Origin of the sequence: Pseudomonas sp. PAMC 26793 (genome assembly GCF_000313235.1) — a bacterium.
GTDB lineage: Bacteria > Pseudomonadota > Gammaproteobacteria > Pseudomonadales > Pseudomonadaceae > Aquipseudomonas > Aquipseudomonas yamanorum.
In genome coordinates, this window is sequence record NZ_AMXG01000021.1 from 113,071 (window position 1) to 159,373 (window position 46,303).

The 46,303-nt window shown below is 56.2% G+C and carries 54 protein-coding genes, 4 tRNA genes and 2 rRNA genes (1 of these 60 cut by a window edge); 3 read left to right on the plus strand and 57 right to left on the minus strand.

The features are described from left to right. From D109_RS0107060 to D109_RS0107070, 3 genes are all read right to left on the minus strand, one after another. On the minus strand, window positions 1-82 hold the 5' portion of the coding sequence (locus D109_RS0107060) for a S9 family peptidase (RefSeq protein ID WP_003210032.1). Its footprint begins 671 nt before the window's first position; the window shows 82 of its 753 coding nt (coding positions 1-82); it begins with the start codon at window positions 80-82; its stop codon lies off the left edge, out of view. Next, window positions 72-1,181, minus strand: a complete 1,110-nt coding sequence (locus D109_RS0107065) for a DUF3182 family protein (RefSeq protein ID WP_017476309.1) — start codon at window positions 1,179-1,181, stop codon at window positions 72-74. The genes D109_RS0107060 and D109_RS0107065 overlap by 11 nt, the downstream gene beginning before the upstream one ends. Window positions 1,182-1,352: 171 nt before the next feature. Further along, complete coding sequence (locus tag D109_RS0107070; RefSeq protein ID WP_017476310.1) at window positions 1,353-2,333, minus strand: GlxA family transcriptional regulator; 981 nt, start codon at window positions 2,331-2,333, stop codon at window positions 1,353-1,355. A 95-nt stretch (window positions 2,334-2,428) separates the two neighbouring features. Between D109_RS0107070 and D109_RS0107075 the strand changes: the two genes are divergently transcribed. Next, window positions 2,429-2,980, plus strand: a complete 552-nt coding sequence (locus tag D109_RS0107075) for a cysteine hydrolase family protein (RefSeq protein WP_017476311.1) — start codon at window positions 2,429-2,431, stop codon at window positions 2,978-2,980. 12 nt (window positions 2,981-2,992) lie between these two features. Here D109_RS0107075 and tam read toward each other — a convergent pair whose 3' ends face one another. Further along, window positions 2,993-3,754: a trans-aconitate 2-methyltransferase gene (gene tam / locus D109_RS0107080; RefSeq protein WP_017476312.1), complete on the minus strand. Its 762-nt coding sequence runs from the start codon at window positions 3,752-3,754 to the stop codon at window positions 2,993-2,995. Between the two features lie 104 nt (window positions 3,755-3,858). Here tam and D109_RS0107085 point away from each other — a divergent pair, with 104 nt between their 5' ends. Then, on the plus strand, window positions 3,859-4,767 hold the full coding sequence (locus tag D109_RS0107085; RefSeq protein WP_017476313.1) for a LysR family transcriptional regulator: 909 nt from the start codon (window positions 3,859-3,861) through the stop codon (window positions 4,765-4,767). 90 nt (window positions 4,768-4,857) lie between these two features. Here D109_RS0107085 and D109_RS0107090 read toward each other — a convergent pair whose 3' ends face one another. Both D109_RS0107090 and D109_RS0107095 read right to left on the minus strand, forming a co-directional pair. Then, entirely contained in the window at window positions 4,858-5,376 is a 519-nt protein-coding gene (locus D109_RS0107090; RefSeq protein ID WP_003210042.1) for a single-stranded DNA-binding protein, read from the minus strand. Window positions 5,377-5,385: 9 nt separating this feature from the next. After that, the gene (locus D109_RS0107095) at window positions 5,386-6,780 is read right to left on the minus strand and encodes an MFS transporter (RefSeq protein ID WP_017476314.1); all 1,395 of its coding nucleotides are present in this window, start codon (window positions 6,778-6,780) and stop codon (window positions 5,386-5,388) included. A 178-nt stretch (window positions 6,781-6,958) separates the two neighbouring features. Between D109_RS0107095 and uvrA the strand changes: the two genes are divergently transcribed. Continuing rightward, window positions 6,959-9,793, plus strand: coding sequence for an excinuclease ABC subunit UvrA (gene uvrA / locus D109_RS0107100; protein WP_017476315.1), 2,835 nt, complete (start codon window positions 6,959-6,961; stop codon window positions 9,791-9,793). A 68-nt stretch (window positions 9,794-9,861) separates the two neighbouring features. Here uvrA and bfr read toward each other — a convergent pair whose 3' ends face one another. The 51 genes from bfr to D109_RS0107350 all read right to left on the minus strand — a co-directional run. Further along, entirely contained in the window at window positions 9,862-10,326 is a 465-nt protein-coding gene (gene bfr, locus D109_RS0107105; protein ID WP_003210048.1) for a bacterioferritin, read from the minus strand. Between the two features lie 155 nt (window positions 10,327-10,481). Next, the gene (locus D109_RS0107110) at window positions 10,482-11,930 is read right to left on the minus strand and encodes a catalase (RefSeq protein WP_017476316.1); all 1,449 of its coding nucleotides are present in this window, start codon (window positions 11,928-11,930) and stop codon (window positions 10,482-10,484) included. A gap of 250 nt (window positions 11,931-12,180) precedes the next feature. Next, window positions 12,181-12,567 (minus strand): 50S ribosomal protein L17, encoded by a 387-nt coding sequence (rplQ, locus tag D109_RS0107115; RefSeq protein WP_003210053.1) that lies wholly within the window; start codon window positions 12,565-12,567, stop codon window positions 12,181-12,183. A 41-nt stretch (window positions 12,568-12,608) separates the two neighbouring features. After that, window positions 12,609-13,610: a DNA-directed RNA polymerase subunit alpha gene (gene rpoA / locus D109_RS0107120; protein WP_003176403.1), complete on the minus strand. Its 1,002-nt coding sequence runs from the start codon at window positions 13,608-13,610 to the stop codon at window positions 12,609-12,611. Between the two features lie 22 nt (window positions 13,611-13,632). Continuing rightward, complete coding sequence (gene rpsD, locus D109_RS0107125; protein WP_003210056.1) at window positions 13,633-14,253, minus strand: 30S ribosomal protein S4; 621 nt, start codon at window positions 14,251-14,253, stop codon at window positions 13,633-13,635. Between the two features lie 18 nt (window positions 14,254-14,271). Next, the gene (gene rpsK / locus D109_RS0107130) at window positions 14,272-14,661 is read right to left on the minus strand and encodes a 30S ribosomal protein S11 (RefSeq protein ID WP_002555466.1); all 390 of its coding nucleotides are present in this window, start codon (window positions 14,659-14,661) and stop codon (window positions 14,272-14,274) included. Between the two features lie 30 nt (window positions 14,662-14,691). Beyond that, entirely contained in the window at window positions 14,692-15,048 is a 357-nt protein-coding gene (gene rpsM, locus D109_RS0107135) for a 30S ribosomal protein S13 (RefSeq protein WP_003210063.1), read from the minus strand. A gap of 129 nt (window positions 15,049-15,177) precedes the next feature. Then, window positions 15,178-15,294 (minus strand): 50S ribosomal protein L36, encoded by a 117-nt coding sequence (rpmJ, locus tag D109_RS1000000132625; protein ID WP_002555468.1) that lies wholly within the window; start codon window positions 15,292-15,294, stop codon window positions 15,178-15,180. 27 nt (window positions 15,295-15,321) lie between these two features. After that, a complete protein-coding gene (gene secY, locus D109_RS0107140) occupies window positions 15,322-16,650 on the minus strand; it encodes a preprotein translocase subunit SecY (RefSeq protein WP_003210064.1) in 1,329 nt (442 codons plus the stop codon). Continuing rightward, window positions 16,651-17,088, minus strand: coding sequence for a 50S ribosomal protein L15 (rplO, locus tag D109_RS0107145; protein ID WP_003210066.1), 438 nt, complete (start codon window positions 17,086-17,088; stop codon window positions 16,651-16,653). Between the two features lie 4 nt (window positions 17,089-17,092). Beyond that, complete coding sequence (gene rpmD, locus D109_RS0107150) at window positions 17,093-17,269, minus strand: 50S ribosomal protein L30 (RefSeq protein ID WP_003186033.1); 177 nt, start codon at window positions 17,267-17,269, stop codon at window positions 17,093-17,095. A 2-nt stretch (window positions 17,270-17,271) separates the two neighbouring features. Further along, window positions 17,272-17,772: a 30S ribosomal protein S5 gene (gene rpsE / locus D109_RS0107155; protein WP_003186035.1), complete on the minus strand. Its 501-nt coding sequence runs from the start codon at window positions 17,770-17,772 to the stop codon at window positions 17,272-17,274. A 3-nt stretch (window positions 17,773-17,775) separates the two neighbouring features. Continuing rightward, window positions 17,776-18,126, minus strand: a complete 351-nt coding sequence (gene rplR / locus D109_RS0107160; protein WP_003186037.1) for a 50S ribosomal protein L18 — start codon at window positions 18,124-18,126, stop codon at window positions 17,776-17,778. 10 nt (window positions 18,127-18,136) lie between these two features. Next, window positions 18,137-18,670 (minus strand): 50S ribosomal protein L6, encoded by a 534-nt coding sequence (gene rplF / locus D109_RS0107165; protein ID WP_003176412.1) that lies wholly within the window; start codon window positions 18,668-18,670, stop codon window positions 18,137-18,139. Window positions 18,671-18,682: 12 nt separating this feature from the next. Next, a complete protein-coding gene (gene rpsH, locus D109_RS0107170; RefSeq protein ID WP_003186040.1) occupies window positions 18,683-19,075 on the minus strand; it encodes a 30S ribosomal protein S8 in 393 nt (130 codons plus the stop codon). Window positions 19,076-19,283: 208 nt separating this feature from the next. Further along, entirely contained in the window at window positions 19,284-19,589 is a 306-nt protein-coding gene (gene rpsN, locus D109_RS0107175; protein ID WP_003176414.1) for a 30S ribosomal protein S14, read from the minus strand. Between the two features lie 13 nt (window positions 19,590-19,602). Beyond that, window positions 19,603-20,142, minus strand: coding sequence for a 50S ribosomal protein L5 (gene rplE, locus D109_RS0107180; protein WP_003210069.1), 540 nt, complete (start codon window positions 20,140-20,142; stop codon window positions 19,603-19,605). 20 nt (window positions 20,143-20,162) lie between these two features. After that, on the minus strand, window positions 20,163-20,477 hold the full coding sequence (rplX, locus tag D109_RS0107185) for a 50S ribosomal protein L24 (protein ID WP_003210072.1): 315 nt from the start codon (window positions 20,475-20,477) through the stop codon (window positions 20,163-20,165). Window positions 20,478-20,488: 11 nt separating this feature from the next. After that, complete coding sequence (gene rplN / locus D109_RS0107190) at window positions 20,489-20,857, minus strand: 50S ribosomal protein L14 (protein WP_002555479.1); 369 nt, start codon at window positions 20,855-20,857, stop codon at window positions 20,489-20,491. A 23-nt stretch (window positions 20,858-20,880) separates the two neighbouring features. Beyond that, window positions 20,881-21,147, minus strand: coding sequence for a 30S ribosomal protein S17 (gene rpsQ / locus D109_RS0107195; RefSeq protein ID WP_003176419.1), 267 nt, complete (start codon window positions 21,145-21,147; stop codon window positions 20,881-20,883). Window positions 21,148-21,149: 2 nt separating this feature from the next. Next, a complete protein-coding gene (gene rpmC, locus D109_RS0107200; RefSeq protein WP_002555481.1) occupies window positions 21,150-21,341 on the minus strand; it encodes a 50S ribosomal protein L29 in 192 nt (63 codons plus the stop codon). Next, window positions 21,341-21,754 carry a 50S ribosomal protein L16 gene (gene rplP, locus D109_RS0107205; protein ID WP_003232424.1) on the minus strand — a complete coding sequence of 138 codons (414 nt, stop codon included), beginning with the start codon at window positions 21,752-21,754 and terminating at the stop codon, window positions 21,341-21,343. Before rplP ends, rpmC begins: the two co-directional genes overlap by 1 nt. A gap of 12 nt (window positions 21,755-21,766) precedes the next feature. After that, entirely contained in the window at window positions 21,767-22,453 is a 687-nt protein-coding gene (gene rpsC / locus D109_RS0107210; protein WP_003176422.1) for a 30S ribosomal protein S3, read from the minus strand. Window positions 22,454-22,466: 13 nt separating this feature from the next. Beyond that, a complete protein-coding gene (gene rplV / locus D109_RS0107215; protein WP_003210077.1) occupies window positions 22,467-22,799 on the minus strand; it encodes a 50S ribosomal protein L22 in 333 nt (110 codons plus the stop codon). Between the two features lie 13 nt (window positions 22,800-22,812). Then, on the minus strand, window positions 22,813-23,088 hold the full coding sequence (rpsS, locus tag D109_RS0107220; RefSeq protein WP_002555486.1) for a 30S ribosomal protein S19: 276 nt from the start codon (window positions 23,086-23,088) through the stop codon (window positions 22,813-22,815). Window positions 23,089-23,104: 16 nt separating this feature from the next. Then, complete coding sequence (gene rplB, locus D109_RS0107225) at window positions 23,105-23,929, minus strand: 50S ribosomal protein L2 (protein WP_003210080.1); 825 nt, start codon at window positions 23,927-23,929, stop codon at window positions 23,105-23,107. A gap of 14 nt (window positions 23,930-23,943) precedes the next feature. Beyond that, the gene (rplW, locus tag D109_RS0107230; protein ID WP_002555488.1) at window positions 23,944-24,243 is read right to left on the minus strand and encodes a 50S ribosomal protein L23; all 300 of its coding nucleotides are present in this window, start codon (window positions 24,241-24,243) and stop codon (window positions 23,944-23,946) included. Continuing rightward, on the minus strand, window positions 24,240-24,842 hold the full coding sequence (rplD, locus tag D109_RS0107235; RefSeq protein ID WP_003210082.1) for a 50S ribosomal protein L4: 603 nt from the start codon (window positions 24,840-24,842) through the stop codon (window positions 24,240-24,242). The genes rplW and rplD overlap by 4 nt, the downstream gene beginning before the upstream one ends. Before the next feature lie 12 nt (window positions 24,843-24,854). Beyond that, entirely contained in the window at window positions 24,855-25,490 is a 636-nt protein-coding gene (gene rplC, locus D109_RS0107240; protein ID WP_003194649.1) for a 50S ribosomal protein L3, read from the minus strand. Window positions 25,491-25,571: 81 nt separating this feature from the next. Then, complete coding sequence (gene rpsJ / locus D109_RS0107245) at window positions 25,572-25,883, minus strand: 30S ribosomal protein S10 (protein ID WP_003210084.1); 312 nt, start codon at window positions 25,881-25,883, stop codon at window positions 25,572-25,574. 141 nt (window positions 25,884-26,024) lie between these two features. Next, the gene (gene tuf, locus D109_RS0107250) at window positions 26,025-27,218 is read right to left on the minus strand and encodes an elongation factor Tu (protein WP_003210085.1); all 1,194 of its coding nucleotides are present in this window, start codon (window positions 27,216-27,218) and stop codon (window positions 26,025-26,027) included. Window positions 27,219-27,248: 30 nt separating this feature from the next. Further along, entirely contained in the window at window positions 27,249-29,354 is a 2,106-nt protein-coding gene (fusA, locus tag D109_RS0107255) for an elongation factor G (protein WP_010174505.1), read from the minus strand. 30 nt (window positions 29,355-29,384) lie between these two features. Then, window positions 29,385-29,855, minus strand: a complete 471-nt coding sequence (gene rpsG / locus D109_RS0107260; RefSeq protein ID WP_002555493.1) for a 30S ribosomal protein S7 — start codon at window positions 29,853-29,855, stop codon at window positions 29,385-29,387. Between the two features lie 118 nt (window positions 29,856-29,973). After that, window positions 29,974-30,345 (minus strand): 30S ribosomal protein S12, encoded by a 372-nt coding sequence (rpsL, locus tag D109_RS0107265; protein WP_002555494.1) that lies wholly within the window; start codon window positions 30,343-30,345, stop codon window positions 29,974-29,976. Between the two features lie 216 nt (window positions 30,346-30,561). After that, window positions 30,562-34,761 (minus strand): DNA-directed RNA polymerase subunit beta', encoded by a 4,200-nt coding sequence (gene rpoC / locus D109_RS0107270; RefSeq protein ID WP_017476318.1) that lies wholly within the window; start codon window positions 34,759-34,761, stop codon window positions 30,562-30,564. 64 nt (window positions 34,762-34,825) lie between these two features. Then, a complete protein-coding gene (rpoB, locus tag D109_RS0107275) occupies window positions 34,826-38,899 on the minus strand; it encodes a DNA-directed RNA polymerase subunit beta (RefSeq protein WP_017476319.1) in 4,074 nt (1,357 codons plus the stop codon). 220 nt (window positions 38,900-39,119) lie between these two features. Next, window positions 39,120-39,485, minus strand: a complete 366-nt coding sequence (gene rplL / locus D109_RS0107280; protein WP_003210093.1) for a 50S ribosomal protein L7/L12 — start codon at window positions 39,483-39,485, stop codon at window positions 39,120-39,122. A gap of 78 nt (window positions 39,486-39,563) precedes the next feature. Next, the gene (gene rplJ / locus D109_RS0107285; protein ID WP_010174464.1) at window positions 39,564-40,064 is read right to left on the minus strand and encodes a 50S ribosomal protein L10; all 501 of its coding nucleotides are present in this window, start codon (window positions 40,062-40,064) and stop codon (window positions 39,564-39,566) included. 198 nt (window positions 40,065-40,262) lie between these two features. Next, window positions 40,263-40,958 carry a 50S ribosomal protein L1 gene (rplA, locus tag D109_RS0107290; RefSeq protein WP_003176434.1) on the minus strand — a complete coding sequence of 232 codons (696 nt, stop codon included), beginning with the start codon at window positions 40,956-40,958 and terminating at the stop codon, window positions 40,263-40,265. Beyond that, complete coding sequence (rplK, locus tag D109_RS0107295) at window positions 40,958-41,389, minus strand: 50S ribosomal protein L11 (protein WP_003210097.1); 432 nt, start codon at window positions 41,387-41,389, stop codon at window positions 40,958-40,960. The genes rplA and rplK overlap by 1 nt, the downstream gene beginning before the upstream one ends. A gap of 117 nt (window positions 41,390-41,506) precedes the next feature. Continuing rightward, entirely contained in the window at window positions 41,507-42,040 is a 534-nt protein-coding gene (gene nusG / locus D109_RS0107300; RefSeq protein ID WP_003176436.1) for a transcription termination/antitermination protein NusG, read from the minus strand. A 9-nt stretch (window positions 42,041-42,049) separates the two neighbouring features. Beyond that, window positions 42,050-42,418: a preprotein translocase subunit SecE gene (gene secE / locus D109_RS0107305; RefSeq protein WP_003210099.1), complete on the minus strand. Its 369-nt coding sequence runs from the start codon at window positions 42,416-42,418 to the stop codon at window positions 42,050-42,052. Between the two features lie 45 nt (window positions 42,419-42,463). Then, window positions 42,464-42,539, minus strand: a tRNA-Trp gene (locus tag D109_RS0107310). 163 nt (window positions 42,540-42,702) lie between these two features. Beyond that, window positions 42,703-42,778, minus strand: a tRNA-Thr gene (locus tag D109_RS0107315). 26 nt (window positions 42,779-42,804) lie between these two features. Continuing rightward, window positions 42,805-42,878, minus strand: a tRNA-Gly gene (locus D109_RS0107320). 23 nt (window positions 42,879-42,901) lie between these two features. After that, window positions 42,902-42,986 (minus strand) — tRNA-Tyr (locus D109_RS0107325). 143 nt (window positions 42,987-43,129) lie between these two features. After that, complete coding sequence (locus D109_RS0107330; protein ID WP_017476321.1) at window positions 43,130-43,576, minus strand: hypothetical protein; 447 nt, start codon at window positions 43,574-43,576, stop codon at window positions 43,130-43,132. Window positions 43,577-43,583: 7 nt separating this feature from the next. Further along, the gene (locus D109_RS0107335; RefSeq protein ID WP_017476322.1) at window positions 43,584-44,333 is read right to left on the minus strand and encodes a pantothenate kinase; all 750 of its coding nucleotides are present in this window, start codon (window positions 44,331-44,333) and stop codon (window positions 43,584-43,586) included. Continuing rightward, complete coding sequence (birA, locus tag D109_RS0107340; protein WP_017476323.1) at window positions 44,323-45,282, minus strand: bifunctional biotin--[acetyl-CoA-carboxylase] ligase/biotin operon repressor BirA; 960 nt, start codon at window positions 45,280-45,282, stop codon at window positions 44,323-44,325. Before birA ends, D109_RS0107335 begins: the two co-directional genes overlap by 11 nt. A gap of 169 nt (window positions 45,283-45,451) precedes the next feature. Beyond that, window positions 45,452-45,567 (minus strand): 5S ribosomal RNA (rrf, locus tag D109_RS0107345). A 170-nt stretch (window positions 45,568-45,737) separates the two neighbouring features. After that, window positions 45,738-46,303 (minus strand): 23S ribosomal RNA (locus tag D109_RS0107350); the annotation flags it as partial.

The window sequence follows — 46,303 nt, forward strand, 5'->3', positions numbered from 1 at the left end:
CTTTCGATTTGGGACTGAGGAAGGTCCCGCTCATCTGTTCGTCGTCGATATCAATGGCAATGGTTTCGCTTCTAGCCGTCATAGGATTTGACCGTCACGTACTTGAGAAGAAAGTCGCTGTTTTCTGCCGGGCCCCGGTACACCTCGATCGCGTCGGCCGGCAGCGGCTGGTCGACGTAGGTTTCTACCGACGAGACATAAATCGCCCGCAGTCCGGGGTTGTTGACGAAGCTTTGCAGCGCCGCGACTTCCGCGCTGCTGGCCCCGCCCATGCGCCAGGATTGCTCCAGCACGCCACTGCGGCGCTGGCCATCGCTATCCAGGCCTTGAGCGATGTCGTAATTGCGCCGCGAGGCATAGAACCCGGGATAGGCCTCATCCGCCGCGTTATCGAAGGTCTGCGCCTGTTGGATAGCCAGACGTACGTCATCGGGCAGCTCGAGCTGGAGCAGGTCTTCGTAGTAGCCCTGCACCACCAACAGGTTAGAACCACCATAGACCTCTTCGCCCTGCCCGTCCCGGGTCAGGTATTGATCACCGCAGTAGCTGATGACGTGATCACCGATAAAGCTCTGGCCGACACTGTGGGTGACCACGTCACTCAGGTCCTGCTCCAGCACCACGCCTTCGCTGAACAATTGCGCTGCGTCTGGGCGCGCGAGGATGGCGTCGAATTCGTCGAGGCTGCGGATCACTTCCTGGCCGCGACCGGCACAGGCATGCACGGGCTTGAGGCGGATCGGACCGGTGTCGAGCAAGTGGGTCGCCGCTGGTCGCGCATCTTCCAGGGCGTGCACACTCAAGCCATCCAACACCACATTGCGGATGCGCTCGGAAAACAGCGGCGACCAGCCTTCCGGGGCCACCGCGATTTTATTCAGCAAGCCGTGACTGATGGCCTTGGTGCAGATGAAATCGTGGTCGACGTAGCCGCCCCACAAATCCTCAGGGCCTTTGACACCCAACTGCCGCGCCTGGGCCGCGCCGACCAGCGTCTGCGTAGGTAACAGATAGAGATCGCGTCCACTGTGCAGCTCAGGGTTATAGCTGCCGCCGTATTTGAGCCCGAGGATGTGCGCCAGCCAGCGGGCCAGGGCGCGGTTGGTTTCGACTTCGTGTAATGGCGCATCCGGACGGATTGAGTGCGCCACCACGATTTTTTTGCGATTGGTCGGGGTCATGCGTCCCCCTTGGCTGTCCTGCCATGTGTGTAGGGGAACAGTTGCAGGGATCAAGCCAAGGCGGGGCTTGTTTAAACAGGCGGGGAATCAATCAGTTGCGAGAAAAGCGATAGCACTTGGCCTGTTTTATTCTGCACGAAGTGATCCCGGTGTCGCGGTTTTCTGCACGATTCAGGCTTGGGCCTTGGCCGGCATCACACCAAAACGGCTACGGTAGTCGCTTGGCGCCAGCCCGGTGATTTTCTTGAAGGTGGCACGGAAAGCGCCGGGATCCTGGTAACCCACGGTCCAGGCGATGTGATCAATGGTGCCGTTGGTGAACTCAAGCATCTGCCGCGCCTTGCCCACTCGCAGGTGCTGGCAGTATTCGGTGGGTTTCAAACCAGTAGCGGCGCGGAACCGTCGCAGGAAGGTGCGCTCCTCAAGTCTCGCCTCTAGCGCCATGGCAGCCAACGAAACATCCACCGCACCGCTGGCCTGCAGCCAATGCTGCACCTTGAGAATCGCAGCGTCGCCATGGGCGAGGATCGGCGCAAAGTTACTCCCGCATTCACTGGCGCTGTCGCTGTGTTCGATCACCAGGAAACGCGCAGTGCTGGCAGCGATGCTCGGGCCGAGCAAACGGTCCACCAGGCGCAGGCCCAGTTCGGACCAGGCCATAAGGCCGGCGGTGGTGATCAGGTCGCCGTCGTCGACGATAGGTTTGTCGGCTTCCAGGCGGATGGACGGGTAACGCGCGGCGAAAGACTTGGCCGACGTCCAGTGCGTGGTGGCACTGCGCCCGTCCAACAGGCCGCTTTCCGCCATCAGGATCGAGCCCACGCACACCCCGCCCAGAATGGTCCCGGTGCGGTGTTGCTGGCGCAGCCAATCCAGCAATTCAGCGGACGCCTGGCCTTCGGAAAAGCCGGCGATGGAAGGTGGAATCAGCAAGGCTGTCAGTGCCTGACCGGAGCTGGGCTGGCTGTCGAACACACGGGTCGGCGCATGGCCTGTTTCGGCCTGCCAATGACTGATGCGCAGGGATGGCAGCTGCTCGGACTGATGCTCGGCCGCAATCCGGTTGGCGACCGCGAACAGGTCGGTCAAGCCATGCACGGCGGCCATTTGCGCACCGCTGTAGATCAGCACGCCGAGCTCGACGATCGCCATTGTCAGTTTTCCCTCTGTTATTGTCGGTGCGGCCAATCCCCAGGCGCCGCGCCAGCCAGGATACTGGACGCATCAACCCTCACAAGGAAACCAACATGGCCAAGCAAGCACTCATCCTAATCGATATCCAGAACGACTACTTCCCTCAGGGCAAGTGGCCGCTTGACGGGGTGGACTCAGCGGCAGACAAGGCACAGCAAGTGCTCCAGGCGTTTCGCCAGGCGGGCGATGCGGTGATTCATGTACGTCACGAATTTACCTCCGACGATGCGCCCTTCTTCACCCCGGGTTCGGAGGGTGCGCATCTGCACCCCAAGGTGCTGAACCAGGCCGATGAGCCGGTGGTGCTCAAGCATTTCGTCAATGCGTTCCGCGAAACCAACCTGCGGGCACTGCTGGAACAACGCAGCATCACCGAGTTGGTCGTGGTGGGGAGCATGAGCCATATGTGCATCGACGGCGTGGTGCGCGCGGCGGCGGATATGGGCTACGCCGTGACGGTGATCCACGATGCCTGCGCGACGCGGGATCTGGAATTCAATGGCACCACCGTGCCGGCGGCCCAAGTGCATGCGGCGTTTATGTCGTCGTTGGGGTTTGCTTACGCGAGCGTAGTGTCGGCGGAACAGTTCTTGTCCGCCGATTGATCTCCCCCGCTCTTACCGGGTAGCGATGATGAACAGGCGCGGGAACGGCAGCAGCACAGTGCCATCGGCCAGCGCAGGATAAGCCTTGGTGATCCGCGCCAGGTATTCGTCCAGGAAGGCGCTCTTTTCTGACTCGGTCAGAGGCGCCAGGAACGGGCGCAATGCCGAGCCTTTGAACCACTCCACCACCGCAGCAGAACCTGCCAGCGGATGGTGGTAGGTGGTGCGCCAAACATCCACCGTGGAGCAGTGTTTGCTCAGCAGTTCAAAGTAGTAGCTCGCGGTATGGCGTTCGTTATGTTTCACCGCGCCGATCTTTGTGGCCCATGGACCGTCCGCGGCGACTTCCCGCGCCAGCTTGTGCGCCGGTTCATCGAGGTTGTCGGGCGTCTGCACCGCCAGGGTGCCGCCCAGCGTCAACTGACTTACCAGGTGCGGATACAGCGTGGCGTGGTCGGGCAGCCATTGCAGCGACGCATTGGCGAGGATGACGTCGAATTTCTGCGCCGGGTTCCAGGCGCCGATATCAGCCAATTCGAAATTCAACGCAGGCAGGCGCTTACGGGCGTCGACCAGCATGTCATCAGAGCTGTCCATGCCGGTGACCAACGCCTGCGGGAAGCGATCAGCCAGGACCTCAGTCGAGTTGCCCGGGCCGCAACCCAGGTCGACAGCGGTACGCACGTCACCATCAGGGATGGCTGCTACCAGATCCCGGACGGGACGGGTGCGCTGTTGTTCGAACATCGAGTATTGCTTGGCTGACCAGGTCATTGCGGCATTCCTTCTTCTGTGAGGAGTGACGACAGCCTAAATCTTGTGATCCATGAGAACAAATGCCAGGATTGATCACCTCCCATACCTGAAAAGTATTCCATATGCTGGAGCTCAGGCAGCTCAAGGCCTTCGTCGCGATTGCCGAAGAAGGCTATATCACCCGCGCAGCAGAACGACTGGGCATGCAGCAACCGCCATTGACGCGCCTGTTGCAAAGTCTGGAAGCCGAGTTGGGCGTGGTGCTGATGGAGCGCCTGCCACGGGGCGTGCGTCCGACCACTGCGGGGTTGGCCTTGCTGGAAGAGGCACGACATATTTTGGCCAGCGTCGATGGAGTGGCCGACATTGTGCGCCGCGCTGCCCGGGGTGAACGTGGGCGCTTGGCGATTGGCTTCACCAGCTCTGCCGCCTTGCATCCATTTGTGCCCAGCGTGTTGCGCCTGTTTCGGGAAACCTTTGTCGGTGTTTCTGTTGTTTTGGAAGAAGCTGGCACGGGTGAACTGCTGGACGCGTTACTCCATGAAAAACTCGACGCGGCATTTATCCGTTCGCCGCTGAGCGGGACGCAGGCGTTGAAGGATGAACCGATTCTGGTGGAGCCGATGTTGCTGGCACTGCCCACTGATCACCCGCTGGCTCTCGATCCGTCGACACCGCTGCCGTTGGCGGCATTGGCCACCGAGGCGTTTGTGCTGTATCGCCGCCGGGTGGGACTTGGGTTGTATGACGCGATTCTGGTGGCGTGTCGCGAAGCAGGTTTCAGCCCGCAGGTTGTGCAGGAAGCGCCGCGCATGACGGCGACGTTAAGCCTCGTGGCTGCAGGGCTTGGGGTTTCGATTGTGCCGGCATCCATGCAGCGGTTGCGGGGGGACGGGATTGTTTATCGGGAGCTGTCGGAGTGTCGTAGCCTGGTAGCGCCGTTGCATTTGGCAACGCGGGTGGGTGATACGTCGTCAGTGCTGGAGCGGTTTCGGGAACTGGTGGTGAGCGCCGCCTCTGCTGATGTTTAGCCGGTTGCCAGCCACGAAATGAAAAACCCCCGAGGCAAAAGCCATCGGGGGTTTTCAGGTGTTACGCGACAGTTCGGGTCTCAAGCGACCTTAGAACGGGATATCGTCATCAAAGCTGTCGAAGTCGGCTGCCGGCTGAGGAGCAGCCTGCTGTGGCGCTGGACGCGACTCACGCTGTGGCTGCTGGGTCGGCTGCGGACGGGACTGCTGCTGTGGACGCGGTGCCGAGTTGGACATGCCGCCCTGGCCCTGTTGGTCGCCCTGCGGACGGCCGCCCAGCAGTTGCATGGTGCCTTGCATATCGACCACGATTTCAGTGGTGTAACGCTTGATGCCGTCTTTTTCCCACTCGCGGGTTTGCAGTTTGCCTTCGATGTAGACCTGCGAACCTTTGCGAAGGTATTCACCGGCGATCTCTGCAACCTTGCCGAACATCGACACACGGTGCCATTCGGTTTTCTCGACCTTCTGGCCGGTTTGCTTGTCGGTCCACTGCTCGCTGGTCGCCAGACTCAGGTTGGTCACGGCGTTACCGTTCGGCAAGTAGCGAACTTCGGGATCCTGGCCGCATGTACCGACCAATATGACTTTGTTAACCCCACGGGCCATAACGTTCTCCTAGGCTGGGCGCGCTGTCGGCACTGGGTTGACCAGTTGCTCGAGCGTCGCGCGATCCAATAATTCGGTGTCCAATTTGATGTAGATGGCGGCTTCTTCAGTAACAACCACAGCATCCGTAACCCCAACAACGGCCTTAAGGCGCTCGACCAGACCGGCTTCGCGGATCGCTTCGGGCGATAACGGCAAGCGCAGGCTCGTCACATAGGGAGGTTCGCGCATGGTAACAGCAAAGGCTAGCCAGAGGGCAGCCAGACCTGCGCATCCCAGGAACACAACCGACAAACCGCCATGCTGGAACATCCAGCCGCCCATGATCCCGCCCAGTGCAGAACCGAGGAACTGGCTGGTGGAATACACGCCCATCGCCGTGCCTTTGCCGCCGGCCGGTGAAACCTTACTGATCAGCGAAGGCAATGAAGCCTCCAGCAGGTTGAACGCGGTGAAGAACACCACCGTGCCGATCACCAGCGCCCGCAGGCTGTCGCCGAACTGCCAGAAGAATAGCTCAGTGAGCATCAGTGTCGCGACGGCGCCCAATAGAACTCGTTTCATTTTGCGTTTCTTCTCGCCATAGATGATGAACGGGATCATGGCGAAGAAGGAAATCAGCAGCGCAGTAAGGTATACCCACCAGTGCTGCTCCTTGGGCAACCCGGCTTTTTGCACCAGGGCCAGGGGCAAGGCGACGAAGCTGCACATCAGCATCGCGTGTAATACGAAGATACCCAAATCCAGGCGCAGCAGGTCCGGGTGCTTGAGGGTGGGCAACAGCGCTTGTTTCGCGACGCCCGATTCACGGTGCTGCAGCGGCCCGGTGGAATGCGGCACCATAAAGGCAACGATCACGATGCCGAACAGTGCCATGCCACCCGTGGCCAGGAACAGGCCGTGCAAACCGAACGCGCGGGTCAGCAGCGGGCCAACCACCATTGCCACGGCGAACGAAAGACCAATGGTCATGCCGATCATGGCCATGGCCTTGGTGCGGTGTTGTTCGCGGGTCAGGTCGGAGAGCAGCGCCATGACGGCGGCGGAAATAGCGCCAGCGCCTTGCAGGACGCGTCCGGCGATCACGCCCCAGATCGAGTCGGCATTGGCCGCGAGCACACTGCCCAGGGCGAATACGATCAGGCCCAGGTAGATCACCGGCCGGCGGCCGATGCGGTCGGAAATGATCCCGAACGGAATCTGAAACAGCGCCTGGGTCAGGCCATAGGCGCCAATCGCCAGGCCGATCAGGGCCGGGGTCGCTCCTGCGAGATCCATTCCATAGGTCGCCAGCACCGGCAACACCATAAACATGCCAAGCATACGGAATGCGAACACCAGGGCCAGACCGCTTGCTGCGCGGGTCTCGCTGCCACTCATGCGTTCGCTGTGGGGATCGTGCATGGATAAACCTCGTGTGAACCGGCGGCGATTCTACCAGTCCCATCGATTGAGAGGGTATATGCGGCGCTTTGCCGCGCAGCTTTCATGTAAGGCTGCACCCGGCACTTTGACAGTGTATATTCATCCAGTCTTTAGCCGTATACTCCTGCATTATTTACGCCCGCCGTGCGAGGCCATCTTGGACAAGATCCTGATTCGTGGGGCTCGAACCCACAACCTGAAGAACATCGACCTGACCCTGCCACGGGACAAACTGATCGTCATCACCGGCTTGTCCGGGTCCGGCAAGTCGTCCCTGGCGTTTGACACGCTGTACGCCGAAGGCCAGCGCCGCTACGTGGAATCCCTGTCGGCCTATGCCCGCCAGTTCCTGTCGATGATGGAAAAGCCCGACGTCGACACCATTGAAGGCCTGTCGCCCGCGATTTCCATCGAACAGAAATCAACGTCCCATAACCCGCGCTCTACCGTGGGCACCATCACCGAGATCTACGACTACCTGCGCCTGCTGTATGCCCGCGTAGGTATCCCCCGTTGCCCGGACCACGACATCCCCCTGGAAGCCCAGACCGTCAGCCAGATGGTCGACCTGGTGCTGGCCCAGCCGGAAGGCGCCAAGCTGATGCTGCTGGCACCGGTGATTCGCGAGCGCAAGGGTGAACATCTTTCCGTCTTCGAAGAACTGCGTGCGCAAGGTTTTGTTCGTGCCCGGATCAACGGCAAGCTCTATGAGCTGGACGAAGCGCCGAAGCTGGATAAGCAGAAGAAGCATTCGATTGACGTAGTGGTCGACCGCTTCAAGGTGCGTGCCGATTTGCAGCAGCGCCTGGCGGAGTCCTTCGAAACCGCATTGAAGCTGGCGGACGGTATTGCTCTGGTAGCGCCGATGGACGACGAGCCAGGGGAAGAAATCATCTTCTCCGCGCGCTTCGCCTGCCCGATCTGTGGCCATGCCATCAGCGAGCTGGAGCCGAAGCTGTTCTCCTTCAACAACCCGGCGGGCGCCTGCCCGACCTGTGATGGCCTGGGGGTTAAGCAATTCTTCGACATCAAGCGCCTGGTCAATGGTGACCTTACGCTGGCGGAGGGCGCGATACGCGGCTGGGACAGGCGTAACGTCTATTACTTCCAGATGCTGGGTTCGCTGGCCTCGCACTATAAGTTCAGCCTCGAAGTGCCCTTCAACGAACTGACGGCCGAACACCAGAAATTCATCCTGCACGGCAGCGGTTCGCAGAACGTCGACTTCAAATATTTGAACGACCGTGGCGATATCGTCAAACGCTCCCACCCGTTCGAAGGCATCGTGCCGAACTTGGAACGACGCTACCGCGAGACCGAATCCGCCAGCGTGCGCGAAGAACTGGCCAAGTTCCTCAGCACCCAGCCGTGCCCGGACTGCCGTGGCACGCGCCTGCGCCGTGAAGCGCGGCATGTGTGGGTCGGTGAGAAAACCCTGCCGGCAGTGACCAACCTGCCGATTGGGGATGCCTGCGAATACTTCGGTACGCTGAAGCTGAATGGCCGCCGCGGGGAGATTGCCGACAAGATCCTCAAGGAGATTCGTGAGCGGTTGCAGTTCCTGGTCAACGTGGGCCTGGACTACCTGTCGCTGGACCGCAGTGCGGATACGCTCTCCGGTGGTGAAGCCCAGCGGATTCGCTTGGCCAGCCAGATTGGTGCCGGTCTGGTGGGTGTGTTGTACATCCTCGATGAGCCATCCATTGGTTTGCATCAACGGGACAACGATCGCCTGCTGGGTACACTGAAGCACCTGCGGGACATCGGTAATACGGTGATCGTGGTTGAGCACGATGAAGATGCCATTCGTCTTGCGGACTACGTGGTCGACATCGGCCCGGGCGCAGGTGTGCACGGTGGGCATATTGTCGCCGAGGGCACGCCGGCAGAACTGATGGCGCATCCTGACTCGCTGACCGGCAAGTACCTGTCCGGCCGCGTGAAGATTGCCGTACCGGCCAAACGTACGCCGCGCAACAAGAAAATGGCACTGCACCTCAAAGGCGCGCGTGGCAACAACTTGCGCAATGTTGATCTGGAGATCCCGCTGGGACTGCTGACCTGCGTGACCGGTGTATCCGGTTCAGGCAAGTCGACGCTGATCAACAACACGTTGTTTCCGTTGAGCGCCACTGCACTCAACGGGGCGACGACTCTTGAAGCCGCCGCTCATGACAGCATCAAGGGTCTGGAACACCTGGATAAGGTGGTCGATATCGACCAAAGCCCGATTGGCCGCACGCCGCGTTCCAATCCGGCGACCTACACTGGGCTGTTTACGCCGATTCGCGAGCTGTTCGCCGGCGTGCCGGAATCGCGCTCACGCGGTTACGGGCCTGGCCGGTTCTCGTTCAACGTCAAGGGCGGGCGCTGTGAGGCGTGCCAGGGCGATGGCTTGATCAAGGTTGAGATGCACTTCCTGCCGGACATCTACGTGCCGTGCGACGTGTGCAAGAGCAAGCGCTACAACCGCGAAACCCTGGAGATCAAATACAAGGGCAAGAGTATCCACGAAACCCTCGAGATGACGATCGAGGAAGCCCGAGTGTTCTTTGACGCGGTACCGGCCCTGGCGCGCAAGCTGCAGACACTGATGGATGTAGGCCTGTCGTACATCAAGCTCGGGCAGTCGGCGACTACGCTGTCGGGTGGTGAGGCGCAGCGGGTCAAGCTGTCTCGCGAGCTGTCCAAGCGCGATACCGGCAAGACCTTGTATATCCTCGATGAGCCGACCACGGGTTTGCACTTCGCGGATATCCAACAATTGCTGGATGTACTGCATCGCTTGCGTGACCACGGCAACACGGTGGTGGTGATCGAGCACAACCTGGATGTGATCAAGACCGCCGACTGGCTGGTGGACCTGGGGCCGGAAGGCGGCTCCAAAGGTGGGCAGATCATTGCGGTCGGCACACCGGAACAAGTGTCAGAGATGAAGCAGTCTCACACCGGCTTCTATCTCAAGCCGCTGCTGGCCCGCGACAAGGACTGATTGTTCAGGCCCACGAAAAAGCCCCTGTCACTTACACAGTGACAGGGGCTTTTTTGTAGCCGGAGAAATCAGAACTGCGATTGCAGGTAGTTCTCCAGGCCAATCAACTTGATCAGGCCCAACTGCTTTTCCAGCCAGTAGGTGTGATCTTCTTCGGTGTCATTCAACTGCACCCGCAGGATTTCCCGCGTGACGTAGTCGTTGTGCTGCTCGCAGAGCTCAATGCCCTTGCAGAGCGCGGCACGGACCTTGTACTCAAGGCGCAAGTCGCTGGCGAGCATCTCAGGCACCGTGGTGCCGGTATCCAGGTCGTCGGGACGCATACGTGGCGTGCCTTCGAGCATCAGGATACGGCGCATCAGCGCGTCGGCGTGCTGTGCCTCTTCTTCCATTTCGTGGTTGATACGCTCGTAGAGCTCGGTAAAGCCCCAGTCTTCGTACATCCGCGAGTGAATGAAATATTGGTCACGAGCTGCCAGTTCGCCCGTCAGCAACGTGTTGAGGTAATCGATTACGTCGGGGTGACCTTGCATCGCCCTGCATCTCCCTACTTGAAAGTCTGTAGTTTGAACCATGATGACCCGGAGGTCACGGGACCAACGGCAGAAAAGTGAAGATTTCCGGTGAAAAGTAGCTTAAATAACGCAAAAACCGCCCAAATGAGGGCGGTTCTGCTTATCGTTTAGAGTTAGTTAAGCGATACACCCAGTGCAGATGCGATCCCTTCTCCATAAGCCGGATCTGCCTTGAAGAAGTACTGCAACTGGCGCTGGACCACGTCGCTGGAAACCCCTGCCATGGCGCCGGCGATGTTGTTGATCAGCAGGGCTTTCTGCTCATCATTCATCAGGCGGAACAGCGCACCGGCGTGGCTGTAGTAGTCGGTGTCCTCGCGGTGATCGTAACGATCCGCCGCACCGCTCAGGGCCAAGGTTGGCTCGGCATACTGAGGAGCCTGCTTCGGTGCATCGGCATAGCTGTTTGGCTCGTAGTTGGGAGCCGCACCGCCATTGGCGCCGAATGCCATCGAGCCGTCACGCTGGTAGCTGTTGACCGGGCTGCGTGGCGCGTTCACCGGCAGGTGCTGGTGATTGGTGCCGACACGGTAGCGGTGGGCATCAGCGTAAGCGAACACGCGACCTTGCAGCATGCGGTCTGGCGACAAGCCAACACCTGGGACCATGTTGCTTGGACCGAAAGCCGCCTGCTCAACTTCAGCGAAGTAGTTCAGCGGGTTACGGTTCAGCTCCAGTTCGCCGACTTCGATCAGCGGGAACTCTTTCTGCGACCAGGTCTTGGTCACGTCGAACGGGTTCTCGTAGTGAGCGTTCGCCTGGGCTTCCGTCATGATCTGGATGCACACGCGCCATTTCGGGAAGTCACCGCGCTCGATAGCACCGAACAGATCGCGCTGGGCGTAATCAGGGTCGGTACCCGCCAAGCGTGCAGCGTCAGCCGGCGCCAGGTTCTTGATGCCTTGCTTGGTCTTGTAGTGCCACTTCACCCAGTGACGCTCGCCTTTGGCGTTGATCAGGCTGTAGGTGTGGCTGCCGAAGCCGTGCATGTGGCGGTAACCGTCCGGGATGCCGCGGTCCGAAAACAGGATGGTGACCTGGTGCAGCGCCTCAGGGGAGTGCGACCAGAAGTCCCACATCATCTGTGCACTTTTCAGGTTGCTTTGCGGCAGGCGCTTTTGGGTGTGGATGAAGTCCGGAAATTTCAGCGGGTCACGGATGAAGAACACCGGGGTGTTGTTGCCAACGATGTCCCAGTTGCCTTCTTCGGTATAGAACTTCAAGGCGAAACCACGTGGGTCGCGCTCAGTGTCAGCCGAACCGCGCTCGCCACCTACCGTGGAGAAGCGCAGGAAGGTCGGAGTTTGCTTACCCACGGACTCGAACAGCTTGGCGCTGGTGTACTGAGTGATGTCTCGGGTGACGGTGAAGGTACCGTAGGCACCCGAGCCTTTGGCGTGTACGCGACGCTCAGGGATGTTTTCACGGTTGAAGTGGGCGAGCTTCTCGATCAGGTGAAAATCGTCGAGCAGCAATGGGCCGCGTGGGCCGGCCGAACGGGAATTCTGGTTATCGGCAACGGGGGCGCCGCTGGCGGTAGTAAGGGTTTTATTCTGGCTCATGCTCAATCTTCCTCAGGTCAGTCTTGGAACTGCCGGCTAATCGGCTTGGGGGGCAGTATTGACCAGGAAGATGACACCATCAAATTCATTAAATCATGATCTTCGATAGAAATTAACTAACGAACAATCCGAACGGATAGCTAAAAACGGATTAAAGAGCCGAATAACTATCCGATCGAGGTTATTCGAGTTTTCTAACGCGCACAAAAAACCGGGCACTAGGCCCGGTTCTTCGTTACAGACTGACGTCTTACTCAGCGGATACAGCTTCACCGCCAACTGGACGATCGATCAGCTCAACGTACGCCATAGGCGCGTTGTCACCAGCGCGGAAACCGCACTTGAGGATGCGCAGGTAGCCACCCTCACGGGTAGCGTAACGCTTGCCCAGGTCGTTGAAGAGCTTACCAACGATAGCTTTCGAACGAGTACGGTCGAAAGCCAGACGACGGTTAGCCAGGCTGTCTGTCTTAGCCAAAGTAATCAGCGGCTCAGCAACGCGACGCAGTTCTTTAGCTTTCGGCAGTGTAGTTTTGATCAGCTCGTGCTCGAACAGCGACACCGCCATGTTCTGGAACATAGCCTTACGGTGCGAGCTGGTACGGCTCAGGTGACGACCACTTTTACGATGACGCATGGTTCATTCCTTACCAAACTCACGTTCGGTGATTACGACGATCAGGCAGTCGCCTTGTCGTCCTTCTTAAGACTTGCAGGCGGCCAGTTGTCGAGGCGCATGCCTAGGGACAGACCGCGGGAGGCCAGAACGTCCTTGATTTCAGTCAAGGATTTCTTGCCCAGGTTCGGAGTCTTCAACAGTTCTACTTCGGTGCGCTGAATCAGATCGCCGATGTAGTAAATGTTTTCCGCCTTAAGGCAGTTAGCCGAACGTACAGTCAGTTCCAGATCGTCAACCGGGCGAAGCAGGATCGGATCGATCTCGTCTTCCTGCTCGATTACCACTGGTTCACTGTCACCTTTGAGGTCGACGAACGCAGCCAACTGCTGTTGCAGAATGGTTGCAGCGCGGCGGATAGCCTCTTCAGGATCCAGAGTACCGTTGGTTTCCAGATCAATAACCAGCTTGTCCAGGTTAGTACGCTGTTCGACACGGGCGTTTTCCACCACGTATGCGATACGGCGAACCGGGCTGAACGAAGAGTCGAGCTGCAAGCGACCAATGCTGCGGCTTTCGTCTTCATCGCTCTGACGCGAGTCGGCCGGTTCATAACCACGACCACGAGCTACGGTGAGCTTCATGTTCAGGGCGCCGTTAGACGCCAGGTTAGCGATTACGTGATCGGGATTAACGATCTCGACATCATGATCCAGCTGAATATCGGCAGCGGTAACCACCCCCGAACCCTTCTTCGACAAGGTCAGCGTAACTTCGTCACGGCCGTGCAGCTTGATAGCCAGACCTTTAAGGTTCAACAGGATTTCAATTACGTCTTCCTGTACACCTTCGATGGCGCTGTACTCGTGGAGCACACCGTCAATCTCGGCCTCGACTACTGCACAGCCGGGCATTGAGGACAACAGGATGCGGCGCAGCGCGTTGCCCAGGGTGTGGCCAAAACCACGCTCGAGAGGCTCGAGAGTGATCTTGGCGCGGGTTGGACTGACAACCTGCACATCAATGTGACGGGGTGTCAGGAACTCATTTACCGAAATCTGCATGGATGCACCTATTTTCTAGCCCTTACTTGGAGTAGAGCTCGACAATCAGGCTTTCGTTGATGTCGGCGGACAGATCACTGCGAGCAGGAACGTTCTTGAAAACGCCCGACTTCTTCTCAGTGTCTACTTCTACCCATTCTACGCGGCCACGTTGGGCACACAGATCGAGAGCTTGGACAATGCGAAGTTGATTTTTTGCTTTCTCGCGAATCGCGACCACGTCACCAGCACGAACCTGGTACGACGGGACGTTAACGGTTTGGCCGTTTACGCTGACGGATTTGTGCGATACCAGCTGACGGGATTCGGCACGAGTCGAACCAAAGCCCATACGGTATACAACGTTGTCCAGACGGCATTCGAGCAGTTGCAGCAGGTTTTCACCGGTTGCACCTTTCTTGCCAGCAGCTTCTTTGTAGTAGCCGCTGAACTGACGCTCGAGAACGCCGTAGATACGACGGACCTTCTGCTTTTCACGCAGTTGGGTGCCGTAATCGGACTGGCGACCGCGGCGTTGGCCGTGGATACCAGGTGCTGCTTCAATGTTGCACTTCGATTCGATCGCGCGCACGCCGCTCTTCAGAAAGAGATCGGTGCCTTCACGACGAGCGAGTTTGCATTTTGGACCAATGTAACGAGCCATTCTTTACAATCTCCTGGATTACACGCGGCGCTTCTTCGGCGGACGGCACCCGTTGTGCGGGATTGGCGTCACGTCGGTGATGCTGGCGATCTTATAGCCACAGCCGTTCAATGCACGGACAGCAGACTCACGACCTGGACCTGGACCTTTGACGTTAACGTCGAGGTTTTTCAGGCCATATTCCAGCGCAGCTTGACCAGCACGTTCAGCAGCTACTTGAGCAGCAAACGGGGTGGACTTGCGGGAACCGCGGAAACCCGAACCACCGGAGGTAGCCCAAGAAAGCGCGTTACCTTGACGGTCGGTGATGGTCACGATTGTGTTGTTAAAAGATGCATGGATATGGGCGATGCCATCAACCACTGTCTTTTTAACTTTTTTACGAGGACGAGCAGCAGGTTTTGCCATGATTAATTTCCTGTCGATTCGCGTGGGCGATTACTTGCGGATCGGCTTACGCGGACCTTTACGGGTACGCGCGTTAGTCTTGGTACGCTGACCGCGTACTGGAAGACCACGACGATGACGCAGACCACGGTAGCAACCGAGGTCCATCAAACGCTTGATTTTCATGTTGATTTCGCGACGCAGGTCACCTTCAGTGGTGAACTTCGCCACTTCGCCACGCAACAGCTCAATCTGCTCGTCGCTCAGATCTTTGATCTTTGCGGCTGGGTTTACCCCAGTGTCTGCGCAAATTTTCTGCGCAGTAGTGCGACCAACACCATAGATGTAGGTCAGCGAGATAACAGTGTGCTTGTTATCTGGAATGTTAACGCCTGCAATACGGGCCATTCAGTGGGACTCCAATTGACAGCTACCTACGCCCCGGAAGCCAAGAAATAGGGCGCGAGATAATATCGCTGTAATAACAAATAATCAACCCGGCAGCGCACTAGCTGCCGGGCTTCAAGCGGATCACACTCAGCCTTGGCGCTGTTTGTGACGCGGTTCCGCGCTGCAAATTACTCGAACAACACCTTCGCGGCGAATAATCTTGCAGTTACGGCACAGCTTTTTCACCGATGCACGAACTTTCATCACCAACTCCTCGAACCTTATGGGTACTCAGCGCAACATGCCGCTGCCGTAACCCTTCAGGTTGGCTTTCTTCATCAGGGATTCGTACTGGTGCGAAACGAGGTGCGATTGTACTTGGGACATGAAGTCCATCACAACCACGACGACGATCAGCAACGAGGTCCCGCCAAGGTAGAACGGAACGTTTGCTGCAACCACCAGGAACTGGGGCAACAAGCACACGGCCGTCATATATAGAGCACCGAACATGGTCAAGCGAGTCAGAACGCCATCAATGTAGCGCGCAGACTGCTCACCTGGACGAATACCCGGAATAAAGGCACCGGACTTCTTCAGGTTTTCCGCTACGTCTTTCGGATTGAACATCAACGCCGTATAGAAGAAGCAGAAGAAAATAATCCCTGCACTAAACAGCAGAATATTCAACGGCTGACCAGGAGCGATCGACTGCGAGATGTCCTGCAACCAGCCCATACCTTCAGACTGACCGAACCAGGCACCCAACGAAGCCGGAAACAGCAAAATGCTGCTCGCGAAAATGGCGGGAATAACCCCGGCCATGTTCACTTTCAGCGGCAAGTGGCTGGTCTGCGCGGCAAAGACCTTGCGGCCCTGCTGACGCTTGGCGTAGTGAACAGCAATACGACGCTGGCCACGCTCAATGAACACCACAAAACCGATAATCGCTACTGCCAACAAACCGATGGCAACCAAGGCGAAGATATTGATATCACCCTGACGTGCAGACTCGAAAGACTGCCCAATCGCTCTCGGAAGACCGGCAACGATACCTGCGAAAATCAACATCGAGATACCGTTACCAACACCACGCTCAGTAATCTGCTCACCCAGCCACATCATGAACATCGCACCAGCCACAAAAGTGGATACCGCGACGAAATGGAAGCCAAAGTCACCAGTGAACGCAACACCCTGCCCGGCCAGACCAACGGACATGCCGATAGCCTGGACGAGGGCGAGGATGACAGTGCCGTAGCGGGTGTACTGGCTTATCTTGCGACGGCCAGCTTCACCTTCCTTCTTCAACTGCTCCAGCTGCGGGCTAACGGCGGTCATCAGCTGCATGATGATCGATGCCGAGATGTACGGCATGATCCCCAGTGCAAAGATACTCATCCGTTCCAGCGCGCCGCCGGAAAACATGTTGAACAAGCTAAGAATGGTCCCCTCATTCTGTCGAAACAGGTCTGCGAGTCGGTCCGGGTTGATACCTGGAACCGGGATGTGTGCGCCTATTCGGTAGACGATAATCGCCAGGAACAGAAAACGCAGACGAGCCCAAAGTTCAGACATACCGCCTTTGCCGAGCGCTGAGAGAGCACCTTGCTTAGCCATTTATTCCTCGAACTTGCCGCCAGCTGCTTCGATAGCCGAACGCGCACCTTTGGTGGCGCCGATTCCCTTGCCGATAGTGACAGCGCGAGTCACTTCACCGGACAGCATGATTTTCACACGCTGTACGTTGACGTTGATCACGTTGGCATCTTTCAGGGTCTGCACGGTAACGATGTCGCCTTCCACTTTGGCCAGCTCGGACAAACGCACTTCTGCGCGGTCCATGGCTTTCAGGGAAACGAAACCGAACTTCGGCAGGCGACGATGCAGCGGCTGTTGACCGCCTTCAAAGCCTGGAGCGATGGTGCCACCGGAGCGGGAGGACTGACCTTTGTGGCCACGGCCACCGGTCTTGCCCAAACCACTACCGATACCACGGCCCGGACGATGCTTTTCGCGACGGGAACCCGGCGCTGGACTCAGATCATTGAGTTTCATCGAATTAACCCTCGACACGCAGCATGTAGTAAGCCTTGTTGATCATCCCGCGATTCTCGGGAGTATCAAGTACTTCTACAGTGTGACCGATGCGACGCAGACCCAAACCCTTAACGCACAATTTGTGGTTAGGGATGCGGCCGGTCATGCTTTTGATCAGCGTTACTTTAACGGTAGCCATGATCAGAAGATCTCCTTGACGCTTTTGCCACGCTTGGCGGCAATGGATTCAGGAGACTGCATAGCCTTCAAACCTTTAAAAGTGGCGTGAACCACGTTTACCGGGTTAGTCGAGCCGTAGCACTTGGCCAGAACGTTCTGAACGCCAGCAACTTCGAGGACAGCACGCATAGCGCCGCCAGCGATGATACCGGTACCTTCAGAAGCAGGCTGCATGTACACCTTCGAAGCGCCGTGAGCGGACTTCATTGCATACTGCAGAGTGGTGCCGTTCAGATCAACTTGGATCATGTTGCGACGAGCAGCTTCCATTGCCTTCTGGATCGCAGCAGGCACTTCACGTGACTTGCCACGGCCGAAGCCAACACGCCCTTTACCATCACCAACCACGGTCAACGCGGTGAAAGTGAAGATACGGCCGCCTTTAACGGTTTTGGCTACGCGGTTAACTTGAACCAGCTTCTCAATGTAGCCTTCGTCGCGCTTTTGGTCGTTATTTGACATAACTTAGAACTCCAGCCCAGCTTCACGAGCAGCATCAGCCAGCGCTTTCACGCGGCCGTGGTACTTGAAGCCAGAGCGGTCGAAAGCCACTTGCGAGACGCCGGCGGCCTTAGCACGCGTAGCGACCAGCTGGCCAACCTTAGTGGCCGCGTCGATGTTGCCAGTGGCACCATCACGCAGTTCTTTATCCAAAGTCGAGGCGCTTGCCAGGACTTTGTTGCCGTCGGCCGAGATGACCTGGGCGTAGATGTGCTGCGACGAGCGGAACACGCAGAGACGCACGACTTCGAGTTCGTGCATTTTCAGGCGTGCTTTGCGAGCGCGACGCAGTCGAGTAACTTTTTTGTCGGTCATTTGCTATGCCCTACTTCTTCTTGGCTTCTTTACGACGGACGACTTCGTCCGCGTAGCGCACACCTTTGCCTTTGTACGGCTCTGGTGGACGGAAGTCGCGGATCTCAGCGGCCACCTGACCTACCAGCTGCTTATCAATACCCTTGATCAGGATATCGGTTTGGCTTGGGGTCTCAGCGGTGATGCCTTCCGGCAGTTCGTAATCCACTGGGTGCGAGAAGCCAAGGGCCAGGTTCAGAACCGTGCCTTTTGCTTGCGCTTTGTAACCAACACCGACCAGCTGGAGCTTACGCTCGAAGCCTTGGCTTACGCCTTGGACCATGTTGTTTACCAACGCACGAGTGGTACCGGCCATTGCGCGAGTTTGTTGATCGCCATTGCGAGCAGCGAAACGCAGCTCACCAGCTTCTTCAACGATCTCAACGGACGAATGGATGTTCAGTTCCAGAGTGCCCTTGGCACCCTTCACCGAAAGCTGTTGGCCTGCGAATTTTACCTCGACACCGGCTGGCAGCTTAACGGGGTTCTTAGCGACGCGTGACATGCTTATCCCCCCTTAGAACACAGTGCAAAGAACTTCGCCGCCGACACCGGCAGCGCGCGCAGCACGATCCGTCATCACACCTTTGTTGGTGGAGACGATAGACACACCGAGACCGCCACGAACTTTTGGCAGATCATCAACGGACTTGTACTGACGCAGGCCTGGACGGCTAACGCGCTTCACTTCTTCGATTACCGGACGGCCTTCGAAGTACTTCAGCTCGATGGACAGCAGTGGTTTGATTTCGCTGCTGATCTGATAACCCGCAATGTAGCCTTCGTCTTTCAGGACTTTGGCAACAGCAACCTTCAACGTGGAAGATGGCATGCTTACGACGGACTTTTCAGCCATCTGGGCATTACGGATACGAGTTAGCATGTCCGCTAACGGGTCCTGCATACTCATGGCTAGACGCTCCTAATACAAAAAAATTAGCCTTGCGGCCATTACGTGTCGCCGAGAATCTCCGAGCACAAAACACACGGGCTCAGGCGAGCCGCGTATTTTAGACACACTCCGGAAATGAAACAAGCCCCAAAAGGGGCTTGTTCCAGATTCTAGGCCACCGGTGGTCAGTATCTTGCGATCCTGACCACCGAGACTTCGAAAGTACTTACCAGCTGGCTTTAACCAGACCTGGTACGTCACCACGCATTGCCGCTTCACGCAGTTTGTTACGGCCGAGGCCGAACTTGCGGTAAACGCCGTGTGGACGACCGGTCAGGCGGCAGCGGTTACGCATGCGCGAGGCGCTTGCGTCACGTGGCTGCTTCTGCAGAGCAACTGTAGCTTCCCAACGCGCTTCTGGACTTGCGTTCAGATCAACGATGATTGCTTTCAGTGCTGCACGCTTCTTGGCGTACTTGGCAACCGTGAGCTGACGTTTCAGCTCGCGGTTTTTCATGCTCATCTTGGCCATGGTCCTACTCCAATCAGTTGCGGAACGGGAATTTGAACGCACGCAGCAGAGCGCGGCCTTCATCATCGTTCTTGGCAGTGGTGGTCAGGGTGATGTCCAGACCGCGGAGAGCATCGATCTTGTCGTAGTCGATTTCCGGGAAGATGATCTGCTCTTTAACGCCCATGCTGTAGTTACCACGACCATCGAAGGACTTGGCATTCAGGCCGCGGAAGTCGCGGACCCGAGGCAGGGAGATCGACAGCAGACGATCCAGGAATTCGTACATACGCTCACGGCGCAGAGTCACTTTGACGCCGATCGGCCAACCTTCACGGACTTTAAAGCCAGCGATGGATTTCCGAGCGTAGGTCACAACGACTTTTTGGCCGGTGATCTTTTCCAGGTCAGCAACAGCGTGCTCGATGACTTTTTTGTCGCCGATCGCTTCGCCCAGACCCATGTTCAGGGTGATTTTGGTAACGCGCGGAACTTCCATCACGTTCGAAAGCTTAAGTTCTTCCTTAAGTTTCGGTGCGATTTCCTTCCGGTAAATCTCTTTTAGTCGTGCCATGGTCTTCTACCTAGCAGTGTTCAAGCATCAACCGCTTTTTGGGTCGACTTGAAGACACGAATTTTCTTACCTTCTTCTACTTTGAAACCAACGCGGTCAGCCTTGTTGGTTTCGCCGTTGAAGATGGCGACGTTAGAAGCGTGCAGTGGCGCTTCTTTCTCGACGATACCGCCTTGTACGCCCGACATCGGGTTAGGCTTGGTATGACGCTTGACCAGGTTCAGACCACTAACGACCAGACGGTCATCAGCAAGAACCTTCAGCACCTTACCGCGCTTACCTTTGTCTTTGCCGGCGATCACGATGATCTCGTCGTCACGACGAATCTTTTGCATGTCGGATCTCCTTACAGCACTTCTGGGGCGAGCGAGACGATCTTCATGAACTTCTCAGTACGAAGTTCACGGGTCACTGGCCCAAAGATACGGGTGCCGATCGGCTCTTGCTTGTTGTTCAGAAGAACAGCAGCGTTGCCATCAAAGCGGATAATGGAGCCATCTGCACGACGTACGCCGTGACGAGTGCGGACTACAACAGCAGTCATCACTTGGCCTTTTTTCACTTTACCGCGAGGAATTGCTTCCTTCACGGTAACTTTGATGATGTCACCGATACCAGCGTAACGACGATGGGAGCCACCCAGCACCTTGATGCACATAACGCGGCGTGCGCCGCTGTTATCGGCCACATCGAGCATGGATTGAGTCTGAATCATATAATTTCTCCGACCCCTAGTCCTTAGACTTCCACAGCGCGTTCGAGAACATCAACCAGGGCCCAAGACTTGGTCTTGGCCAACGGACGAGTTTCACGAATAGTGACTTTGTCGCCGATGTGGCACTGATTGGTTTCGTCGTGCGCGTGCAGCTTAGTCGAACGCTTAACGTATTTACCGTAGATCGGGTGCTTAACGCGACGCTCGATCAAAACGGTGATGGTTTTGTCCATCTTGTCGCTGACAACACGGCCAGTCAGCGTACGGACAGTCTTTTCGGCTTCAGCCATGATCACTTACCTGCCTGCTGGTTGAGCACAGTTTTCACGCGAGCAATGTCACGCTTAACTTGCGAGAGCAGATGAGACTGCCCCAACTGGCCAGTTGCTTTCTGCATACGCAGATTGAACTGGTCGCGCAGCAGGCCGAGCAGTTGCTCGTTCAGCTGCTGTGCGGATTTTTCACGAAGTTCATTCGCTTTCATCACATCACCGTCCGTTTAACAAAGGCGGTGGCGAGCGGCAGCTTTGCAGCAGCCAGGGCAAAAGCCTCACGCGCCAGCTCTTCAGTTACACCCTCGATTTCATACAGGACTTTACCTGGCTGAATCTGGGCTACCCAGTATTCCACGTTACCCTTACCTTTACCCATCCGAACCTCGAGAGGTTTTTTGGAGATAGGCTTGTCCGGGAATACACGGATCCAGATCTTGCCGCCACGTTTTACGTGACGGGTCAGTGCACGACGCGCTGACTCGATCTGACGAGCGGTGAGACGACCACGAGCTACAGACTTCAGCGCGAACTCGCCGAAGCTGACTTTGCTACCGCGCTGAGCCAGACCACGGTTGTGGCCTGTCATCTGCTTGCGGAACTTCGTACGCTTAGGTTGCAACATTTGGCGTACCCCTTACTTAGCAGCTTTTTTACGAGGCGCTGGTGCTTGTGGTTTCAGTTCTTCTTGGCGACCACCAATTACTTCGCCCTTGAAGATCCAAACCTTTACACCGATCACACCGTAAGTGGTGTGAGCTTCGTAGTTGGCATAGTCGATGTCGGCACGCAGGGTGTGCAATGGCACACGACCTTCGCGATACCATTCAGTACGTGCGATTTCAGCACCGCCGAGACGACCGCTCACTTGGATTTTGATGCCCTTGGCACCAATGCGCATGGCGTTCTGTACTGCGCGCTTCATAGCGCGACGGAACATTACGCGACGCTCCAGCTGCTGAGCTACGCTCTGCGCAACCAGCATACCGTCGAGCTCCGGCTTACGGATCTCTTCGATATTGATGTGCACAGGCACACCCATTTGCTTGGTCAGGTCCTGACGCAGTTTCTCAACATCTTCACCCTTCTTCCCGATAACGATACCTGGACGAGCGGTGTGGATGGTGATACGTGCAGTTTGAGCAGGACGATGGATATCGATACGGCTCACGGACGCGCTTTTTAGTTTGTCTTGGAGATACTCACGCACCTTCAGATCAGCGAACAAGTAGTCCGCATAAGTCCGACCGTCTGCGTACCAGACGGAGGTGTGCTCCTTGACGATTCCCAGGCGAATGCCAATGGGATGTACTTTCTGACCCATCTCTTCGACTCCGTTACTTGTCAGCAACCTTGACAGTGATATGGCAAGACCGCTTGACGATGCGATCAGCTCGGCCTTTGGCACGAGGCATGATGCGCTTCAGCGAACGCCCTTCGTTGACGAAAACGGTGCTGACCTTAAGGTCATCAACGTCTGCGCCTTCGTTGTGCTCGGCGTTGGCTACGGCCGACTCCAGCACTTTCTTGATGATCTCGGCGGCTTTCTTACTGCTGAAAGCCAACAGGTTGAGCGCTTCGCCCACCTTCTTCCCGCGGATCTGGTCGGCGACCAAGCGGGCTTTCTGGGCGGAGATTCGAGCGCCCGACAACTTAGCGGCTACTTCCATCGTTCCTTACCCCTTAACGCTTGGCTTTCTTGTCTGCCACGTGCCCACGATATGTGCGGGTACCGGCAAACTCGCCTAGTTTGTGGCCGACCATGTCTTCGTTCACGAGAACTGGAACATGTTGACGACCGTTATGCACTGCAATGGTCAGACCGACCATTTGTGGCAGGATCATCGAACGACGCGACCAGGTTTTCACCGGTTTGCGATCGTTCTTTTCCGCCGCCACTTCGATCTTCTTCAGTAGGTGAAGATCAATAAAAGGACCTTTTTTCAGAGAACGTGGCACTGTCGTATCCCTCTATTTACTTGCGACGACGGACGATCATTTTGTCGGTACGCTTATTACCACGAGTCTTCGCGCCCTTAGTCGGGAAGCCCCATGGCGATACCGGATGACGACCACCAGAGGTACGACCTTCACCACCACCGTGTGGGTGGTCAACCGGGTTCATGGCAACACCACGAACGGTTGGGCGAACGCCACGCCAGCGTTTGGCACCAGCTTTACCCAGCGAACGCAGGCTGTGCTCGGAGTTCGAGACTTCGCCCAGGGTCGCACGGCATTCAGCCAGTACTTTACGCATTTCACCAGAGCGCAGACGCAGGGTCACGTAGACACCTTCACGAGCGATCAGCTGAGCCGAAGCACCAGCGGAACGAGCGATTTGCGCGCCTTTACCCGGCTTCAATTCGATGCCGTGTACGGTGCTACCAACTGGAATGTTGCGCAGTTGCAGAGCGTTGCCCGGCTTGATCGGTGCCAAAGCACCTGCGATCAGCTGGTCACCAGCACTCACGCCTTTAGGGGCGATGATGTAGCGACGCTCGCCATCTGCGTACAGCAGCAGAGCGATGTGAGCAGTACGGTTTGGATCGTATTCGATACGCTCGACAGTGGCAGCGATGCCATCTTTGTCGTTGCGACGGAAGTCGACCAGACGATAATGCTGTTTATGGCCACCACCGATGTGACGAGTGGTAATACGACCATTGTTGTTACGACCACCAGTCTTCGATTTCTTCTCGAGCAGCGGTGCGTGAGGAGCGCCTTTATGCAGCTCCTGGTTGACCACCTTGACCACAAAACGGCGGCCAGGGGAAGTCGGTTTGCATTTAACGATTGCCATGATGCACCCCTTCCTTACTCAGCACTGCTGCTGAAATCGAGATCTTGGCCTGGCTGAAGGGAGATAACTGCCTTCTTCCAGTCATTACGCTTGCCCAGACCGCGAGCAGTGCGCTTGCTCTTACCCAGAACATTCAGGGTAGTAACACGCTCTACTTTCACGCTGAACAGGCTTTCGACGGCCTTCTTGATTTCCAGCTTGGTTGCGTCAGTTGCAACCTTGAAAACGAACTGGCCTTTCTTGTCAGCCAGAACCGTAGCCTTTTCGGAAACGTGCGGGCCAAGCAGAACTTTAAATACGCGTTCCTGGTTCATCCCAGCAGCTCCTCGAATTTCTTCACGGCCGACACGGTGATCAACACCTTGTCGTATGCGATCAGACTAACTGGATCGGAACCTTGCACGTCACGTACATCAACGTGTGGCAGGTTGCGAGCAGCCAGGTACAGGTTCTGATCAACAGCTTCAGACACGATCAGGACGTCAGTCAGGCCCATGCCATTCAGCTTGTTCAGCAGATCTTTGGTTTTCGGCGCTTCAACAGCGAAGTCCTGAACCACGACCAGACGATCAGTACGCACGAGTTCAGCAAGGATGGAGCGCAGTGCTGCGCGATACATCTTCTTGTTGAGCTTCTGGGTGTGATCCTGTGGACGTGCTGCGAAAGTGGTACCGCCGCCACGCCAGATTGGGCTACGGATAGTACCGGCACGAGCACGGCCAGTACCTTTCTGACGCCAAGGGCGCTTACCGCCACCACGAACGTCGGAACGGGTCTTTTGCTGCTTGCTACCTTGACGGCCGCCGGCCATGTAGGCCACGACTGCTTGGTGAACCAGCGTCTCGTTGAATTCGCCGCCAAATGTCAGTTCGGAAACTTCGATCGCTTGAGCGTCATTTACATTTAATTGCATGTCAGCTTCCCCTTAACCGCGAGCCTTGGCCGCTGGACGTACAACCAGGTTGCCGCCAGTAGCGCCAGGAACAGCACCCTTGACCAACAACAGATTGCGTTCAGCGTCGACGCGCACTACTTCGAGGGACTGCACGGTCACGCGCTCAGCGCCCATATGACCGGACATTTTTTTGCCCTTGAATACACGACCAGGAGTCTGGCACTGGCCAATAGAGCCCGGGACGCGGTGGGAAACGGAGTTACCGTGAGTGTTGTCTTGGCCACGGAAATTCCAACGCTTGATCGTACCCTGGAAGCCTTTACCTTTGGACTGACCGGTTACATCAACCAGTTGACCAGCAGCGAAGATTTCAGCGTTGATCAGATCGCCAGCCTGGTAGTCGCCGTCTTCAAGACGGAACTCCATGACAGTACGACCAGCTGCAACGTTTGCTTTAGCGAAGTGACCTGCTTGAGCAGCAGTCACACGCGAAGCACGACGCTCGCCGACAGTGACTTGCACTGCACGATAGCCATCGGTTTCTTCAGTTTTAAACTGGGTGACGCGATTCGGTTCGATCTCAATGACCGTGACCGGAATGGAGACACCTTCTTCGGTGAAAATACGGGTCATACCGCATTTACGACCGACTACACCAATAGTCATGTTGTAAACCTCATGAGTGTACGGGGCTTTCACCCGCTATGGCCGCCCATTTCAGAGCGTTACACGACTAAGACCCAAGTCTTAGCCGAGGCTGATCTGTACTTCCACACCGGCCGCCAGATCAAGCTTCATAAGTGCATCAACGGTTTTATCCGTTGGCAGGACGATGTCCAGCACGCGCTTATGAGTACGGATCTCGTACTGGTCACGCGCGTCTTTGTTGACGTGCGGGGAGACCAGAACGGTGAACCGCTCTTTACGGGTAGGCAGTGGAATTGGACCACGCACTTGAGCACCAGTACGTTTCGCGGTTTCCACGATTTCCTGGGTGGATTGGTCGATCAGTTTGTGGTCAAAAGCCTTCAACCTGATACGAATTTGCTGATTTGCCATTGGATTTCAGACTCCGGCTGCTATTCCCAGCGAGCGCAACACGCCCGTTAAAAGGAGGCGCAATTCTATAGACGCCCCATATGGGTGTCAACTCAATAAAAAAGCCCCCGCTGAGCGGGGGCTTTTTCAAGTCATCACTTATTAAGCGATGATTTTGGCTACGACGCCAGCGCCGACGGTACGACCGCCTTCACGGATAGCGAAACGCAGACCATCTTCCATTGCGATGGTTTTGATCAGGGTGACAACCATTTTGATGTTGTCGCCTGGCATTACCATTTCAACGCCTTCCGGCAGTTCGCAGTTACCGGTCACGTCAGTGGTCCGGAAGTAGAACTGTGGACGGTAGCCTTTGAAGAACGGAGTGTGACGGCCGCCTTCTTCTTTGCTCAACACGTACACTTCAGCTTCGAAGGTAGTGTGCGGCTTAACCGAACCTGGCTTGACCAGAACCTGGCCACGCTCAACGTCGTCACGCTTGGTACCACGCAGCAGAACGCCGCAGTTCTCGCCTGCACGACCTTCGTCGAGCAGTTTACGGAACATTTCAACACCGGTGCAGGTGGTGACGGTAGTGTCACGCAGACCAACGATTTCCAGTGGATCTTGAACCTTAACGATACCGCGCTCGATACGGCCAGTTACAACAGTACCACGACCGGAGATCGAGAATACGTCTTCGATTGGCATCAGGAACGGCTTGTCGATAACACGAACTGGATCTGGGATGTAGCTGTCCAGAGTCTCAACCAGTTTACGAACGGCAGTGGTGCCCATTTCGTTGTCGTCAAGACCGTCCAGAGCCATACGAGCAGAACCGATGATGATCGGAGTGTCGTCGCCTGGGAAGTCGTAAGTGCTCAGCAGATCGCGCACTTCCATCTCAACCAGTTCCAGCAGCTCAGCGTCGTCTACCAGGTCAGCCTTGTTCAGGAAGACCACGATGTACGGAACGCCTACCTGACGGGACAGCAGGATGTGCTCACGGGTTTGTGGCATCGGACCATCAGCGGCCGAGCAAACCAGGATTGCGCCGTCCATCTGGGCAGCACCAGTGATCATGTTCTTCACATAGTCAGCGTGACCTGGGCAGTCAACGTGAGCATAGTGACGGATCAGCGAGTTGTACTCAACGTGCGCGGTGTTGATGGTGATACCACGAGCTTTTTCTTCTGGTGCGCTGTCGATCTTGTCGAAGTCAACACGAGCCGAACCGAAAACTTCGGAGCAGACGCGAGTCAGAGCAGCGGTCAGAGTGGTTTTACCGTGGTCAACGTGGCCGATAGTGCCAACGTTTACGTGCGGTAGGGAACGATCAAATTTTTCTTTAGCCACGACAATTAACTCCTTGCCTAAAGGACTGAATCAGCCTTGTTTTTTGGATACAGTTTCAGCGATGTGCGCCGGAGCTGTGTTGTATTTTTTGAATTCCATAGAGTAGCTTGCGCGACCCTGAGACATGGAACGAACGTCGGTCGCATAACCGAACATCTCGCCCAACGGAACCTCGGCACGAATCACTTTGCCGGAAACCGTATCTTCCATACCCAAGATCATGCCGCGACGACGGTTAAGGTCGCCCATCACGTCACCCATGTAGTCTTCAGGCGTAACGACTTCTACTGCCATGATTGGCTCAAGCAACTCACCACCGCCCTTCTGGGCCAGTTGCTTGGTAGCCATGGAAGCAGCCACCTTAAACGCCATCTCGTTGGAGTCGACGTCGTGGTAAGAACCGTCAAAAACGGTCGCCTTCAGGCCGATGAGCGGATAGCCGGCAACAACACCGTTTTTCATCTGCTCTTCGATACCCTTCTGGATAGCCGGGATGTATTCCTTAGGAACAACACCGCCCACTACTTCGTTCACGAATTGCAGACCTTCCTGACCTTCATCAGCAGGAGCAAAACGGATCCAGCAATGGCCGAACTGGCCACGACCGCCGGATTGACGAACGAATTTGCCTTCGATTTCGCAGTTCTTCGTGATGCGCTCACGATAGGAAACCTGAGGCTTACCGATGTTGGCTTCGACGTTGAACTCACGGCGCATCCGGTCAACCAGGATGTCCAGGTGAAGCTCGCCCATGCCGGAGATGATCGTTTGACCAGTCTCTTCATCAGTCTTGACGCGGAAAGATGGATCTTCCTGAGCAAGCTTGCCCAGAGCGATACCCATTTTTTCCTGGTCATCCTTGGTCTTAGGCTCAACGGCAACCGAAATAACCGGCTCCGGGAAGTCCATGCGAACCAGGATGATTGGCTTGTCAGCGTTGCACAAGGTCTCACCAGTGGTGACGTCCTTCATGCCGATCAAGGCCGCGATGTCACCAGCGCGTACTTCCTTGATCTCTTCACGGGCGTTTGCGTGCATTTGCACCATACGACCCACGCGCTCTTTCTTGCCTTTAACCGAGTTGATCACGCCGTCGCCGGAGTTCAACACGCCCGAGTAAACACGGACGAAGGTCAAAGTACCCACGAATGGGTCAGTGGCAATTTTAAATGCCAGAGCGGAGAACGGTTCTGCGTCGTCTGCATGACGCTCCAGCTCGATAGTCTCGTCATCAGGGTCAGTACCCTTGATGGCAGGAATATCCACTGGTGCCGGCAGGTAGTCGATCACAGCATCGAGAACCAGGGGAACGCCCTTGTTCTTGAACGAGGAACCGCAAACAGCCAAGACGATCTCACCAGCGATAGTACGCTGACGCAGAGCGGCCTTGATTTCCGCGTTGGTGAGTTCTTCACCTTCGAGGTACTTGTTCATCAGCTCTTCGCTGGCTTCGGCCGCAGCCTCAACCATGTTGTTGCGCCACTCGTCAGCCAATTCCTGCAGTTCAGCAGGGATAGCTTCGCGACGAGGAACCATACCCTTGTCAGCATCGTTCCAGTAAACAGCTTCCATGGTCAGCAGATCGATCTGCCCCTGGAAGTTGTCTTCGGAACCGATAGCCAACTGGATTGGCACTGGGGTGTGACCCAGACGCTGCTTGATCTGACCGATCACGCGCAGAAAGTTTGCACCAGCACGGTCCATCTTGTTTACGTAAACAAGACGTGGAACGCCGTACTTGTTGGCCTGACGCCATACGGTTTCCGACTGAGGCTCAACACCCGAGGTACCGCAGAACACAACGACAGCGCCGTCGAGTACGCGCAGGGAACGTTCAACTTCAATGGTGAAGTCTACGTGGCCCGGGGTATCGATTACGTTGAAGCGGTGTTCGTCTTTGTACTGCTTCTCGGAACCTTTCCAGAAGGCGGTAATAGCAGCAGAAGTAATGGTAATACCACGCTCCTGCTCTTGAACCATCCAGTCTGTGGTCGCGGCGCCATCATGCACCTCGCCCATCTTGTGACTTTTGCCGGTGTAAAAAAGGACGCGCTCGGTGGTGGTGGTTTTACCAGCATCCACGTGAGCGACGATACCGATGTTACGGTAGCGACTAATCGGAGTAGTACGAGCCATAAAGCCCTCGCAAAATTAGTGAAGCTAGAATTAGAAGCGGTAGTGCGAGAAAGCTTTGTTGGCTTCAGCCATACGGTGCACGTCTTCACGCTTCTTAACAGCAGCACCTTTACCTTCAGCAGCGTCCAACAGTTCGCCAGCCAAACGCAGGGCCATAGACTTCTCGCCGCGCTTACGGGCGAAGTCTACCAACCAGCGCATTGCCAAAGCGTTACGACGGGACGGGCGAACTTCAACCGGAACCTGGTAAGTAGCACCGCCTACACGGCGCGACTTCACTTCGACCAGCGGAGCGATGGCGTCGAGAGCTTTCTCGAAGATTTCCAGGGGGTCGCTGTTCTTGCGTTCTTTAACCTTTTCCAGCGCGCCATAAACGATACGCTCGGCAACGGCTTTCTTGCCGCTCTCCATCACGTGGTTCATGAACTTGGCCAGAATTTGGCTTCCGTATTTTGGATCGTCAAGCACTTCGCGCTTGGCTGCTACGCGTCTTCTTGGCATGGATAAGCCCTCAAACGGTCTTCAGGTTCGCTCGGAATCGGTGCCCTTTCGGGACGCCTCCGACCTTACTCTTATCGACTCAGAAAATAAGATGATTCAGTTTTACAAAAAGCCGCTACTACTTAGGCTTCTTGGTACCGTACTTCGAACGACCCTGGTTACGACCTTTAACGCCGGAAGTATCCAAGGAGCCGCGTACGGTGTGGTAACGAACACCTGGCAAGTCTTTTACACGACCGCCGCGGATCAGTACCACGCTGTGCTCTTGCAGGTTATGGCCTTCACCGCCGATGTACGAGGAAACCTCGAAACCGTTGGTCAGGCGCACACGGCATACTTTACGCAGTGCCGAGTTAGGTTTTTTCGGCGTAGTGGTATACACGCGAGTGCATACGCCACGACGTTGCGGGCAGTTCTGCAGCGCAGGCACGTCGGATTTCTCGACGATACGCTTACGCGGCTGACGTACCAGCTGGTTGATAGTTGCCATCTACTAGCTCCACTGTTGTCTTGCGACGCTATTGTCTTGCAAGAAAAGCAAAATGGCAGGAACGAATTCCCGCCAAATTTAGGGGTACAAGAGTCTAAAGAGGATCTTGTCCCCAGTCAAGGCAAGGCCCCGACCTCCCCCTCCATCGAACCGGGACAAATCTGTCTCGATCCGACGAACGGGGCTGCCAGGGCCCGGTCTTATTTACCGCAGAACTCAGTTACCGCTTGAGTTCAGCGCTTCGGTCAGTGCAGCTTCCACTTCACTGGCGCTTACGCGCAGCGGCTTGTCGAGTTCACGGCGGCGCTTACGCTCGCTGTGGTAGGCCAAGCCGGTACCGGCCGGGATCAGACGACCCACAACCACGTTTTCTTTCAGGCCGCGCAGGTAATCGCGCTTGCCGGTTACCGCTGCTTCGGTCAGTACGCGAGTGGTCTCTTGGAAGGAGGCCGCCGAGATGAACGACTCAGTGGACAACGACGCCTTGGTGATACCCAGCAACACACGAGTGAACTTGGAAACGAATTTCTCGTCGTTCGCCAGGCGCTCGTTCTCTACCAGTACGTGAGTCAGTTCCATCTGGTCGCCCTTGATGAAACTCGAATCGCCGGATTCAGCGATTTCAACTTTACGCAGCATCTGACGCAGGATGGTCTCGATGTGCTTATCGTTGATCTTCACGCCTTGCAGACGGTAAACGTCCTGGATCTCGTTAACGATGTACTTGGCCAGCGCACTCACACCCAGCAGACGCAGGATGTCGTGTGGATCGCTCGGGCCGTCGGAGATAACTTCGCCGCGGTTTACCTGTTCGCCTTCGAAGACGTTCAGGTGACGCCACTTCGGAATCAGCTCTTCGTACGGATCGCTACCGTCGTTCGGGGTAATGACCAGACGGCGCTTACCTTTGGTCTCTTTACCGAACGCGATGGTGCCGCTGACTTCAGCCAGAATCGACGCTTCTTTCGGACGACGAGCTTCGAACAAGTCGGCAACACGCGGCAGACCACCGGTGATGTCACGGGTCTTCGAAGTTTCTTGCGGGATACGAGCGATAACATCACCGATCGCGATCTTCGCACCATCCGCAACACCGACCAGGGCGTTGGCTGGCAGGAAGTACTGAGCGATAACGTCAGTGCCTGGCAGCAACAGATCCTTGCCGTTGTCATCAACCATCTTCACAGCAGGACGGATATCTTTGCCTGCAGCTGGACGGTCTTTGGCGTCGAGTACTTCAATGTTGGTCATACCGGTCAATTCGTCAGTCTGACGCTTGATCGTGATGCCTTCTTCCATGCCCACGTAGGTCACGGTACCTTTCATTTCGGTAACGATTGGGTGAGTGTGCGGATCCCACTTGGCCACGATTGCGCCAGCGTCGACCTTGTCACCTTCTTTAACCGAAATCACAGCACCGTACGGCAGCTTGTAACGCTCACGCTCACGACCGTAGTCATCAGCGATTGCCAGCTCACCGGAACGGGACACAGCCACCAGGTGGCCATCCACTCGCTCAACGTGCTTCAGGTTGTGCAGACGGACGGTACCGCCATTCTTCACCTGAACGCTGTCGGCTGCGGAGGTCCGGCTCGCCGCACCACCGATGTGGAACGTACGCATGGTCAGCTGGGTACCCGGCTCACCGATGGACTGGGCGGCGATAACGCCGACCGCTTCACCGATGTTCACCTGGTGACCACGAGCCAAGTCACGGCCGTAGCACTTGGCGCAAATGCCGTAGCGGGTTTCGCAGCTGATCGGCGAGCGAACAATCACTTCGTCGATGCTGTTGAGTTCGATGAACTCGACCCACTTCTCATCTACCAGGGTGCCGGCAGGAACGATGATTTCCTCGGTACCTGGCTTGAATACGTCACGGGCGATTACTCGACCCAGTACGCGCTCACCCAACGGCTCTACAACGTCGCCGCCTTCGATGTGCGGAGTCATCAGCAGACCGTGCTCGGTACCGCAGTCAACTTCAGTCACAACCAAGTCTTGTGCAACGTCTACCAGACGACGAGTCAGGTAACCGGAGTTAGCGGTTTTCAACGCGGTATCCGCCAGACCTTTACGAGCACCGTGAGTCGAGATGAAGTACTGAAGTACGCTCAAACCTTCACGGAAGTTCGCAGTAATCGGCGTTTCGATGATGGAACCGTCCGGCTTGGCCATCAGGCCACGCATACCGGCGAGCTGACGGATCTGCGCAGCAGAACCCCGTGCGCCCGAGTCGGCCATCATGTACATCGAGTTGAACGACTCTTGATCGACTTCTACGCCATGACGGTCGATAACGCGCTCTTTCGAGAGGTTCGACATCATCGCCTTCGACACTTCGTCGTTGGCCTTGGACCAAAGGTCGATCACTTTGTTGTACTTCTCGCCCTGGGTTACCAGGCCGGAGGCGTACTGGCTTTCGATCTCTTTCACTTCATCGGTAGCAGCACCGATGATGGCGGCTTTCTCGTCCGGGATAACGAAGTCGTTAACACCGATGGAAACGCCGGAAATGGTCGAATAAGCAAAACCGGTGTACATCAACTGGTCAGCGAAGATAACGGTCTCTTTCAAACCAACCACGCGGTAGCACTGGTTGATCAGCTTGGAAATCGCCTTTTTCTTCATTGGCTGGTTGACCACGTCGTACGACAGGCCAGGTGGAACAACCTGGAACAACAGCGCACGGCCGACAGTGGTGTCGACGATACGGGTGTTCTTGACGCTGCCACCGTCACGATCGTTGATGGTTTCGTGGATGCGGACTTTAACCTTGGCGTGCAGTGCGGCTTCGCCGGCACGGAACACACGGTCAACTTCCTGCAGATCCGCGAACACACGACCTTCGCCCTTGGCGTTGATCGCTTCACGAGTCATGTAGTACAGACCCAATACAACGTCCTGCGACGGAACGATGATTGGCTCACCGTTGGCTGGCGACAGAATGTTGTTGGTCGACATCATCAACGCACGCGCTTCCAGCTGGGCTTCCAGCGTCAGCGGTACGTGCACGGCCATTTGGTCGCCGTCGAAGTCGGCGTTGTACGCAGCACAGACCAGAGGGTGCAGCTGGATAGCCTTACCTTCGATCAGTACCGGTTCAAACGCCTGGATACCCAGACGGTGAAGGGTCGGTGCACGGTTGAGGAGAACCGGGTGTTCACGGATCACTTCAGCGAGAACGTCCCAAACCTCTGGCAGTTCGCGCTCGACCATTTTCTTGGCGGCCTTGATGGTGGTCGCGAGACCACGCATTTCCAGCTTGCCGAAAATGAACGGCTTGAACAGCTCGAGAGCCATCTTCTTCGGCAGACCGCACTGGTGCAGACGCAGGGTCGGGCCTACGGTAATTACCGAACGACCAGAGTAGTCAACACGCTTACCGAGCAAGTTCTGACGGAAACGACCCTGCTTACCCTTGATCATGTCAGCCAAGGATTTCAGAGGACGCTTGTTCGAACCGGTGATAGCGCGGCCACGACGACCGTTGTCGAGCAGGGCATCGACAGCCTCTTGCAACATACGCTTTTCGTTGCGCACGATGATGTCCGGAGCGGACAGGTCGAGCAGACGCTTCAAGCGGTTGTTACGGTTGATCACGCGACGGTACAGGTCGTTGAGGTCGGAAGTCGCGAAGCGACCGCCATCCAACGGTACCAGCGGACGCAGGTCTGGCGGCAGAACCGGCAGAACGGTCAGCACCATCCACTCTGGCAAGTTGCCGGAACCCTGGAAGGCTTCCATCAACTTCAGACGCTTGGACAGTTTCTTGATCTTGGTTTCGGAGTTGGTTTGCGGAATTTCTTCACGCAGACGGCCAATCTCGTGTTCCAGGTCGATAGCGTGCAGCAGTTCACGGACAGCTTCGGCACCCATGCGGGCATCGAAATCGTCGCCGAACTCTTCCAGCGCTTCGAAGTACTGCTCGTCGTTAAGCAGCTGACCTTTTTCAAGGGTGGTCATGCCTGGATCGATAACGACATAGCTCTCGAAGTAGAGAACGCGTTCGATATCACGCAGGGTCATGTCCATCAGCAAGCCGATACGGGACGGCAGCGATTTCAGGAACCAGATGTGGGCAACCGGCGAAGCCAGTTCGATGTGCGCCATGCGCTCACGACGAACCTTGGCCAGTGCGACTTCAACGCCGCACTTCTCGCAGATCACACCACGGTGCTTCAAGCGCTTGTACTTACCGCACAGGCACTCGTAATCCTTTACCGGGCCAAAGATCTTGGCGCAGAACAGGCCGTCACGTTCTGGTTTGAACGTACGGTAGTTGATGGTTTCCGGCTTTTTAACTTCACCGAACGACCACGAACGGATCATCTCAGGCGATGCCAATCCAATACGGATGGCGTCGAACTCTTCGACTTGACCCTGGTTTTTCAGCAAATTCAGTAGGTCTTTCAAGGCCTTTCCTCCTGGCGGAGCAGAGAGCGGGCTAAACAGCCCCGCTCTCGATTCGCGTCACGTGTTATTCGGTTTCCAGATCGATATCGATGCCGAGGGAACGAATTTCTTTGATCAACACGTTGAAGGACTCGGGCATGCCCGGCTCCATACGGTGATCGCCGTCCACGATGTTTTTGTACATCTTGGTCCGACCGTTCACATCGTCCGACTTCACTGTGAGCATTTCTTGCAGAGTGTAAGCAGCACCGTATGCTTCCAGTGCCCAGACCTCCATCTCCCCGAAACGCTGACCACCGAACTGAGCCTTACCACCCAGCGGCTGCTGGGTAACCAGGCTGTACGAACCGGTAGAACGAGCGTGCATCTTGTCGTCTACCAAGTGGTTCAGCTTCAGCATGTACATGTAGCCAACAGTAACCGGGCGCTCAAACTTGTTGCCGGTACGGCCGTCGAACAGCTGCATCTGGCCGCTTTCTGGCAGGTCTGCCAGTTTCAGCATGGCCTTGATTTCGCTTTCCTTGGCACCGTCGAACACCGGGGTAGCCATTGGAACGCCACCGCGCAGGTTCTTCGCCAGATCCAGGATTTCCTGGTCGGAGAAGGTATCCAGCTCTTCGTTGCGACCGCCGATCTCGTTGTAGATCTCGTGCAGGAACTTGCGCAGGTCAGCAACCTTGCGCTGCTCTTCGATCATACGGTTGATCTTCTCGCCCAAACCTTTGGCCGCGAGGCCCAGGTGGGTTTCAAGGATCTGACCAACGTTCATACGCGAAGGTACGCCCAACGGGTTGAGGACGACGTCGACCGGGGTGCCATTGGCATCGTGCGGCATGTCTTCAACCGGCATGATCACAGAGACCACACCTTTGTTACCGTGACGACCGGCCATCTTGTCGCCCGGCTGGATGCGGCGACGGATTGCCAGGTAAACCTTGACGATTTTCAGCACGCCTGGAGCCAGGTCATCGCCCTGCTGCAGCTTGCGCTTCTTGTCTTCGAACTTGTCGTCCAGCAGACGGCGACGATCAACGATGTAGGCCTGGGCCTTCTCGAGCTGCTCGTTCAGAGCATCCTCAGCCATGCGCAGTTTGAACCACTGGCCGTGCTCAAGACCGTCGAGTACTTCGTCGGTGATGTCCTGCCCCTTCTTCAGACCTGCGCCGCCTTCAGCCTTGTGGCCTACCAGGGCGGAACGCAGACGTTCGAAGGTTGCGCCTTCAACGATACGGAACTCTTCGTTCAGGTCCTTACGGATCTCGTCGAGTTGAGTCTTCTCGATGGACAGTGCACGAGCATCACGCTCAACGCCGTCACGGGTGAAGACCTGTACGTCGATGACAGTGCCTTTGGTACCGGTAGGTACACGCAGGGAAGTGTCTTTAACGTCGCTGGCTTTTTCACCGAAGATGGCACGCAACAGCTTCTCTTCCGGAGTCAGTTGGGTCTCGCCTTTCGGAGTGACCTTACCCACCAGAATGTCGCCTGCGCCAACTTCAGCACCTACGTAAACGATACCGGCTTCGTCCAGCTTGTTCAGTGCAGCTTCACCCACGTTCGGGATGTCTGCAGTGATTTCCTCTGGCCCAAGCTTGGTGTCACGAGCCACACAGGTCAGTTCCTGAATGTGGATCGTGGTGAAACGATCTTCCTGAACCACACGCTCGGACAGGCAGATGGAGTCTTCGAAGTTGTAACCGTTCCAGGCCATGAACGCGATGCGCATGTTCTGGCCCAGTGCCAGCTCACCCATATCGGTGGACGGACCGTCTGCCATGATGTCGCTGCGCTGAACCCGATCACCCTTGCTCACCAGCGGACGCTGGTTGATGCAGGTGTTCTGGTTGGAGCGGGTGTATTTGGTCAGGTTGTAGATGTCGACACCGGCTTCACCAGTTTCAACTTCGTCATCGGCAACACGAACCACGATACGGCTGGCATCAACGGAGTCGATCACGCCACCACGACGAGCCACGACGCAAACGCCGGAGTCACGGGCTACGTTACGCTCCATGCCGGTACCTACCAGCGGCTTGTCAGCGCGCAGGGTCGGCACAGCTTGACGCTGCATGTTGGAACCCATCAACGCACGGTTGGCGTCATCGTGCTCCAGGAACGGGATCAGCGACGCTGCAACCGAAACTACCTGCTTCGGCGATACGTCCATCAAGGTGACGTCTTCCGGCGCCTTGACGGTGAACTCGTTCAAGTGACGAACAGCTACCAGCTCGTCGATCAGCATTTTCTTGTCGTTCATCGTGGCCGAAGCCTGAGCGATCACGTGATCAGCTTCTTCGATGGCGGACAGGAACACGATCTCGTCGGTGACCAGTGCGTCTTTCACCACACGGTACGGGCTCTCGAGGAAGCCATACTGGTTGGTGCGCGCATAAGCAGCCAGGGAGTTGATCAGGCCGATGTTCGGACCTTCCGGCGTTTCAATCGGGCATACACGACCATAGTGAGTCGGGTGTACGTCACGAACTTCAAAGCCTGCACGTTCACGGGTCAGACCGCCCGGGCCCAGTGCGGAAACACGGCGCTTGTGGGTGATCTCGGAGAGCGGGTTGTTCTGGTCCATGAACTGAGAGAGCTGGCTGGAACCGAAGAACTCTTTCACCGCCGCAGCCACTGGCTTGGCGTTGATCAAGTCTTGCGGCATCAGGCCTTCGCTTTCTGCCATCGACAGGCGCTCTTTGACCGCACGCTCAACACGTACCAGGCCAACGCGGAACTGGTTCTCGGCCATTTCGCCTACGCAGCGAACACGACGGTTACCCAGGTGGTCGATGTCATCGACGATGCCTTTACCGTTACGGATGTCGACCAGGGTCTTCAGTACCGCGACGATGTCTTCCTTGCACAGCACGCCCGAACCTTCGATCTCGGTACGACCGATACGACGGTTGAACTTCATCCGGCCGACCGCAGACAGGTCATAGCGCTCAGGGCTGAAGAACAGGTTGTTGAACAGGGTCTCGGCAGCGTCTTTGGTTGGTGGCTCGCCAGGACGCATCATGCGATAGATCTCGACCAGCGCTTCCAATTGGTTGCTGGTGGAGTCGATCTTCAGGGTGTCGGAGACGAACGGACCGCAGTCGATGTCGTTGGTGTACAGGGTCTCGATGCGAACAACCTGGGACTTGGCGATTTTCGCCAGGATCTCGGTGTTCAGCTCGGTGTTGCATTCAGCCAGGATTTCGCCGGTGGCCGGGTGCACGATGACCTTGGCGGTGGTGCGACCCAGGACGTAGTCCAGAGGCACTTCCAGCGTCTTGATACCGGCTTTTTCGATCTGGTTGATGTGGCGCGCGGTAATACGGCGGCCGGCTTCAACGATGACCTTGCCTTTTTCGTCCTGGATGTCCAGAACGGCAATCTCACCACGCAGGCGCTGAGGCACCAGTTCCAGGCTGAGGGTTTCGCCGCTCAGGTGGAATACGTTAGTGGTATAGAAGGCATCCAGCACTTGCTCAGTGGTATAGCCGAGCGCGCGCAGCAGTACCGAGGCCGGCAGCTTGCGACGACGGTCGATACGCACGAACACGCAGTCTTTCGGGTCGAACTCGAAGTCCAACCACGAACCGCGGTACGGAATGATCCGCGCGGAGTACAGGAGCTTGCCGGAGCTGTGCGTCTTGCCGCGGTCGTGGTCGAAGAACACGCCCGGGGAACGGTGCAGCTGGGAAACGATAACGCGCTCGGTACCGTTGATAACGAAGGTACCGTTCTCAGTCATCAGGGGGATTTCACCCATGTAGACTTCTTGCTCTTTGATGTCCTTGATCGCTTTGTTCGACGACTCTTTGTCGAAGATGATCAGACGGACTTTTACCCGCAAAGGTACGGCGTACGTAACACCGCGCAACACGCATTCTTTGACATCAAATGCCGGTTCGCCCAGGCGATAACCGACGTACTCCAGCGCAGCATTGCCGGAGTAGCTGATGATCGGGAAAACGGATTTGAAGGCCGCATGCAGGCCCACGTCGCGGAACTGATCTTTGGTCGCTCCCGCCTGCAAGAATTCACGATACGAATCCAGCTGGATAGCCAGAAGGTACGGGACATCCATGACGTCCGGCAACTTGCTAAAGTCCTTGCGGATACGTTTTTTCTCAGTATATGAGTAAGCCATCAGCGTTCCCCAGCTTGGTCACCTGCTTGTTTGGCCCCTCCCGACGGGAGCAGCCAGAAAATCTTGCAAACCCCATGGTTTGCACCACCGCATCGGGTGGTTACAGCGCGTTAGAGGCGACGACCGAGTCGATTGCCAATAACGGAAAAAGGCCGGTGGCAAGAGCCACCAGCCATCAGCCTTCAGCTTAACGCTTGGGCTGGAGACGCAAGGTCGATGCTTACTTCAGCTCGACTTTAGCGCCTGCTTCTTCCAGCACTGCTTTAGCTTTGTCAGCTGCGTCTTTCGACACTGCTTCCAGAACCTGGGCAGGGGCACCGTCAACTACTGCCTTGGCTTCTTTCAGGCCCAGACCGGTCAGTTCACGTACTGCCTTGATCACGTTTACTTTCTTCTCGCCAGCTTCCAGCAGCATGACGTTGAATTCGGTTTGCTCTTCAGCAGCAACAGCAGCAACAGCTGGGCCAGCCGAAGCAGCGGCAGCGGAAACACCGAATTTTTCTTCGAAAGCTTTGATCAGCTCAACAACCTGCAGAACCGACATTTCAGCTACGGCGTTGAGGATATCGTCTTGGGAGATAGACATTGCTGTAATTCCTGAATTGGGGGACGGCCTACGCGGCCATCGAAATAAACAAAAATACGCGAGAGGAGATGCTCAGCCTTAGGCTGCGGCAGCTTCTTTTTGCTCGCGAACTGCGGCCAGAGTACGAGCCAACTTGCTGGTAGCGCCTTGAATCACGCTCATCAGCTGAGAAATAGCTTCGTTACGGGTCGGCAGTGTTGCCAGTACGTCGATTTGGTTAGCTGCGAGGAACTTGCCCTCGAACGCAGCTGCCTTGATCTCGAACTTATCCTGACTCTTGGCGAATTCTTTGAACAAACGGGCAGCAGCGCCTGGATGTTCTTTGGAGAACGCGATCAGAGTCGGGCCGGTGAACACGTCGTTGAGGACACTGTATTCAGTGTCAGCAACAGCGCGCTTGAGCAGGGTGTTACGTACAACACGTACGTATACGCCAGCTTCACGAGCCTCTTTACGGAGTCCGGTCATAGCGCCTACTGTCACACCACGGGCATCAGCCACGACAGCGGACAGAGCAGCTTTGGCAGCCTCGTTGACTTCAGCGACGATGGCCTTCTTGTCTTCGAGATTAATTGCCACGGGTTTAACTCCTGCTTGTTACCGTTTCATCTGGCCTGGGCCGGATGTCGTTTTGGTGTCTGATTCGGTAAGGAACCGGGAGCACCATCTGCGTAGGCTTGTGGTTTAAGACTTGCGTCGCCTACGGTCTTGGATAGCCCCCGCCAGGCAGGGACCCCAATCTTTCAATTGGCGCAATTACTTGCGCCAATTTGTGTCTTATACGTCCAGCGAGCCTTGGTCGATGACCAGACCTGGGCCCATAGTGGTGCTCAGGGTAACGCGCTTGACGTAGATACCTTTCGAGGAAGCTGGCTTGATACGCTTCAGATCAGCGATCAGGGCTTCAACGTTTTCCTTCAGCTTGACGGCATCAAAGCCGACTTTGCCAACGGAGGTGTGAATGATGCCGTTTTTGTCGGTGCGATAACGAACCTGACCAGCCTTGGCGTTTTTTACCGCGGTAGCTACGTCTGGAGTTACGGTGCCGACTTTAGGGTTAGGCATCAGACCACGTGGACCGAGGATCTGACCCAACTGACCTACAACGCGCATTGCATCCGGGGAAGCAATTACGACGTCATAGTTCAGGTCGCCGCCTTTCATTTCGGCAGCCAGGTCGTCCATGCCAACGCGATCAGCGCCGGCGGCCAGAGCAGCTTCAGCTGCTGGGCCTTGGGTGAAGACAGCTACACGTACAGTCTTGCCAGTACCGTGTGGCAGCACAGTAGCGCTACGAACGACCTGGTCGGATTTACGTGGGTCAACGCCCAGGTTTACAGCAACGTCAACAGACTCGCTGAACTTGACAGTCGACAGCTCGGTCAGCAGGGCAGCAGCGTCTACAAAGTTGTAGGACTTGCCCGCTTCGATTTTGCCGGCGATAGCCTTTTGGCGCTTGGTCAGCTTAGCCATTACACACCCTCCACGTTAAGGCCCATGCTACGAGCAGAACCGGCGATGGTACGCACGGCTGCATCCATATCAGCTGCAGTCAGATCCGCGTTTTTGGTTTTCGCGATTTCTTCCAGCTGAGCACGGGTCACGGTGCCAACCTTAACGGTGTTAGGACGAGCGGAACCGCTAGTCAGACCAGCAGCTTTCTTCAACAGAACCGAAGCCGGGGTCGACTTGGTTTCGAAGGTGAAGCTACGGTCGCTGTATACAGTGATGATCACTGGAGTCGGCAGACCTGGTTCAATACCCTGAGTACGGGCGTTGAAGGCCTTGCAGAATTCCATGATGTTCACGCCGTGCTGACCCAGAGCTGGACCAACAGGTGGGCTTGGGTTGGCCTGAGCGGCCTTCACTTGCAGCTTGATGTAAGCGGTAATCTTCTTGGCCATGAGGCACTCCAATTACGGGTTCGAACGCCTCGAAAGGCTCCCCGGTTACTTGCGCGTTTATCCCAGTGACGACAAAACCCCACAGCCTAAGGCTGCGGGGTTGGGATGCTTGCTCAGCTAGACTTTTTCGACCTGGCTGAACTCTAGCTCTACCGGAGTAGAGCGACCGAAAATGAGCACTGCCACTTGGATCCGGCTCTTTTCGTAGTTAACTTCTTCGACAGTGCCGTTAAAATCTGCAAACGGACCATCTGTAACACGAACAACCTCACCCGGCTCGAACAACGTCTTCGGCTTGGGTTTGTCGCTACCGTCAGCAACGCGGCGCAGAATTGCTTCTGCCTCTTTGTCAGTGATCGGAGCAGGTTTATCAGCGGTACCGCCGATGAAACCCATGACGCGAGGAGTGTCCTTGACCAAGTGCCAAGTACCCTCATTCATGTCCATTTGAACCAGCACGTAGCCAGGGAAGAACTTGCGCTCGCTTTTGCGTTTCTGGCCATTACGCATTTCAACCACTTCTTCAGTGGGAACCAGAATTTCGCCGAAGCCATCTTCCATGCCTGCCAGCTTTACGCGCTCTAGCAAAGAGCGCATGACATGCTTCTCGTAACCCGAGTAAGCATGCACAACGTACCAACGCTTAGCCACGGGACACCCTTAGCCAACAATCAAGGAAACAAGCCAGCCGAGCAGGGAGTCGAGCCCCCACAACAGCAACGCCATAACCAGAACAACAGCTACCACGATCAACGTGGTCTGCGTGGTTTCTTGGCGAGTCGGCCAAACGACTTTACGGATCTCGGTACGAGCTTCCTTCACCAGGACCGCAAACGACTTGCCTTTTGCAGTCTGCAGGCCAACAAAGGCAGCGACAGCAGCGAGGGCGAGCAATGCGAGGACACGGTACAGGATTGGCGACCCAGAGTAGTACTGGTTGCCAACAACGCCTACCACCACAACAGCGACTACTACAAGCCACTTGAGCAGATCGAAGCGAGAGCCTTGAGCTTCAGCCTTAGGAGTCATCTATGAAGATCCTGTGAAAAGAAAGCCAGACACACCAAGTGAATCTGGCAGGTCAGGAGGGAATCGAACCCCCAACCTACGGTTTTGGAGACCGTCGCTCTGCCAATTGAGCTACTGACCTAAAACAAAATCAGGCCGACAATTATGCCGATCTGAAAAAGACTTTACAACAACAAACCCCTGCGAACCCGCAACCTACCCAAACAAAATCACGAGAGAGCACAGAATCAATCAGAGGTAGCTGTTAAAACAAAGGCAGATATTTTCATATCTGCCTTGTTATATGGAGCTCTTGAGCGGATTTGAACCGCTGACCTCACCCTTACCAAGGGTGTGCTCTACCAACTGAGCTACAAGAGCGAAACAACTTGCACAACCTGCAAACTTGGAGCGGGTAGCGGGAATCGAACCCGCATCATCAGCTTGGAAGGCTGAGGTTCTACCACTAAACTATACCCGCGGAGCTTGCAGCTCACGCTAAAATGGTGGAGGGGGAAGGATTCGAACCTTCGAAGTCGTAGACGTCAGATTTACAGTCTGATCCCTTTGGCCGCTCGGGAACCCCTCCTAAGCGAGCCGGCATTCTACATCATGCCAGCCTTCTGTCAACCACTTTCTCATTTAAAAATATGAGGTTAGCTGCGTTGACCTTCGTTCCACCTTGTCGACCCAAGAGGTCTTCACTGCGAAGCGGGCGCCATTCTATGCAAACTATTCGAAGGTTGCAATGCCTTCGCACGGCATTATTTTATGTTTTAACTCATTGAATTCATTAGCAAGGTTTTCAAAGGGCAGATCGTCGGCCAAGCGCCTGCTTTCAGGGGCTACTCGCAGCCAGTACCCGGGAGCATCAGGCAGGCTCAGAGATTGCAGTTTGACCTTTATATCAAGGCTTGTAAGGCGCTGCTCAACGGATTCGACCTCTTTCTGATCGGCCAGGCCGCCGATGTACAGACATGTGGGCTGCGCTTCAAGCGTCTTTGCCTTGTCTCGCCGCACCATCGCATCAGCCGATTCGCTTAGCAGCTTGATATCTTGCTGAGAGCCACGATAGAGCGCCAAAGGCGTGACATCTTTAGCGCGCAGAGGAGCCTCCTGCTGATGCCAGATGTAATAGAAGACATTGAGGACCAGCAAAAGCAGAAACAGCCAACGCATAAAAACCTCAGGACAAAGGGCACGCCATCGCCAAGCCAACAAAAACCAGATCAGGGACGAGCCTCCCATGAGGCACCGCGTCAGCCACCAACTCGGCGTCGCCGCCGGTGAGAAAGACAGTGAAGTCGCCCCCCCAGTAGCTTCGAGCCAATTCCAGCTGAGTCAGTACAAACCCTCTCAGCATGAGCGTACAGCCACGCTCTACCGCCTCCACGGTTGTACGCCCCGGAGACAGAGCCTCAAGGGCGCGCTCGGCGGCAATATCGTCATAGCGTATTTTTCGCGTATGTGTTCGCAACTGGTTACGCATCAGCGGCATGCCGGGGCAAATAAAGCCTCCGAGATGCTCACCGTCCGCAGCAATGAAGTCCGCTGTTGCTGCAGTGCCAAAATCAAGCACCAGGCACGCACCCCGCGCCAACTGAAAACCACCCAACATTGCGAGCCAGCGATCCAGCCCAAGGCGCTCGAAGTCTTCGTACCCGTTCCTAACCCCACCCATCTGCCTTGCCGAAGTAGCACATAGGACCTTCACGCCAAACGCCTCCACCAGGGTAGTCACGAGCTGATTCGTCTCATCCGAGGCTCGAACACTCACCAACCGACAGTCCCTTAGCGCAAGCCCCGTGAGAGCGAACAGGCTTTCGATCAACGAGGCATCCGACCCAACGACACCCTCGGCAAAGATGCGCGCCTTATCTGACTCAAGCACCCGCCATTTGATAAAGCTGTTCCCACAGTCGAGCTCAAGAATCATCACGCAACCTCAGGCTTAGCTCACCACCGCTATAGACTTTTTCGACACCGTCCACGCTCAACCTTAACGCACCCTGCCCGTCGATCCCCAATACCACTCCATCGATCTGATTCACACCAGCGATGAGCGATACCGGCCGGCCCTGCCATAAATGGCTCTGTTCCCACTCACCCTGGATCGCGGAAAAGCCGGACAGCCGGTGTCGCTCAAGATAAGCCTGCAGTTGCACACCAAGACGCGCTACCAGGTAGTTACGATCGACAGCATTGCCAGTCTCCAATTGCACGGAGGTCCATTGCTGATCGACCTCATCCGCTTTTTGCATATTCACATTAATGCCAATACCGAGGACGACGTGACAAACATCAGCAGGATCCCCGATCAGCTCCAGGAGAATTCCGGCTATCTTTTTCTGCCCAACCAAAACGTCATTAGGCCACTTCAACCCAGCATTGCGAACACCCGCATCCCGCAGCGCCTGCATAACTGCAAGTCCGACTACAAGGCTTAGGCCCTCCAACTGACGCATGCCGCCGTCGATCCGCAGCACGAGGCTGTAGTACACGTTCTGAGCGAAAGGACTGACCCACTTACGCCCTCGCCTCCCCCTGCCGGCAGTTTGCTGCTCCGAAAGCACAAGAAATGGCGCAGTGCGGCCAGCCTCGATAAGCCGCAACGCTTCGGCATTAGTAGAGTCAATGGAGTCCGAGATATGAACAGTCCATGCAGGAGGCGGTATGTGTCGAGCAATTTCATCAGCACTCAACAACACCAGGGGCGTAGCCAACTGATATCCCCTGCCGCGAACTTTATGGATAGAGAGATTCAATTCCGCCTCGAGATGCTGAAGCTGTTTCCATACAGCACTGCGACTGACGCCCAAGGCAGCACCAAGCGCTTCCCCGGAGTGGAATCGACCATCTTTTAGAAGTTTCAACAACGTCAGCATGCAAGTCTCGCCTCACAATGAGGCACGCATGATAGCCATGCGTAGGGCCATTGCATAGAAAGGCAGGACTTTAGCATTCAAGACAATGACAGTCTTCGCCCGCCATACTTTCCGACCGCCCAAAACAAAACCCCTGATTGCGTTAGCAATCAGGGGCTTCGGAATTTAATCTTGACGATGACCTACTCTCACATGGGGAAACCCCACACTACCATCGGCGATGCATCGTTTCACTGCTGAGTTCGGGATGGGATCAGGTGGTTCCAATGCTCTATGGTCGTCAAGAAATTCGGGTACTGAGTCGTGACCAGTTGGCCTCGCTTCAGCAAATTGGGTATGTGATAGCTTTCGGTGTTTTGTGAGATTCGAACTTTCGGTTCGTTTCGTCTTCACACACCGCAATCTGGTGCTCTTTCGCTTTTCAGCTCGAAGCATACAAATTGCTTGGGTGTTATATGGTCAAGCCTCACGGGCAATTAGTATTGGTTAGCTCAACGCCTCACAGCGCTTACACACCCAACCTATCAACGTCGTAGTCTTCGACGGCCCTTCAGGGAACTCAAGGTTCCAGTGAGATCTCATCTTGAGGCTAGTTTCCCGCTTAGATGCTTTCAGCGGTTATCTATTCCGAACATAGCTACCCGGCAATGCCACTGGCGTGACAACCGGAACACCAGAGGTTCGTCCACTCCGGTCCTCTCGTACTAGGAGCAGCCCCTCTCAAATCTCAAACGTCCACGGCAGATAGGGACCGAACTGTCTCACGACGTTCTAAACCCAGCTCGCGTACCACTTTAAATGGCGAACAGCCATACCCTTGGGACCGGCTTCAGCCCCAGGATGTGATGAGCCGACATCGAGGTGCCAAACACCGCCGTCGATATGAACTCTTGGGCGGTATCAGCCTGTTATCCCCGGAGTACCTTTTATCCGTTGAGCGATGGCCCTTCCATACAGAACCACCGGATCACTAAGACCTACTTTCGTACCTGCTCGACGTGTCTGTCTCGCAGTCAAGCGC

What these genes read in the sequence shown, in the direction of transcription:
- D109_RS0107065 (WP_017476309.1), bottom strand. Translation starts at nt 1,181, where the DNA reads ATGACCCCGACCAATCGCAAAAAAATCGTGGTGGCGCACTCAATCCGT.
- D109_RS0107070 (WP_017476310.1), bottom strand. Translation starts at nt 2,333, where the DNA reads ATGGCGATCGTCGAGCTCGGCGTGCTGATCTACAGCGGTGCGCAAATG.
- D109_RS0107075 (WP_017476311.1), top strand. Translation starts at nt 2,429, where the DNA reads ATGGCCAAGCAAGCACTCATCCTAATCGATATCCAGAACGACTACTTC.
- tam (WP_017476312.1), bottom strand. Translation starts at nt 3,754, where the DNA reads ATGACCTGGTCAGCCAAGCAATACTCGATGTTCGAACAACAGCGCACC.
- D109_RS0107085 (WP_017476313.1), top strand. Translation starts at nt 3,859, where the DNA reads ATGCTGGAGCTCAGGCAGCTCAAGGCCTTCGTCGCGATTGCCGAAGAA.
- D109_RS0107090 (WP_003210042.1), bottom strand. Translation starts at nt 5,376, where the DNA reads ATGGCCCGTGGGGTTAACAAAGTCATATTGGTCGGTACATGCGGCCAG.
- D109_RS0107095 (WP_017476314.1), bottom strand. Translation starts at nt 6,780, where the DNA reads ATGCACGATCCCCACAGCGAACGCATGAGTGGCAGCGAGACCCGCGCA.
- bfr (WP_003210048.1), bottom strand. Translation starts at nt 10,326, where the DNA reads ATGCAAGGTCACCCCGACGTAATCGATTACCTCAACACGTTGCTGACG.
- D109_RS0107110 (WP_017476316.1), bottom strand. Translation starts at nt 11,930, where the DNA reads ATGAGCCAGAATAAAACCCTTACTACCGCCAGCGGCGCCCCCGTTGCC.
- rplQ (WP_003210053.1), bottom strand. Translation starts at nt 12,567, where the DNA reads ATGCGTCATCGTAAAAGTGGTCGTCACCTGAGCCGTACCAGCTCGCAC.
- rpoA (WP_003176403.1), bottom strand. Translation starts at nt 13,610, where the DNA reads ATGCAGATTTCGGTAAATGAGTTCCTGACACCCCGTCACATTGATGTG.
- rpsD (WP_003210056.1), bottom strand. Translation starts at nt 14,253, where the DNA reads ATGGCTCGTTACATTGGTCCAAAATGCAAACTCGCTCGTCGTGAAGGC.
- rpsK (WP_002555466.1), bottom strand. Translation starts at nt 14,661, where the DNA reads ATGGCAAAACCTGCTGCTCGTCCTCGTAAAAAAGTTAAAAAGACAGTG.
- rpsM (WP_003210063.1), bottom strand. Translation starts at nt 15,048, where the DNA reads ATGGCCCGTATTGCAGGCGTTAACATTCCAGATAACAAGCACACTGTT.
- rpmJ (WP_002555468.1), bottom strand. Translation starts at nt 15,294, where the DNA reads ATGAAAGTTCGTGCATCGGTGAAAAAGCTGTGCCGTAACTGCAAGATT.
- secY (WP_003210064.1), bottom strand. Translation starts at nt 16,650, where the DNA reads ATGGCTAAGCAAGGTGCTCTCTCAGCGCTCGGCAAAGGCGGTATGTCT.
- rplO (WP_003210066.1), bottom strand. Translation starts at nt 17,088, where the DNA reads ATGAAACTCAATGATCTGAGTCCAGCGCCGGGTTCCCGTCGCGAAAAG.
- rpmD (WP_003186033.1), bottom strand. Translation starts at nt 17,269, where the DNA reads ATGGCTACCGTTAAAGTAACGCTGATCAAAAGCATGACCGGCCGCATC.
- rpsE (WP_003186035.1), bottom strand. Translation starts at nt 17,772, where the DNA reads ATGTCAAATAACGACCAAAAGCGCGACGAAGGCTACATTGAGAAGCTG.
- rplR (WP_003186037.1), bottom strand. Translation starts at nt 18,126, where the DNA reads ATGACCGACAAAAAAGTTACTCGACTGCGTCGCGCTCGCAAAGCACGC.
- rplF (WP_003176412.1), bottom strand. Translation starts at nt 18,670, where the DNA reads ATGTCACGCGTCGCTAAGAACCCCGTTAAGCTGCCAGCCGGTGTCGAG.
- rpsH (WP_003186040.1), bottom strand. Translation starts at nt 19,075, where the DNA reads ATGAGTATGCAGGACCCGTTAGCGGACATGCTAACTCGTATCCGTAAT.
- rpsN (WP_003176414.1), bottom strand. Translation starts at nt 19,589, where the DNA reads ATGGCCAAGATGAGCATGAAAAACCGCGAGCTGAAACGTCAGCTCACG.
- rplE (WP_003210069.1), bottom strand. Translation starts at nt 20,142, where the DNA reads ATGGCACGACTAAAAGAGATTTACCGGAAGGAAATCGCACCGAAACTT.
- rplX (WP_003210072.1), bottom strand. Translation starts at nt 20,477, where the DNA reads ATGCAAAAGATTCGTCGTGACGACGAGATCATCGTGATCGCCGGCAAA.
- rplN (WP_002555479.1), bottom strand. Translation starts at nt 20,857, where the DNA reads ATGATTCAGACTCAATCCATGCTCGATGTGGCCGATAACAGCGGCGCA.
- rpsQ (WP_003176419.1), bottom strand. Translation starts at nt 21,147, where the DNA reads ATGGCTGAAGCCGAAAAGACTGTCCGTACGCTGACTGGCCGTGTTGTC.
- rpmC (WP_002555481.1), bottom strand. Translation starts at nt 21,341, where the DNA reads ATGAAAGCGAATGAACTTCGTGAAAAATCCGCACAGCAGCTGAACGAG.
- rplP (WP_003232424.1), bottom strand. Translation starts at nt 21,754, where the DNA reads ATGTTGCAACCTAAGCGTACGAAGTTCCGCAAGCAGATGACAGGCCAC.
- rpsC (WP_003176422.1), bottom strand. Translation starts at nt 22,453, where the DNA reads ATGGGTCAGAAAGTACATCCCATTGGCATTCGCCTGGGAATCGTCAAG.
- rplV (WP_003210077.1), bottom strand. Translation starts at nt 22,799, where the DNA reads ATGGAAGTAGCCGCTAAGTTGTCGGGCGCTCGAATCTCCGCCCAGAAA.
- rplB (WP_003210080.1), bottom strand. Translation starts at nt 23,929, where the DNA reads ATGGCAATCGTTAAATGCAAACCGACTTCCCCTGGCCGCCGTTTTGTG.
- rplW (WP_002555488.1), bottom strand. Translation starts at nt 24,243, where the DNA reads ATGAACCAGGAACGCGTATTTAAAGTTCTGCTTGGCCCGCACGTTTCC.
- rplD (WP_003210082.1), bottom strand. Translation starts at nt 24,842, where the DNA reads ATGCAATTAAATGTAAATGACGCTCAAGCGATCGAAGTTTCCGAACTG.
- rplC (WP_003194649.1), bottom strand. Translation starts at nt 25,490, where the DNA reads ATGACTATTGGTGTAGTCGGTCGTAAATGCGGTATGACCCGTATTTTC.
- rpsJ (WP_003210084.1), bottom strand. Translation starts at nt 25,883, where the DNA reads ATGGCAAATCAGCAAATTCGTATCAGGTTGAAGGCTTTTGACCACAAA.
- fusA (WP_010174505.1), bottom strand. Translation starts at nt 29,354, where the DNA reads ATGGCTCGTACTACTCCGATTAGTCGCTACCGTAACATCGGTATCGTC.
- rpsG (WP_002555493.1), bottom strand. Translation starts at nt 29,855, where the DNA reads ATGCCAAGAAGACGCGTAGCAGCCAAGCGCGAAGTGCTTGACGATCCA.
- rpsL (WP_002555494.1), bottom strand. Translation starts at nt 30,345, where the DNA reads ATGGCAACTATCAACCAGCTGGTACGTCAGCCGCGTAAGCGTATCGTC.
- rpoB (WP_017476319.1), bottom strand. Translation starts at nt 38,899, where the DNA reads ATGGCTTACTCATATACTGAGAAAAAACGTATCCGCAAGGACTTTAGC.
- rplL (WP_003210093.1), bottom strand. Translation starts at nt 39,485, where the DNA reads ATGTCTATCTCCCAAGACGATATCCTCAACGCCGTAGCTGAAATGTCG.
- rplA (WP_003176434.1), bottom strand. Translation starts at nt 40,958, where the DNA reads ATGGCTAAGCTGACCAAGCGCCAAAAGGCTATCGCCGGCAAAATCGAA.
- rplK (WP_003210097.1), bottom strand. Translation starts at nt 41,389, where the DNA reads ATGGCCAAGAAGATTACCGCTTACATCAAGCTGCAAGTGAAGGCCGCT.
- secE (WP_003210099.1), bottom strand. Translation starts at nt 42,418, where the DNA reads ATGACTCCTAAGGCTGAAGCTCAAGGCTCTCGCTTCGATCTGCTCAAG.
- D109_RS0107330 (WP_017476321.1), bottom strand. Translation starts at nt 43,576, where the DNA reads ATGCGTTGGCTGTTTCTGCTTTTGCTGGTCCTCAATGTCTTCTATTAC.
- D109_RS0107335 (WP_017476322.1), bottom strand. Translation starts at nt 44,333, where the DNA reads ATGATTCTTGAGCTCGACTGTGGGAACAGCTTTATCAAATGGCGGGTG.
- birA (WP_017476323.1), bottom strand. Translation starts at nt 45,282, where the DNA reads ATGCTGACGTTGTTGAAACTTCTAAAAGATGGTCGATTCCACTCCGGG.